The organism is uncultured Granulicatella sp. (genome assembly GCF_938030755.1).
Lineage (GTDB): Bacteria > Bacillota > Bacilli > Lactobacillales > Aerococcaceae > Granulicatella.
The window spans coordinates 1-41,479 of record NZ_CALHIF010000026.1 but is presented as its reverse complement, the minus strand read 5'-3'; the positions used below and the strand labels follow the sequence as shown (position 1 = coordinate 41,479).

41 protein-coding genes, 1 pseudogene and 1 other annotated feature are annotated in these 41,479 nt (G+C 39.5%); of the genes and pseudogenes, 3 read left to right on the top strand and 39 right to left on the bottom strand.

Annotation, left to right across the window (positions count from 1 at the left end):
* Positions 1-186: 186 nt before the first annotated feature.
* The 11 genes from Q0594_RS03090 to tetA(60) all read right to left on the bottom strand — a co-directional run bounded on the left by Q0594_RS03090 (position 187) and on the right by tetA(60) (position 12,321).
* On the bottom strand, positions 187-369 hold the full coding sequence (locus Q0594_RS03090; protein ID WP_298729548.1) for a hypothetical protein: 183 nt from the start codon (positions 367-369) through the stop codon (positions 187-189).
* Positions 366-2,606, bottom strand: coding sequence for a 1,3-beta-galactosyl-N-acetylhexosamine phosphorylase (gene gnpA / locus Q0594_RS03085; protein WP_298729547.1), 2,241 nt, complete (start codon positions 2,604-2,606; stop codon positions 366-368). Before gnpA ends, Q0594_RS03090 begins: the two co-directional genes overlap by 4 nt.
* 23 nt (positions 2,607-2,629) lie before the next feature.
* Complete coding sequence (locus Q0594_RS03080; RefSeq protein WP_298729546.1) at positions 2,630-3,508, bottom strand: carbohydrate ABC transporter permease; 879 nt, start codon at positions 3,506-3,508, stop codon at positions 2,630-2,632.
* Positions 3,509-3,519: 11 nt separating this feature from the next.
* Positions 3,520-4,404, bottom strand: a complete 885-nt coding sequence (locus Q0594_RS03075) for a sugar ABC transporter permease (protein WP_298729545.1) — start codon at positions 4,402-4,404, stop codon at positions 3,520-3,522.
* Positions 4,405-4,514: 110 nt separating this feature from the next.
* Positions 4,515-5,864, bottom strand: coding sequence for a carbohydrate ABC transporter substrate-binding protein (locus tag Q0594_RS03070; protein WP_298729544.1), 1,350 nt, complete (start codon positions 5,862-5,864; stop codon positions 4,515-4,517).
* Positions 5,865-6,072: 208 nt separating this feature from the next.
* Positions 6,073-6,675, bottom strand: a complete 603-nt coding sequence (locus Q0594_RS03065; RefSeq protein WP_298729543.1) for a hypothetical protein — start codon at positions 6,673-6,675, stop codon at positions 6,073-6,075.
* 11 nt (positions 6,676-6,686) lie between these two features.
* Positions 6,687-6,866: a hypothetical protein gene (locus tag Q0594_RS03060; RefSeq protein ID WP_298729542.1), complete on the bottom strand. Its 180-nt coding sequence runs from the start codon at positions 6,864-6,866 to the stop codon at positions 6,687-6,689.
* Positions 6,853-7,539, bottom strand: a complete 687-nt coding sequence (locus Q0594_RS03055; protein WP_298729541.1) for an NAD(P)H-dependent oxidoreductase — start codon at positions 7,537-7,539, stop codon at positions 6,853-6,855. Before Q0594_RS03055 ends, Q0594_RS03060 begins: the two co-directional genes overlap by 14 nt.
* A gap of 1 nt (position 7,540) precedes the next feature.
* The gene (locus Q0594_RS03050) at positions 7,541-8,689 is read right to left on the bottom strand and encodes an amidohydrolase (protein ID WP_298729540.1); all 1,149 of its coding nucleotides are present in this window, start codon (positions 8,687-8,689) and stop codon (positions 7,541-7,543) included.
* Positions 8,690-8,845: 156 nt separating this feature from the next.
* Positions 8,846-10,585, bottom strand: coding sequence for a tetracycline efflux ABC transporter Tet(60) subunit B (tetB(60), locus tag Q0594_RS03045; RefSeq protein ID WP_298729539.1), 1,740 nt, complete (start codon positions 10,583-10,585; stop codon positions 8,846-8,848).
* On the bottom strand, positions 10,582-12,321 hold the full coding sequence (tetA(60), locus tag Q0594_RS03040; RefSeq protein WP_298729538.1) for a tetracycline efflux ABC transporter Tet(60) subunit A: 1,740 nt from the start codon (positions 12,319-12,321) through the stop codon (positions 10,582-10,584). The genes tetB(60) and tetA(60) overlap by 4 nt, the downstream gene beginning before the upstream one ends.
* A 326-nt stretch (positions 12,322-12,647) precedes the next feature.
* Between tetA(60) and Q0594_RS03035 the strand changes: the two genes are divergently transcribed.
* Complete coding sequence (locus tag Q0594_RS03035; protein ID WP_298729537.1) at positions 12,648-13,631, top strand: rhodanese-related sulfurtransferase; 984 nt, start codon at positions 12,648-12,650, stop codon at positions 13,629-13,631.
* Positions 13,632-13,912: 281 nt separating this feature from the next.
* Here the strand turns inward: Q0594_RS03035 and glf are convergent, their stop codons facing one another.
* The 14 genes from glf to Q0594_RS02965 form a co-directional block, all read right to left on the bottom strand.
* On the bottom strand, positions 13,913-15,022 hold the full coding sequence (glf, locus tag Q0594_RS03030) for a UDP-galactopyranose mutase (RefSeq protein ID WP_298729536.1): 1,110 nt from the start codon (positions 15,020-15,022) through the stop codon (positions 13,913-13,915).
* A gap of 149 nt (positions 15,023-15,171) precedes the next feature.
* Complete coding sequence (locus tag Q0594_RS03025; protein ID WP_298729535.1) at positions 15,172-16,188, bottom strand: glycosyltransferase family 2 protein; 1,017 nt, start codon at positions 16,186-16,188, stop codon at positions 15,172-15,174.
* A gap of 138 nt (positions 16,189-16,326) precedes the next feature.
* The gene (locus Q0594_RS03020) at positions 16,327-17,775 is read right to left on the bottom strand and encodes an amino acid permease (protein ID WP_298729534.1); all 1,449 of its coding nucleotides are present in this window, start codon (positions 17,773-17,775) and stop codon (positions 16,327-16,329) included.
* 30 nt (positions 17,776-17,805) lie between these two features.
* Entirely contained in the window at positions 17,806-19,224 is a 1,419-nt protein-coding gene (locus tag Q0594_RS03015; protein WP_298729533.1) for a C69 family dipeptidase, read from the bottom strand.
* 160 nt (positions 19,225-19,384) lie between these two features.
* Positions 19,385-19,636 (bottom strand): hypothetical protein, encoded by a 252-nt coding sequence (locus Q0594_RS03010; RefSeq protein WP_298729532.1) that lies wholly within the window; start codon positions 19,634-19,636, stop codon positions 19,385-19,387.
* 11 nt (positions 19,637-19,647) lie between these two features.
* Complete coding sequence (locus Q0594_RS03005; RefSeq protein WP_298729531.1) at positions 19,648-20,007, bottom strand: YbaN family protein; 360 nt, start codon at positions 20,005-20,007, stop codon at positions 19,648-19,650.
* Between the two features lie 9 nt (positions 20,008-20,016).
* A complete protein-coding gene (locus Q0594_RS03000) occupies positions 20,017-20,295 on the bottom strand; it encodes a hypothetical protein (RefSeq protein ID WP_298729530.1) in 279 nt (92 codons plus the stop codon).
* A gap of 145 nt (positions 20,296-20,440) precedes the next feature.
* Positions 20,441-20,770, bottom strand: coding sequence for a hypothetical protein (locus Q0594_RS02995; RefSeq protein ID WP_298729529.1), 330 nt, complete (start codon positions 20,768-20,770; stop codon positions 20,441-20,443).
* A gap of 127 nt (positions 20,771-20,897) precedes the next feature.
* Positions 20,898-22,076, bottom strand: coding sequence for an aminotransferase class I/II-fold pyridoxal phosphate-dependent enzyme (locus tag Q0594_RS02990; RefSeq protein WP_298729528.1), 1,179 nt, complete (start codon positions 22,074-22,076; stop codon positions 20,898-20,900).
* Positions 22,073-22,567 carry an Lrp/AsnC family transcriptional regulator gene (locus tag Q0594_RS02985; RefSeq protein WP_049554498.1) on the bottom strand — a complete coding sequence of 165 codons (495 nt, stop codon included), beginning with the start codon at positions 22,565-22,567 and terminating at the stop codon, positions 22,073-22,075. Before Q0594_RS02985 ends, Q0594_RS02990 begins: the two co-directional genes overlap by 4 nt.
* 152 nt (positions 22,568-22,719) lie before the next feature.
* Entirely contained in the window at positions 22,720-23,727 is a 1,008-nt protein-coding gene (gene plsX, locus Q0594_RS02980; RefSeq protein ID WP_298729527.1) for a phosphate acyltransferase PlsX, read from the bottom strand.
* Between the two features lie 36 nt (positions 23,728-23,763).
* Positions 23,764-25,815, bottom strand: a complete 2,052-nt coding sequence (gene recG / locus Q0594_RS02975; protein ID WP_298729526.1) for an ATP-dependent DNA helicase RecG — start codon at positions 25,813-25,815, stop codon at positions 23,764-23,766.
* Between the two features lie 822 nt (positions 25,816-26,637).
* Positions 26,638-28,314, bottom strand: coding sequence for a DAK2 domain-containing protein (locus Q0594_RS02970; RefSeq protein ID WP_298729549.1), 1,677 nt, complete (start codon positions 28,312-28,314; stop codon positions 26,638-26,640).
* 46 nt (positions 28,315-28,360) lie between these two features.
* Positions 28,361-28,723: an Asp23/Gls24 family envelope stress response protein gene (locus Q0594_RS02965; protein ID WP_298729525.1), complete on the bottom strand. Its 363-nt coding sequence runs from the start codon at positions 28,721-28,723 to the stop codon at positions 28,361-28,363.
* A gap of 247 nt (positions 28,724-28,970) precedes the next feature.
* Between Q0594_RS02965 and rpmB the strand changes: the two genes are divergently transcribed.
* Positions 28,971-29,159, top strand: a complete 189-nt coding sequence (gene rpmB, locus Q0594_RS02960) for a 50S ribosomal protein L28 (RefSeq protein ID WP_298729524.1) — start codon at positions 28,971-28,973, stop codon at positions 29,157-29,159.
* A 921-nt stretch (positions 29,160-30,080) separates the two neighbouring features.
* On the opposite strand, the gene Q0594_RS02955 is transcribed toward rpmB, so the two are convergent.
* The 12 genes from Q0594_RS02955 to Q0594_RS02900 all read right to left on the bottom strand — a co-directional run bounded on the left by Q0594_RS02955 (position 30,081) and on the right by Q0594_RS02900 (position 40,337).
* Positions 30,081-30,470, bottom strand: a complete 390-nt coding sequence (locus tag Q0594_RS02955) for a VOC family protein (protein ID WP_298729523.1) — start codon at positions 30,468-30,470, stop codon at positions 30,081-30,083.
* Between the two features lie 106 nt (positions 30,471-30,576).
* Positions 30,577-31,248 (bottom strand): thiamine diphosphokinase, encoded by a 672-nt coding sequence (locus Q0594_RS02950; RefSeq protein WP_298729522.1) that lies wholly within the window; start codon positions 31,246-31,248, stop codon positions 30,577-30,579.
* 11 nt (positions 31,249-31,259) lie between these two features.
* Positions 31,260-31,904, bottom strand: a complete 645-nt coding sequence (gene rpe, locus Q0594_RS02945; RefSeq protein ID WP_298729521.1) for a ribulose-phosphate 3-epimerase — start codon at positions 31,902-31,904, stop codon at positions 31,260-31,262.
* A 15-nt stretch (positions 31,905-31,919) separates the two neighbouring features.
* A complete protein-coding gene (gene rsgA, locus Q0594_RS02940; protein ID WP_298729519.1) occupies positions 31,920-32,810 on the bottom strand; it encodes a ribosome small subunit-dependent GTPase A in 891 nt (296 codons plus the stop codon).
* Between the two features lie 296 nt (positions 32,811-33,106).
* The gene (locus Q0594_RS02935) at positions 33,107-33,739 is read right to left on the bottom strand and encodes a hypothetical protein (protein ID WP_298729518.1); all 633 of its coding nucleotides are present in this window, start codon (positions 33,737-33,739) and stop codon (positions 33,107-33,109) included.
* A 576-nt stretch (positions 33,740-34,315) separates the two neighbouring features.
* On the bottom strand, positions 34,316-35,503 hold the full coding sequence (locus Q0594_RS02930) for an acetate kinase (protein ID WP_298729517.1): 1,188 nt from the start codon (positions 35,501-35,503) through the stop codon (positions 34,316-34,318).
* A 53-nt stretch (positions 35,504-35,556) separates the two neighbouring features.
* Entirely contained in the window at positions 35,557-36,525 is a 969-nt protein-coding gene (locus Q0594_RS02925; RefSeq protein WP_298729516.1) for a class I SAM-dependent methyltransferase, read from the bottom strand.
* A gap of 360 nt (positions 36,526-36,885) precedes the next feature.
* Positions 36,886-37,176, bottom strand: a complete 291-nt coding sequence (gene rpmA / locus Q0594_RS02920) for a 50S ribosomal protein L27 (protein ID WP_298649642.1) — start codon at positions 37,174-37,176, stop codon at positions 36,886-36,888.
* 22 nt (positions 37,177-37,198) lie between these two features.
* Positions 37,199-37,531: a ribosomal-processing cysteine protease Prp gene (locus Q0594_RS02915; protein WP_298729515.1), complete on the bottom strand. Its 333-nt coding sequence runs from the start codon at positions 37,529-37,531 to the stop codon at positions 37,199-37,201.
* Positions 37,532-37,536: 5 nt separating this feature from the next.
* Positions 37,537-37,845: a 50S ribosomal protein L21 gene (gene rplU, locus Q0594_RS02910; RefSeq protein WP_005607264.1), complete on the bottom strand. Its 309-nt coding sequence runs from the start codon at positions 37,843-37,845 to the stop codon at positions 37,537-37,539.
* A gap of 15 nt (positions 37,846-37,860) precedes the next feature.
* Positions 37,861-37,936: a sequence feature (ribosomal protein L21 leader region), on the bottom strand.
* Positions 37,937-38,433: 497 nt separating this feature from the next.
* Positions 38,434-40,053, bottom strand: a complete 1,620-nt coding sequence (groL, locus tag Q0594_RS02905) for a chaperonin GroEL (protein ID WP_049554368.1) — start codon at positions 40,051-40,053, stop codon at positions 38,434-38,436.
* A 14-nt stretch (positions 40,054-40,067) separates the two neighbouring features.
* Positions 40,068-40,337 (bottom strand): co-chaperone GroES, encoded by a 270-nt coding sequence (locus tag Q0594_RS02900; RefSeq protein ID WP_005607270.1) that lies wholly within the window; start codon positions 40,335-40,337, stop codon positions 40,068-40,070.
* Positions 40,338-40,486: 149 nt separating this feature from the next.
* On the opposite strand from Q0594_RS02900, the gene Q0594_RS02895 reads away from it, so the two are divergent.
* Positions 40,487-40,750, top strand: coding sequence for a hypothetical protein (locus tag Q0594_RS02895; RefSeq protein WP_298729514.1), 264 nt, complete (start codon positions 40,487-40,489; stop codon positions 40,748-40,750).
* Positions 40,751-40,823: 73 nt separating this feature from the next.
* Here Q0594_RS02895 and Q0594_RS02890 read toward each other — a convergent pair whose 3' ends face one another.
* Positions 40,824-41,213, bottom strand: a complete 390-nt coding sequence (locus Q0594_RS02890; RefSeq protein WP_298729513.1) for a DUF1310 family protein — start codon at positions 41,211-41,213, stop codon at positions 40,824-40,826.
* Positions 41,214-41,339: 126 nt separating this feature from the next.
* Positions 41,340-41,479, bottom strand: a pseudogene (locus Q0594_RS02885) (redox-sensing transcriptional repressor Rex); the annotation flags it as partial.

Here is a 41,479-nt window from a genome sequence, read left to right as displayed (position 1 = left end):
AACTTTAAAGGTGAGAGACTACAGGCTCGAACCGGTTCCCTTTTACAGCTACTATAGAAGAATCTGCAAGGAATCGCAGTAATCACAAACCTATGGTTTGAATTATTTTATTTTTAAATATTGTGTTTATGCACAAAAGAACAGGGGCTTGTTTGTAAACAAGCCCCTGTTCCTAGTTAAGTTTTATTACCGTTTCATCGATTTTGAGTACGGACGATTGTAATCCCATAGCAAGAGAAGTAATCCAGCAAGACCAACTAACATTGTAGCCACGCCTTCTTTTCCAACCATCTGATGCCCCAAAATAACTACATATAAGAATACCAACATCAATACGACGCGGATCCAAATTTTCACTTTAGGATTCATGATATCTTCTCCCATCTAATTTCGCTTGGCTCAAGTTCCACTGTTCTAGATACTCCTTCACCATCATAAACAAGTGTCGATTGTGCTTCATTCGTATTATTCACAATCGCATACACTCCTTTTTCAGGATAAGCATGTACTTCGACTAATGGATTACTTGCATACCATTTTGTTAATTCACTTTCTTTATTAGCTGCGTAGAATAACGCACGCATTAATAATCTTGTATTTTCTGGTGTGTATGGAAGTCCTGCGATATAAACCCCACGACCTTTTCCGTATGGGTTCGCTGCAAGGTGGATTTCCCCGAATTCTTTTCCTTCCGCATTGGCTGGAAGAACGATTCCTTCTTCAACGCCTCCTGCGCTCACTTTCGGATTGCTAAACTCAAGTACTTCTGTTGCACTCGTTAAGCCATACACGTTTTTAATATTTTCCCCAAAGTCAATCTTATGAACATCTTCAATATCTTCGATAATAAAGTGCTCTTTCAATTCTTTAGTAAAATATTTATCTGTTGAAAGACTATATCCCATTTCTCTTTCAACGCCCAAAATATCTCCAAGTTGGAAGAATCTTCCTTGGTGATGAACGGCTGTTGGTTCCCCAACTCCGATAAATCCTCCACCATTATACACGAATTCACGAATCCGTGTAATGAGTGTCTCATTCTTCCAAACCTCTCCACCGCTAAATGAAGTTCCGGCATCTCCCGCGTTGATGATGACATCGACACCTTCTGGAACTCCATCATGAATGATATCGTCAAAGCTTATGAAGCTTACGTCCACACTAGCTCCACTTAATGCTTCCATAATTCCAAGGTAAGAATAGATTTGTTTATATGGAAGTTCATGGGCAACCATATGTGATTGCCATGTTCTTAAACGACCCCATGCGTTTAAGATAGCTACTTTCAAACCAGTATATGGTTTTGTGTGTTTAACGATATCGTAGATTTCTCTAAATTCATCTGTTACATGTTCAATGTAGTCGACAAATTTAGGGAATTTGTATGCAAGACTTAAATAACCACCGTATCCGATACGGTCTACAGGGTTACGCATGATTGCACGTCTTGCGGATAACCAGTTTTTATTGGCTTCAATCGTAGGATCATTGCCTTCACGGAATACATCTGGGAAGAAGTATGGTAAGAATCTTCCTTCTGTATATTTTACGTGTGGAATATCTGAAATCATACGAAGAGTTGCTCCGCCGCCGACAGAACCAACCACTGCATCTAATCCGATTTGTTCGAAGTATGGTCCATATGGTTCAGTTCCAATCCAGTTATCTCCTAAGAACATCATCGCTTCTTTACCAGCATCGTGTACTTCGTCGACTAGTTTTTTCGCTTCTCTGGCAACAAATGCTTGAATGAAGTCGATATAGTCTAAGTACGCTTTACTTGGTGTACGGAATGTTGAGTTGTAATACCCTTCATCCACAATATCTTCTGCTCTTAAGCGATAGCCTTTTTCCTTGGCAAAAGCTTCTAGCGCTGCGACTGAAACGCTAGCACCATATCCGAACCAGTCCACAAATTTTTCTTTTCCTAAGTTGTTGAAAATCAATGTGAAATGATAGAAGAACGTTGTGAAACGAACTACATCTGTATCCGGATTCTCTTTTAGCCATTGTTTTAAATAATCATGCATGAATTGATTTGAATGCGGTCCACGTACATCAAATGGAATATCATGAGGAACATCTCCCCAGTTATTCGTAATATGATTGTACATTTGAGTTGGATCCCAAATCGCATACACTAGAAATGACACGGTATATTCATGGAAAGGCTTTGTCCCTTGAATCGTAACCGTATTATTTTCTTGGTTAATCGACCAACGTTCTACCGGAACAACTTCTCCTGTTGTACGGTCAATGACTTCCCAATATTTTTTTGGATCATGCACATAATCCGGTTGAACTTGATCTTCAAAGTACCCTTCCATAAATGGAATCGTTAATGTTTCTCCTGTTACTAACCAAAACTTAGACATCACGAAGATTTGTTGGCACTCTTCCATATAATCTTTAATAAAATCATTGTGATTTCGTGCTACAAAATACGTCGTATAAATTTTTGCGTCTAATTGTTTAGTTGCTTCATCAAGTTTTGTTCCATCACTATCACGAATGGCATCGGCACCCCAACGCTCGAGTAATTCTTTTGTTTGCTCTAAAAAATTAGATTCACTTGGTAGGGTTAAACGCCCTTTTGTTTTACCCATATACTCTCCTCCTGCGATGACGACTACTCTTTCGAGCCTCCCAATGTCATCCCTTGTGTTAATTTATTTTGAACTAAAATATATAAAATCAATGTTGGTAACATTACGATTACCATCCCTGCGTACATTTGACCATATTCTGCCGCACCACGTTGTGCTTGAAGTAAGTTCTTAAGTCCAACAGGAAGTGTTTGATTTTTACCTGGCATCAATGTTAAAGCAATAATGTATTCATTCCAGAAAGAAAGGAAGTTAAACAAAATTACTGTGATAATACTTGGTCGTGCCATTGGTGTCATTACACGAAGCATTGTTGTGAAATATCCTGCACCGTCGATAGACGCTGCTTCTTCAAAGGTTGTCGGTAATGTTTTGAAGAAATTCGACAATAAATAAATCGTGAATGGTAGAGATGTCGCTGCATAGACAACGGCTAAGACAAAAATATTATTTAAGAAGAAGCCGTTAATTCCAAGTCCTTTTAATCCTTTATCCCAGTCGAGTAACATTAAGAAGATTGGTACCACAATGTAGTTTACATTGATGAATAATCCTCCTTTTAGTAATGAGTTAATGAATCGACTTCCTGGGAATTTATAACGAGCTAATACATAAGAAGATGGAATCGCTACAACTACTAAAATGAACAATGCTAATGCTGTTACAATGACAGAATTAAGCATATAGTCTCCCATTTTCGCTTTATTCCAAGCATCTAAAAAGTTTTGCCAGTAAAAACCTTCTGGCAAGGTCCATGGTGAGCCATAAAATTCTTTATTTTCTTTAATAGAAGCTAAGAAGACCCATCCGACAGGTACAATAATACTAATCGCTAATGTAATCAGCGCAACATAGATGAAAGCTTTATAGAGCTTTTCAAATGAACGAGTTTGTCCTTTCATGATCTCCCCTCCTAGTATTCAAGAATATCGCGTTTCGTAATATGACTTACGATACCGGATAATCCGAATGAGAATATAAAGACAACTACCCCGATTGCCATACCATAACCGTATGAAGAGTTCGTATAGGCTTGTTTAAACATATAGCTTAGGAACACTTCAGTAGATCCATCTGGGCCACCGTCTGTTAAAATTTGTACTAATAAGAAACTTAAGTTAATCGTACTAATAATGAAGAATGTTAATGTTGTACGAATACTGTTCCAGATTAATGGTAAAGTCACGTTGAAGAATTTTCCGATTTTTCCTGCCCCATCAAGGTCAGCTGCTTCATATAAGCTAGATGGAATATTCGCCATCCCTGCCATGTACATTACCATGTAATACCCAATCGCTTGCCATACTAAGGCAAATGCTAATGAATAAATAACAATACTTTGATCTCCAAGCCATAATCGATTCCATGCCTCAGGTAAAATTGCATTTAATAAACCTGCTTTTGGATCGTATACTGCTGATAAAATCCCTGCAATAACAACGATTGATAAAATATTAGGAATATAGAAAACAATTCTAAATAAATTATTTCCACGAATCTTTTCTGTTGAAAGAATTGCAGCAAATACAACTGCTAATACAACCGTAAAGATCGTCACAACTACAATGAGTAAGATTGTATTTTGCATTGTTCTAAAGAAGTTTTCATCCATCCATAAGATTTTAAAGTTATCCAACCCAACAAATTCTTGGTTGTTTGAAAATCCGCCCCATCTAAAAAGTGACATACGGAATACTTCAATTGTTGGATAAATCATGAACGTAAAAAATAAAATTAGTGCAGGTAATAAACACACGAGAATAAATAAATTTTTCTCTCTTTTTCTACGATTTTTCATCGTTCTGCCCTCTTTCCAACCATTTTTAGATAAAATGAGAGTGGGTGGAAGGAATTTTCATCCTTGAAAATTGCTTCGCATCCCACTCCTATTTAATTCTTTCTATCGAATTATTGAACTGCTGCTTTTAATTTTTGGCTAACTTCTTCTACAGATTTTTGCCATTCAGCAATTGTTTTTTGACCAGATGCTACAGAGTCAATTTGTCCATATAAAGTATCTTTCATGCTCACACCTTCGATAGGTTTTGTTGCAACAAAGTTACCATTAATAACTCCGTCAACTTCATCTACAACTTTATATAAAGCTTTCAATTCTTCAGGTAGTTTAGCAGTTACACCTTGGATTGGTTGTGCTGCATTGTATTTAGCAAAGATTTCAGCTGCTTTATCTGAATATAAGAATGATAAGAAGTCTTTAGCTGCTTCTTGGTTCTTAGATTCTTTTGGAACCCAGATGTGTTCGAAGAATGAGTAAACATAACGTTTGCCACCTTTTTCAATTGCAGGTGCAGCTGTCATAGCCCATTTGAAGCCTTCAGCTCTAGGAGCTTTAGCCATTTCACCAACTACCCAAGTACCGTTTGGCATGAATAAAGCTTTGTTATCTAAGATTAATTGTTGGTTCTTAGTGAAGCTTTGTGGGTTTGCGTTTGCTACTGTTGATGGTTCTACATTAGATAAGAATGTTCCCATTGCTTCGAAAGCTTTAGTAGCTTCTGGAGAAGTGAATGCGCCTGTTTCATATTTCATTGCTTTGTTGAATAAATCAACTCCACCAGCATTTGCTAATAATGATGGGAAGAAGCTATCTAAGTATCCAGATACTGGATAAGTGAATAATGAAATGCTGTCTTTCTTAGCTTTTTCAGCTAATTCTTTCATACCAGCGATATCTTTAGGAACTTCCCAACCTTTAGATTTGAATAATCCTTCGTTGTAGAATAATCCTGTTGGAGCGTAGAACATTGGTGCTAAGTAGTGTTTTCCATCTCCATAAGGGTCTGTTACTGTAGATCCTAATACATTGTTTAATAATTTTTCAGAAACTTTTTTGTCTTCGCCGTAAACTTTTTTATCGAATAAATCTGTTAAATCAGCTAAAGCTTTTTCTTTAATTAATGTTTCTGGTAAAGCTTTTTTACGTCCTAATGCAAGCATTACGATATCTGGATAATCTCCTGCTTTCATTTGAGGCGTAATTTTCTCTTCAATTTCCTTATCTTGAGTCAATTCCACTTTTACGTTTGGATTTGCTTCTTCATAAGCTTTGATGATTGCTGGCCACATTTCTGAACCATAACCACTTTCTAAAGCTGCTAATTTAAGAGTTGTTTTCTCTTTACTTTCTGCTTTAGTTGTTGAATCCGCCTTACTAGTGTTATTGCTGTTATTTCCGCAAGCTGCTAAAGTTACACTTGCTAATAACGCTGCACTTGATAGTAATACTTTCTTTTTCATTTTGTCTCCCCCTAGTTTCTATTACTTTTTAAGACATCTTCAGTTTACTATGGAAAAACCGCTTTCACAATAACTATTTTGCTTTCGACTTGTACTATTTTGCTATCTTAGAAAACGATACCATCAAAATTTTCCATTTTTCTTTTTGTTTAAAAAAAATTAAATCCTATTTACAAGAGCTCTCCTCCTGTAAATAGGATATTTGTTCTTATTTAATGGGAAGTAATTTTTTCAAAATCACCATTGTCTGATCCATAATCACTCCACTAATCACTAACGAAACAACTGGTCCAACAGTCGGCCATTGCCCCATAATAGCTGCAATAACCACACAACTAGCGTCAATTAAAAATTTGTTTCGTGGCAGAGATGTTTTAAATTTCTCGTGTAAGGCAAGCGTTGCAGCAATATAAGGCCCCACTCCTAATTCAGCTAGTGCATAGACTGCACATCCTATCGCGATTAACGCAATCCCTACAACCATCGCAATTATTTTTATGGTGATATCCATTTCGGCAAGAGCGCTAAAATCGAACAGGTCAATAAAGAAACTTTGCAAGAACATCCCCACAACCGTACCAAATCCAATATATCTCCAGTTAATACTGAGCGTAATCCCCAGAAACACGAGAGAGACAATGATGTTACTCATTGCCATACTAACCCCAAAGGTACGATTTAATCCTTCCCATACAAGAACGACAACGTCAGCTCCTAATGTACTCGAACCAGCCATCTTTGCACCTAGCCCGATTAAAAAACAGGAAATGACCAATAAAACTAATCGAAGTCCTAATTTATCTTTTTTCAATCTCATTCTCCTTATTTGGCCCAGTTTTCTGGACTCCACATTCGCCCGTCTAACTCACCATGTGCTTGTTCAATTCGTTTTGCTTGTTCTAAAAGAAGAGTTTTTACAGCCACAAGCAATGCACGTTCTTTATACTCTTTTTCTTCTGCTATCCACGTATCGATTAACCCGATTTTCTCAAAAATCTCCATACTGGCTTTCCTCCCAATGACTCAGATGCATCTCGAGTTCCAATCTTTCGTCCTGGTTCTCTTTAATCCACTCTGCGATTTGTTCCCAGTGTGCTCCTTTCATTGATTGAGCGCGTTCGATAAACCAATCTTCTGTATCTTGTAATGTTCCGTGATGATCTTTCGTCACGTATTGTAAATATTCCACGAGTAACGCTTGTTTGGCAACTTCAGTCTGATAATCAAATTGATGGACTTCAAAAATCGGTAAATACTTCCAGTTCATTGCATTTGCTAACGCTTGGAATGGACGCATGAGTTCAGAAAGCGTAAATTGCTCTTTTCCTCCTGCACGGAAGGCTTCTTCTTTCACACCAAGTGTCACAACGATTCCGAGTTCCTTAATTTGCTTTGCAAAAGTCGCATTCTTACTCATTACCGTATCAATCCATTCCTTCATGACAGCAGGTGCTTGGTACCAATACATGGGGAACTGAAGAATCAGTCTCCTGGCTCCACTTTCAACCAAGGCTTTTTCTTCAGTCGCTCTTGTAAAATGAGGCTTTCTCTCACTCCACACTTCGTCTATTTGACGAACCGTTACCGCTTCTTCCCCTTTTAACGTTGCGAGAAAAAACTGTTGGCTTGATGAGGTTTGAATCGTTGGATGGCTAATGACCACCATTGTTTTCATATTACGCGTTTCCTTTCTGTGAAAGAACTTCTAAAAGTGTATTCGTATTGTCCACAAAATATTGAATCGCAAACGGTAGTGCTGCATCATCCACCAAGAACGCTGGGTGATGCCATTCGCGAGGACATCCTGTTCCAATAAAGACAAAACATCCTGGAACGTGTTCCATATAATTGGCGAAATCTTCTGCTCCTAAAGTCACTTCTGGTGTCACTACTGTCGCAAATTTCTCAGTAGTAGCTCTCACTATTTCTGTGACTGTAGCGTCATTATGCACAACTGGCGGTGTTAAAATCCACTCAATACTTCCTTTTTGTCCGTAAACATCCGCTGTTTGAACCACCATCTTCTCGAATTGCTCGGTCATCTTGCGTTCCACTTCTTTATTAAACGTACGAATCGTCCCTTCAAAAAATACTTTCTCTGGAATCACATTCCACGTATTCCCCGCTTCGATATGCGATACACTTAACACCACTGGTTCAAGTGGAGATGTATGACGAGCAACAATCGCTTGAGCATTAGCGATCACTTGGCAAGCCGTCAAGATTGGATCACTCCCATTATGAGGCGCCGCTGCGTGTGTACCTACACCACTAATTTCGGCTTTGAATTGACCGACTGCAGCCATGAGTGGACCTTCCTTCACGCCAATCGTTCCTACTGGAAGTTCGGGCTTGTTATGGAACCCAATAATCGCATCTACTCCGTCAAGAACACCTTCAGAAATCAATGCGCGTGCCCCGCGGTTACTCTCTTCAGCAGGCTGGAAAATAAAACGAACTTTCCCTTGTAAAGTGTCTTCTTGAGCCTTTAAGACTTGAACGGCTCCCAGCAAGCTTGCGGTATGGAAATCATGTCCACATGCATGCATCGCTCCTTCATTTTTCGAAGCGTAGTCTAATCCTGTTTGTTCCACAATCGGTAAAGCGTCGATGTCGGCACGTAAGGCTAATGTTGGTCCCTCACCATTTCCAATTTCTGCGACGACTCCTGTTTTGGACTGTAAATCCCAACAGACAAGCCCCATCGCTTCTAAGGTTTCGCGGATAAAGCGAGTTGTTTCAACTTCTTCTCCGGATACTTCTGGATACATATGTAAATGACGGCGGTGCGTTGTTGCACGCTCAATAACTTCTTTCGTAATCATACGTTCTCTCCTCAATCAGTTTCCTACACATTGTAACAAACTAAGAGGCGTAATGCACCATGAATTCCCTTGAAAAAACACTAAAAAAATAAAGTTGTTTGCGACGAAAGAAAAGACACTGTTTCAAAGGAAACAGCGTCTTGTATTTTTTATACATTAACCTTTTTGTAGTGCGACCATTTCGGCATATTGACCTTGCAGTTGAAGTAATTCATCATGCGTTCCGCATTCCACAATTTCACCTTTATCCAACACAAAAATTTGGTCAGCATGAGCAATCGTAGAAAGTCGGTGAGCAATCATAAAGGTTGTACGCCCTTCTTTTACGACATTAATTGCATTCTGAATAATTTCTTCCGTCTCGGTATCGATATGCGAAGTTGCTTCATCTAAAATTAAAATTTTTGGATCGAAGACAATAGCTCTGGCAAATGAAATCAATTGACGTTCTCCGGAAGAAAAATCCATTCCTTTTTCCTTCACCTCGTAGTCGAGTCCCTTGTCACTCTTCGTGAGTAGATGTCCTCCGCCCACTTTAACGAGGGCATCTTTAATCGTCTCAGGTTGAATCGATTCATTATTGAGTCCAACATTAGAAGCAATCGTTCCTGTAAAGAGATACGGATCTTGAAGCACGATTCCCATCTCGCTTCGAACACTACGTCTGTTAAAGTCACGCGTGTTTTTACCATCAATCAAGATAGCTCCATTCGTTGGGTCATAAAATCGAAACAATAAGTTCATAATGGATGATTTCCCTGAACCAGTATGTCCGACAAAAGCAACTGTCTGTCCAGGTTCTACCGTGAAATTCAAGTGTTTCAACACTGGAACTCCCGCTGTGTACTCAAAACTCACATCTTTAAATTCGATACGTCCTTCATCAAACGTGAAGAGCTCTTCCCCCGATTCCTCGCTCGGTGTATCCATTAATTCAAACACGCGGTCACCGGCAGCCATTGATTGTTGGAAACCTGATACGACATTCATAAAGGTTTGAATCGGTTCATATATACGGTTAATGTAGTCAATAAACGCATATAAAAGACCTGCTGAAATCCCGAGTGTTCCACCGATAAACTGCATACTGAAATAATAGATAACTCCAAAATGAGTAATGTTTCGAAGCATACCGACAAGACTCCACGTGAAGTACGAATCCAGAATTAATTCCTTACGACCAACTTCTACCCAAGAAGTTGCCGTGGCATCATATTCTGCAACAATTTTTTCTTCTTGCTGGAAGGCTTGAACGATGCCTGCTCCTTGAATGCTTTCGTTTAATTGTCCACTCAACTGACCGTAGAGTTCACGATTTTCGGAATAGTATTTTTTCTGCTTCGTAGCAACAGTTCTCTGCCATAAAATCATTACAGGAACTAGGAATAATAACACTAGTCCTAGCGTAGCGTTTAATAAGAAAATGGTTAAATAAACACCTACCAACATCACAATCGTACTGAACAGGGTCGAAATCCCACTCACGTAGAAATTTGCACGCACTGATTCCGTATCACTTGTAATTCTAGAAACCACTTTTCCAGCCGGTAAATGGTCGAAGTACGATACCGGCAAGGTTTGTACATGCTCGAATACTTCGTCGCGAATACGTTTTGCAATACGGTTTGAGAGAGTTCTCATATATACACGGTTTAAGTAGGCCCCAGCAACTCCCACTAAGTTCACTGTCACGTAAATACCAACCCATAAAAGCAGGCCTCCTGCATTAAAAACATGCGCCTGCCCCATCGGAGTAATTACATTATCGATAATGTGTTTCGCAACGAGTGGGCCTGTTAAGGTTGCTCCTGTTGAGAGTAACAGGCAGACGAGTCCAACCAGAACTCCTTTTTTCTCATAGCGGAGGTAGCTTAATAATCGCTTCATCGTTCTCATTCGATTTCCTCCTCCATCTCTTGTATGAGGTACTGTTCATAGTACCATCCTCGCTGTTCGAGTAGCTCCTCATGGGTACCCCTCTCACTAATACGTCCTTCATTCATCACGATAATTTCATCCGCATGACGAATTGCGGAAAGTCGGTGTGCAGAAATCACATTCATATAACCACCGCGTTCTTGTTGCAAGTGCGTGATAATTTCCCGTTCGGTTTTCGCATCAACTGCGGATAACGCATCATCTAAAATTAAACATTCACGGTTGCGTAAGAAAGCACGCGCAATCGATAGCCGTTGTTTTTGCCCACCACTAAGCGATACCCCCTTTTCTCCGACCATCGTATCGAGCTTGTCCGGCATGCGTTTCACGTCTCCATCAAAGGACGCCAACGTCAACGCTTCCCAGATTTCCTCATCGGTTGCATCTTCTTTCCCGAATAACATATTTTCGCGAATCGTGCGTGAAAAGAGTGTGTGTTCTTGTGGTACATAAGCTAAATGCCCCGCTACCGTTTGAGGATCGTAATCAATCAAAGGTTCTTCGTTAATAAAAAGCTTTTCTCCTTTGTATGGGAATTGATGTAATAATTGCATCAAGAGTGTTGTTTTTCCAGAACCTGTTTTTCCAACGATTCCAAGTGTCTCACCTTTATTTAGCGCAAGGTTAATTTCTTTTAATAATGGAGTCGTTTCCCCTGGATACGTAAAATGGAAGTCCTTAAACTCAATCGATTCAATCGTCTCGAGTACTTTTGTTCCACCACGTTCGATGTCATCGTCATGTCTTAATATTTCATTAATTCGCTCTGTTGCCACTTTTCCGCGTTTGTAGTTCGTGATAATATCGCCAATCATAAACATCGGCCACATAACAGAACCCATATAGACTTGGAAGGCAATGACATCCCCGACGAGAATGCTCCCAGCCGAAACCAAATACCCACCGTAAAAAAGTGCAATTGTAAAGCTAATCATCATAAATAATTGTGCCAATGGAATAAAGCGAGATTCAATTTCTGATACGATGATATTTTGTTTCATTGCCTTCTTTGTTTTCGCTCTGAACTCATCCATCATAGCCTCTTCTTGCCCATAAGCACGAATCACATACGTACCATCTATCATTTCTAACACTTCATTATTCAGTTGAGAAACCGCGTTTTGCGCCTTGTTGTACTCTTCTTCTAGATCAAATCCCCATTTATACACAAGATACGAAAGAATTGGCAGTGGTAAAATCGCCGCAATGGTCAGTGGTAACGAAATCGTTGTAACCATCATATAGATCGAAACGGTCACCATCAATGTTGAGTTCATGAGTGCAAACATTCCGAACCCCATCATATCGCCAATGGTCATCACATCTTCACTGCTACGGGTAATAATATCCCCCGTTCTAAAATGCGCATAAAATGGAATCTTCTTTCTTAAGTTATTCCGCAGTAACTTCACGCGTAATTCTTTTTGGATTTCATAATAGCCCATAAAAATCAAGTTTGTCCAAATACTTTCTGTAATATAGGCCACGAGAATAATCCCTACTAAAATCATGAGTTGCGTCCAGAGCCACTCGGCATTCAGTTCACTCGCAATGATTTTATCGACTACTTCTCCCACAATCCTAGCGGGATAAACCGCAGCAATACTACTTGCAACCATCAATACAAAACTAACAAGATAGCGCATCGGATGTTTTTTTATAAAGCCTATCACTAATTTTATTAAATCGTTCATCGTTTTCCTCCATCAAAAAAAGCCGTCACCTTCCCCATGTATTGAAAAAGTAACAGCTTCATTCCTAATCTCATCTAAAAAATGCGCTATAACTGAATCACTTGAATTGGAAGGTTCATCATTCTATTCACTCGTTTTACTACTAAGTTGTTCATTGATTTCTCCTCCAATCTCTCAAAATTTTATGTTACATCTGAAATTATACCTTAAATCGCTGTCATGTCAATACCTTTCGAAGATTTTCACAATCGAATTCATTGATAATGGTTCTCAATAAAGTTACAATAGAACCATTACAAACTAGAAAAGGATGAAAGAACTACAATATGGCAAAAGATATTCGTGTTTTACTTTATTATAAATACGTTCCCATCGAGAATGCGGAACAATTCGCTGCAGATCATTTAGCATTCTGCAAATCAATCGGATTAAAAGGACGTATCCTTGTCGCTGACGAAGGAATCAACGGAACTGTATCTGGTGATTATGAAACCACTCAAAAATATATGGACTATGTACACTCTCTTCCTGGCATGGAAGACTTATGGTTTAAAATCGACGAAGAAAACGAGCAAGCCTTCAAGAAGATGTTCGTTCGTTACAAAAAAGAAATCGTACACCTTGGTTTAGAAGATAACGACTTCGACAACGACATCAACCCACTGGAAACAACAGGTGCTTACCTTTCTCCACAAGAGTTTAAAGAAGCATTATTAGACGAAAACACTGTTGTACTAGACACTCGTAACGACTACGAGTACGACTTAGGTCACTTCCGCGGTGCCATCCGTCCTGACATTCGCAACTTCCGTGAATTACCACAATGGGTTCGCGATAACAAAGAGAAATTCATGGACAAACGTGTCGTTGTTTACTGTACAGGTGGCGTTCGCTGTGAGAAATTCTCTGGCTGGATGGTTCGTGAAGGCTACAAAGATGTCGGTCAATTACACGGCGGTATCGCAACTTACGGAAAAGACCCAGAAGTTCAAGGCGAACTATGGGATGGAAAAATGTACGTATTTGACGAACGTATCGCTGTTGACATCAACCACGTAGACCCAGTGGTGATTGGGAAAGACTGGTTCGATGGGACACCTTGCGAACGTTACGTAAACTGTGGTAACCCAGAATGTAACCGTCGCATCTTAACTTCTGAGGAAAACGAAGACAAATACTTACGTGGTTGCTGCCATGAATGCCGTGTTCACCCACGCAATCGCTATGTTCAAGAGCACAACTTATCTCTTGAAGAAGTAGTGGCTCGTCTTGAAGCAATCGGCGAAGAATTAGAAACAGTGAAAGCTTAATTTGATGAACAATCTAAAACATTTTTGGTTTGACTGATTGTGTATGGATTCTGAAGAATCTTGCGGATTTCATAGCCACAATAATGGGAAATCGTATTAAAGATGAATTAAAGGGCGTAGGGATTTATTCCTTACGCCCTTTTTGAAGCTTTAAAGGTGAGAGACTACAGGCTCGAACCGGTACCCTATTATTGTAGTTATGATAAAATCCGCTAGGATTCGAAGGAATCCATCATAAATAACACCCTATTTGAATCTAATCAAATAGGGTGTTTTTGTGTTTACTCAAATTCATGTTTAACGGTTTCTAGTGCAGCAGCGATGACTTGATGCATATCGTAATAACGATACTGTCCAAGACGTCCCCCGAAGATGACTTGCGGAACCGTCTGAGCTAATTTCTTATACTGCGCATATAAGTCGTTATTAACTTGATTATTCACTGGATAATAAGGCTCATCGCCTACTTTCCAATCGGCAGGATACTCACGCGTAATCACCGTTTTTGGCTGAGTGCCAAACTCGAAATGTTTATGCTCAATAATACGAGTGTATGGCGTTTTTCGGTCTGTATAGTTCACCACCGCATTTCCTTGGTAGTTCTCATCGTCCAAGCCTTCTGTTTCAAAACGAAGCGAACGGTATTCCAGCGTTCCGAGTTCATAATCGAAGAACTCGTCAATCATTCCAGTGAACACGATTTTGGCACCACTATTCAAGTACTCGTCTTTTTTCGCGAAGAAATCGACATTCAATTCAACCTCGATATTCTCATGATCCAGCATGGCTTCAATCATCTTCGTATAACCACCAATTGGAATCCCTTGATACGTATCGTTAAAGTAGTTGTTATCGTAAGTGTAGCGAACCGGCAGGCGGCGGATGATAAACGCTGGTAGTTCTGTAGCCGAACGTCTCCATTGCTTCTCCGTGTATCCCTTAATGAGCTTGTAGTAAATATCTTCCCCGACTAGAGAAATCGCCTGCTCTTCTAAGTTTTCAGGCTCTTTGTTCCCCAAAACCGCACGCTGCTGAGCGATTTTCGCTTCGGCTTCTTGCGGCGTCACCACACCCCATAATTTATTAAAGGTATTCATATTAAACGGCAAGTTGTAAATCTCACCATTGAAGTTGGCTACAGGTGCGTTCGTATAACGATTGAACGTCGCAAACTGATGCACATAATCCCAAATCTTTTGATCGCTCGTGTGGAAAATATGCGCTCCGTATTCATGCACCTGGATGCCTTCCACTTCTTTTGTATAAATATTCCCTGCAATATGGTTTCTCTTCTCAATCACTTTTACTTTATAGCCTCGTGTTGCTGCTTCATGCGCAAAGGTCGCACCAAATAATCCAGCACCCACAACGATGTAATCAAATGGTTTCATGTGGTTTCTCCATTTCTTATTTTGTCTTGCTTATTATACCATGGCCCCCTCAGACGAACCAAAGCGATTAGGCGCACTTCACGAAATTATCATATATGATAATTCCATAAAAAACTACCAGACTAGTGCCTGGTAGTTCTCAACTCTATTTAGTTAAAACCAAAGAAACGTTGTGTCACTGTATAAATTCCGTTTGAAAGAACTTGTACAGGTTTATTGCTCGCCATTGTAATTCTGCTTAGCACGGCTTGGCTAATCAAATGGAAGACTTCTGGATTGGCTTCTTTTAAATCGGCAAGCAATGCTTTTTTCTTTTCTTTGTGCTCTGGTAGTCCGCCCTTATTGAGTAGCGCACAAGAAATCACTGTTGTAATCTCTAAGTGGTTTAATAAGTAGTTCTTCAAGACGGTTGGATACTGCCTTTCGCTATGGTAATTCACCATCAATAATTCATTCACTCGGATTTGTTGATCGATACGGCTAATCATCACTTTCTCATTGACCGATTGATCTTCACGACCGATAAAGTAACGGTAGAAATCTACATTCATATAGTATAATTTTTTGCTATATTGAAGCGGTACGAAAACAAATAAATTATCCACATAGAAGGTATGCTCTGGCAACTGAAGGCCTGATTTACGAAGCAAGTTCATATTGTAAATGAGTGAATGCATCATCATGTATTTCCCACGGCGAAGTGGCTTCGCATCTTCCCAAGTAAACACTTGATTTTCAGGAAAGGCTGAAGTGTAACTCATGATTTTCTTCGTTTTCGCGCCTTCTTTTTCATAGACGAAGTTCGTAATGAACACATCTACTTCTTCGCCTGTTTCTTCAAAGCGTTGTAATTGTTCTAGAATTTTTAAGTATGCACGTACATCCACCCAGTCATCACTATCGACGACTTTGAAGTACTTCCCTGTTGCGTTCGCCATCCCCGTATTCACGGCTCCACCATGACCTTTATTTTCTTGATGGATGGCACGGATAATCGTTGGATAAGCTGCTGCATATTGGTCAGCGATGCGAGCAGTATTGTCTTTAGAACCATCATTAATAATTAAAATCTCAACCTCTTCGCCACCAGCAAGGAGCGTTTGGAGGCAATAATGCATATATTCTTGAGAGTTGTAGCAAGGGACTGCAATGGTTAATAATTTCATGTGTTGTTCCTCTCGGTTTGAGTAAATTTATCTTATTTACTATATCATTTTTCACTTAAATTGTCAGTTTGATACCCTATTACATTTAAAAAAATAAAGCCCTCCTTTTGTAGAAGGAGGACTTTTTAAGACTCTTTTTTATACTTGTTGTTTTTGTTCTCTACGTGCAATCCATGGAAGGAGGAGTCCAAGCCCAAGAAGCGCAAATGGCATAATGATATTTGAAATTAAGACAAACCACCATTCAGATGGATTTTGCGCATAATCCACTTGTGGCACCATTCCGAGAATACATGCGAATGCCGTGAAAGCAAAGCCCCAGAGGCCCATCAAGAAGCCAAGTGTCTTATTGCTAATGTATTTATATTCTGCATTTTTATATCTGTCCCAATGACGATACAAGAACATAAAGGCGACAAATACCCACAAGAAGCACATTGGAGATACGATAGCGTTCAAGTTTGTCATCCATACTACGACTGTATCAATTTCCTTAAGCCCTAGAGCCGGCATGACAATTAATGCCCCTGTTAAAATTCCTGTAAGTAAGTATCCATTCTTTAATGTTCCGTTCTTTGTGCGTGTTCGAAGCCAGCGAGGAACATATTCTTTGTCAGCACTTCCAAGGAAGATTTGAAGTGGCGCATCAATAGATAATGCCAATGTCGCTGTTTGCCCGATAAATTGCGTCAATGCGTAAATTGTGACAAGTACATTCCCAATATTCCAGTGTTTACCAAGTACCGCAAACGCTTGATAGGCCCCATTTCGCATCAAGTCTTGTGGAATATTGTTGCTATCAAAAATCATTCCCATTGCAAGAGAACCAAAGACCGCACAAATCCCAACCATCACCGCCATTGCAATCATTCCTTTTGGAAACTCTTTGGCAGGATTCTTGATTTTATGCACATAAGGAGACATACATTCCGCCCCTCCAACCGAGAAAACAAGAAGAGCTATGGTTGTAAAATACGAAAAGTCGAATTTCGGAATATACGTTTCAAGCTTATCCATATTCGCAGTCGCTAGTTGTAAATCCGGTTTAATGAGTGGAACACCCACGGCTAATAGGATAAACAAAATAGACATGACAAACATCGCACTCCCCGCAATTGTTCCTAAGAATTTCAATACCCGAATTCCCTTTGTTGAAACATAAAGGATGAGAAGAAAGAATGCTAGGCAGACCGTAACGAGTAGCGGAATTGAAAGTTCGCCCACAATTCCTGAGTGTCCTTGGAATACCCAACCAAGCGCAATCAAAATCGTCTGTGGTTTTTGCGCTAAATAAGGAATCTGAACCACCCAAAATGTCCATGCGGCAAAATAAGCCAGTTTCTTTGTGGACGTATGTTTAATCCAGTCACTGACGCCCCCTTCACTATCTTGAAATGTCGCCCCTAATTGTCCGACCATTAAGGAATACGGAATAAAGTAAATCACCAAAATAATAATCCATGATGTAATCACCACAATCCCTTGTTGGGCGAAGTTATTGACAACATTTCCCAATCCCCATACAAAATTAAATGCAATCAGGGATATCATTAGCCAACTTAGCTGTTTTTGATCTTTATTTTCCATGTTTCTAACCTCCTAAACCCAAATCTCTCATTAGTCACTAACTGAATAATGATTCACCATCAGGTTGCTTGCACGAAGCAATACTTTATCGAGTAAAGCGGCCGTTTTTTCTTCGATATAATCACTCATTTGTTGATTCTCCGCTTCAAAATCAACCGTTTCCCCTTTTTCAAGACGAGCATCGACTTGGGCAATCATGGCTTCTCCACGAGACAATGTATGTTTTTGATAACTTTCAATGTCTGCTTGATGTTCCAAATAGTGCGCATCCGCAAGCCCTGCAATTAAGCGGTTTGACCAGTAGAAGGAATCCGTTGAAACCTTCGCTGTTGTACTCGCAAAATACTCTGGTGTGGTATCCACTTGTGTAAAGAACGGAACAGCTGTTGCATAGGGCATTGACCCGTATGACACCCATTGAATTCCTGTCGTCTCGTGTGGACGATTTGGTCTAAGCTGCAGGATAGCGGTCTGACTCGTGCGGTTAATCCCTACTGTACGGAAGCGACGATTACTCTTGCCGTCCCCTAAGTTTCCATAAGGATCATACGGAGTCATTTGGAAATGCGTACTCATCGATTCCTTCACATCTTCCACTGTAATCTTACGATAAGGAACACGTGCCCAAGGAATTGCAAAACTTGTTGGCCCTTGTTCGATCTCAGGGTTAAACATGCGTTGAATATCCCAAGCACGCGGGGTGTTATACAAGCGGTCTTTGTCGCGTTGGGAACCGAATGCATAACGCGGATTGAACGACTCTCCATCATAATTCAAATTGAGATGATGTCGAATCATAAAGTCTTTCAAATCAGGGTCGCACATGAAATTTTCTTTATCTTCAAAATCAAAGAAGTCACTTCCAAGTTGGTTTGGATTTACGACATACGCATCATCGGGCACCCGACGAGCCATCCAGTGGTGTCCTCCAATCGATTCCAACCACCAAATTTCATTGACATCGGAAATGGCAATCCCGTTTGATTCATAGGTTCCTGCTGTTTCCAGGAAATATCCAAGACGTTCGACCCCTTCGCGCGCCGTTTGAATATAAGGTAGTACGAGAGTGAAGATATCTTCTTCACCAATCCCTGTTTCCACCAGCGGATCAGCTCCTAATACACGTGGATTCGTCGAAATCGTTTCGGTGGCACTGACAGCAACATTATAGGCGTTAATCCCAGCAGCTCCCCAAATCCCTTCATTATTGATGGCGTTTGGCATGGCTGTATAGCGAACCGGATGTTCTGGTAAGTCTGTTTCAAAGCCTGAAATCACTGCTTTATAGTGACGTGGTTGGTCTTCTGGACGTACGACAATGAATTTCTTTGGAGTAAACTCTCCATTACATGAATCTTCCGTACGGGCTACAAGCGTGGAACCGTCATAGCTAGCTTTCTTTCCAACAAGAATGGTTGTGCATGAATCATGTTCTTGGTCAAATCTCATAACAATTACCTCCATTTACTTTATTTCTACACTTAAATTATAGCCCTATTCGCGCTTTTTCTCAAAGGGCTCCTCTCTATTTTTTCCGTATTTTCTTCCTAATAATAGGTAAAAAAAAAGAACCTAGCGTAAACTAGATTAGATTCTTTTGGTTCTCATATTATTGTTTTCGTTTTCGATAAACCCATTCTGCGATGGTAATCGTGGCCGCAATGATCCATAAAACGAGCACTGTTGTGAGCGCGTACTGAATATTAAAATAAATAGCCGCAATGCATAAAATTAGCACTACTGCAATCACGTAGCGTAAATTAAAGGGCGCTACTCGTTGCACATACCACCAGACAAAATCTTCATTTTCATTTCTTGTTACTTTATAATCTTCTATTAACGCCTTAAACTTTTCAACCATCTGAATCCCTCCTACTTTTTATCCGGAATCACCCAAAATAGATAGTAAGTAATAAACACTGTCAACGCGCCAAGTCCAATTTTCACCCAAATAATTGGAGCGAAGTAAATAGAAATAGCCATTAAAATATAGATATAAATAATAATTTTCTTTTTACGACTACGCGCAATTGACTTCGTCTCACGGTAATCTGCGACATAAAGCTGGTATAACTTAGTTTTTTGAAACCATTCTTCAAAGCGCCTTGAACTCTTTGAGAAACAAAATACGGTCAACAAAAGAAAGGGAGTTGTTGGAAGTACCGGAAGGACAATTCCTAGTAACCCTATCGCTAAAGAAACCCAGGCTATAATAAAATAAATAATTCTCATTGGATTGTTCTATTCCTCCTTAGCTAATTGTGTCATTCTTCGTTGGATACAAAACTCGAGTACTTTGGTAAGCACATAGAGAATTCCAGCAAAATAGAAGAAATAAACAAAATAACTCACGGAGACATTAACGGCTAGAAGAAAGGTCGCTACTAGCACAATCACCCAAAACAGCTTTAGGGCGAAGATCCATCTTTGCTTCTTCATCCATTGCTTATCGGTTAATGTATGGTCACCCTTATCAAGTGCGATAATCGTATCAATAAACTTGGTAAATCGTTCTTTCAAGCACAGTCTCCTCTCTTTTAGTAAGCATAGTGTAGCACAACCTTTTACACTAGTAAATTTATTTTAATCGATTTTTAATAAACAAAAAACTACTGTAACAGTAAGGCCAGACTACAGTAGTCCCATTTACTTTAAATAGGAAAAACTAACTATCTTTCAATAATTCTGTTTGATGAATTTCTTCCAATAAATCACTCAATTGAGTATTATATTCTCTCATGCGATGTGAATCTGAATCCATCACATAAAAATGAGAAAGACCCTCTCTAGGAAAAAACAGACTGTTATATTTTCTGCGTAATAAATCAATATATTCATCTGAATCTGGATTTTGACACATATATTCTAGTATATCCATCATATCCAAAATCGTATCCGTAAAAAAATTAATATTTCGTTGTCCTCTATGCTTTTGCAAAAATTCTAATAAATCCTTTAACAATTCATGTAATTTTTTGATTTCACTTGTATTCATAAGCGTTAAATCCTCTTAATGGTCATTTACTTTACTCCCAATATAGCATAGAACCGTTCCAAATACAGTACTCTTTTCAAAATAAAAAGAATGAAGTACATAACCGTAGCTTCATTCTTTCATGTTGTTATTTTTCATTTCTCAACTTCGTAATGAAATGCTCAATACGATCTAACGCTGTCTTCAAATCTTCAATCGAATAAGCATAAGAAATACGTAGGAAGCCTTCCCCAGATTCCCCAAAAGCGGTTCCTGGAACAACGGCTAAGCGTTCTTCTTCTACTAAACGCATGGCAAATTCTTCAGATGTTAATCCGAATTGCGAAATGTTCGGGAAGATGTAGAAAGCTCCAAATGGTTCAAAGCAAGGAATGCCTAAGTCTTTGAACCGTTTTACCAAGTAACGGCGACGTTGGTTGTAGCTGTCGCGCATTTCTGCAATATCTTCTTCAGAATTACGAAGTGCATCAATCCCTGCATATTGGCTAAGGGTTGGAGCTGACATAATCGCAAATTGGTGAATTTTATACATTTGTTCCATAATCGGTGCAGGCGCTAGGGCATACCCCAGTCTCCATCCCGTCATCGCAAATGCTTTTGAGAATCCTCCGATTAAAATCGTACGGTCGCGCATGCCATCGATTTCGATGACCGATACGTGAGGTTTTCCAGTGTAAGTTAATTCTCCATATAATTCGTCTGAAACAACGATAATATCATGACGTTTTAATACATCACAAACCGCTTCTAAGTCTTCACGCTCCATAATTGCCCCGGTTGGGTTATTTGGGAAGTTCATTAGAATCGCTTTTGTCTTCGGTGTAATCACTGCTTCTAAGTCTTCAGGTGTTAAACGGAATTGATTTTCCTCTTTTAACGGAAGAATCACTGGAGTTCCATCGGCCATTGTAACCGCTGGGACATAAGAAACATACCCTGGGTCACAAATAATCACTTCATCCCCTGGATTCAAGAGAACACGCATTGAAATATCAACGGCTTCACTTCCACCAACAGTGATGACACATTCATGCATTGGATCGTATTTTACCCCATGACGACCTTCTGTAAAGATACATACTTCTTCACGAAGCTCTTTTAACCCTGCATTGGCTGTATAGAATGTACGGCCTTCTTGCAACGCTTTAATCGCTTCTTGACGAATATGCCAAGGCGTATCAAAATCAGGCTCTCCAACCCCTAGTGAAACAATATCCTTGTATTCACTCGCCATATCAAAGAAACGACGAATCCCTGAAGGTTTCAAGTCCTTAATTTTATTATTTAACATATTTTCTAAATTCATGGAGTAACCACCTGACGTTTATCATCTGCTTTACCGACAAACATAGTGCCGTGATCTTTGTATTGTTTTAATACAACATGTGTTTTTGTAGATTGTACTTCTTCAATCACTGAAAGACGTGAAGATACGAAGTTTGCGATTTCACGCATTGGTGCTTTTTTCAATTGCACCATAAAATCATATCCTCCTGACATTAAGTACACAGCTTCTACTTCTGGAAAATGATAGATTTTTTCCGCAATACGGTCGAATCCTTTCCCTTTTTGAGGATTTACTTTTAATTCGATAATCGCTGATACATTGACATTATCAGTTTTTTCCCAGTTGATTAATGTATGGTAGCCACAAATAATTTTAGCCTCTTCCATCTCTTTAATACGGCGTGTGACTTCTTCCACATCCATTTCTAATAGAGATGCAATTTCTTCTGGAGTTAAACGACTATTTTTCTCAATTAATTTTAAAATTTGCTCGTTCACTTCTTTGAACATAGACTTTCCTCCTTCAGTTGCATTTGCAACATTTTGTACTTTCCCATTGTACCCTTTTTTTGTGAGAATTCCTAAGAATTTATTGCGACTTTATGAAATTTATAAATATTATCAAAAAACTCTCTTCCATGATAGAAGAGAGTCCTATTTCTTTATTCCGCTGTTTGTTCAAAGTGTGCCACTAAGTCGTTGATGACTCCACTGGATACGATTGTATCTATTTGTTTCATCGCATGGTACACGCTGTCTGATTTTGAAGAACCGTGTGATTTCACGACTGCTCCCTTAAGCCCAAAGAGCACCGCACCCCCGAATTGTGAGTAGTCCAATGTATTCTTTAATCCGTAGAAGGTATTCTTCAATAATAGCGCTCCAAGTTTTCCTTGGATTCCCTGCCCTTTGATGCCTTCTTTTAGAAGACTCATCATCGCAAGCGCTGTTCCTTCGATGGTCTTTAGGACCGCGTTTCCTGTGAATCCGTCTGTCACCACGACATCCGCAGCACCTGTTAAGATGTCACGAGCTTCCACGTTTCCGACAAAGTTTAAGCTCTCGTCTTCTTTCAAGAGTCCGTAAACTTCTTTTGCGAGTTCGTTCCCTTTTCCTTCTTCAGCTCCGTTATTTAATAAGCCGACTGTTGGGTTCTCGTAACCAAGAACGTATTTTGAATAATAGCTTCCAAGAATACCGAATTGGTGAACGTTTTTCGGTTTACATTCCGCGTTCGCACCAACATCCATCATAATAAATTGACGGTTGTCTTTTCCAAGAACAGGCAACACTGGCATCAATCCTGGACGGTCGATTCCTTTAATACGGCCAACCACTAGTAATCCAGCCGTTAGAAGGGCCCCTGTGTTTCCGCAAGAGAAGAGGGCATCAGCTTCCCCTTCTTTAACAGCTTTAGCCGCAACGACCATTGAAGCGTCTTTCTTCGAACGAATCGCTTTAACCGGTTCATCATCAGAGTTGATTTTTTCTGAACAGTGAATCACGCGAATATTTGGAAGTGATTCCTCCAAGCATGCGTTCACTTTTGCTTCGTCTCCGTATAATTGAAACTCGACAGTTGGCATTTCCTTTGCTGCAAGGACGACCCCTTGGACGATTTCTTTTGGAGCATTATCTCCACCCATCGCGTCAATTGCAATTCTTACCATTGTTGTTCCTCCTCTTCTAGCCACGTGGCCGTGAAGTTATCCATTGATTTCTTTCGTTGTTTGTTTAATAAAGGCCTTCATGCGTTTTGTCTCGACTTTTTCTCCTGCTGGATCTTCCGAGGCATAAAGGATTGCATCTTTACGTGCTTGTTCTAGTATATCATAATCTCGTATCAAGTCGGCAATCTTAAAGTCTGGAATACCAGACTGTTTGACCCCAAATACATCCCCAGAACCACGGAGCTCCAAGTCTTTTTGACTGAGATAAAATCCATCCGTCGACTCGCACATAATACGCATACGCTCTTTCCCGTTTTCGGTCTTGGGACTCGCCACTAAAATACAGCTTGAGGCATGTTGGCCACGGCCGACACGTCCACGCAATTGGTGGAGTTGGGCTAATCCGAATCGGTCCGCATCTAAAATCACCATCACTGTGGCATTCGGCACGTCCACCCCAACTTCAATCACCGTTGTAGAGACGAGTACTTGTAGCTTGTTGGCTTTAAAGTCCGCCATCACCGCTTCTTTTTCTTCAGCCGGCATCTTACCGTGCAGGAGTCCCACTTTCACGCGGTCTGAGAAATGCGCTGAAATCATGCGGTAAATCTCTTCGGCATTTTGCACATCGAGATGTTCCGACTCTTCGATTAAAGGCGAAATCATATACGCTTGGCGCCCTTTTTGAATTTGTCGCTCCACGAAGTCAAAAATTTGTTCCATTTCCTGCTCACGAACCCAAGTCGTTTTTATCGGCTGACGACCACGAGGAATCTCACCGAGGATGGACGTATCCATTTCCCCGAAAGCCGTAATGGCAAGTGTTCTGGGAATTGGTGTCGCCGTCATTTGAAGAACATTCACTCCCGCTCCTTTTCCAGCCAGCGCCTGACGTTGCTGCACCCCGAAGCGATGTTGTTCGTCAATCACGACAAAAGCTAAGTCTTTAAAATTCACATCTTGTTGGAACAAGGCATGAGTCCCGATTACAAGATTTGCCTCACCACTCTCAATCGTTGCGAGTAACTCTTTTCGCTTCTTCTGCGAACGATTCATACTTCCGGTTAACAACACGGCTTTCAAATCTGTCCCCTGAATTAATTTTTCAATCGTCAGCATATGTTGTTCCGCTAGAATTTCTGTTGGAACCATAAGCGCTGCTTGCTTGCCTGTTAGAGCCGTTGCGACCATGGCAATCGTTGCTACAATCGTCTTCCCGCTCCCTACATCCCCCTGTAAGAGACGATTCATCTCGTAAGGAGCGCGCAAGTCAAAGCAAATCTCATTCACGACTTTCTTTTGCCCTTCTGTCAGTTCAAACGGCAAGGTCTGAATAAACGACTTTAACTGAGCATTATCATACAGAACCGCTTGCCCTTTAGTTTGCTGGTGGCGTTTCTGACGCATCCATTGCAAGCGCAGTTGATATAAGAAGAGCTCCTGGTAGACGAGTTGGTATTGCGCACTCTGTCTTTCCAATTCATCTTTTGGAAAATGCATTGCCCGTACAGCATCCCTATGTCTCATCAAGTGGTGCGACTCCGTCAATTCTCCTGGTAATACTTCTGGAATTTTATCTTCAAAATGATCCATCGCCGTTTGAACGAGTTTGAGAATCGTTGCCTGTTTCAACGATTTATTCGTGCGATAAACCGCCTCAACTTGGTCTCCTTCTTCATCCTCAACCGAACGATTCGATAAGATTTTCATCCCCATCAAGGTTGTTCTTTTGGCATCCCATTTTCCGTAAATAGCAATCTCTTCTCCTTGAACCACTTTATCTTTTAAATACGGCTGATTAAAGAACGCGATTTGGATGACTTGAGTATCAATCGCCATGCGAAACGCCAAACGATTCTTCTTGAAGCCATAGTAGCTCACAACCGGTTGCGTCGCCACAAGCCCTTTTAGCGTGACTTTTTCTTGATCCATAATCGTTTGCACATCACGAATTTGAATATCTTCATAACGAAACGGAAAATGCGTTAACAGGTCATAAACTGTCTCAATGCCAAGCTCAGCTAATGGCTCCAATCGTTTTGGTCCAACGCCTGGCAAGACTTGCACACTTTGAAAGACTTCACTCATCCAATCACATCCTTTCTACTTTAATAAGTGTAATTCAAGTTCCGTTTAATCGTCAAGGGGAAGGAAAATGAGGGAGGAGTTAAGAAATTGTGCTAAATATTCCTTTCATCCTTTCGGATATCTTCATATTCGCGTGAATAGCTGTACCGGAAGGAGCCTACTGTCTCCTTTCCTCTCAAGCCTCAAACTGATACTAGGAAATTCTTTCCAAGTATCAGTAATTCGCATCGAGTACGATCGCTATTCATGCGAATATAGAATCCGAAAGGCTTTCCAGGAATATTTCAAGGTACTTCCCTCCCTCATTTTTCTTCCTCTCTCCTTGAACCCTACAGTGCAGGGTGTTTTAATGTGCCTTCCACTAAGTGCAGCCCTTTCCTTTCTCTCTCCTCAACTTTTACAATGCAGGGATTTTATATGTGCGTCCTACCAAGTACAGAGCTTGCCCTCACAGCACTACGATTTTTGAGGAGCACCCACTCCGTTCCCATTTTCCCATTTGGAGGCGAGTGAAGACTCAGAAGCACGCGAAAACAAGAAAGCACCCTCTGTAGAAGCGCAATCCCTGATGTGAGCACCAAAACCAACCAGTTACACTTACTTATTAATAGAAAAAAAGCGAAAGACGGAGAAACTTACGGATCCTATAATAACAGTAATGGGGAATGGTATTAAATGCGAAAAAGCTGGAGTTAGGAATTTATTCCTTACTCCAGCTTTGAGGCTTTAAAGGTGAGAGACTTCGGCTCGAACCGATACCCCATTACAGTTATTATAGAGGAATCCATAAGGATTCGAAGTCTTTCGATTATTTTAAATTTATTATTCTACAGATAATAAGTAAGTGTATACTGGTTGGTTTCCTTCGTGGACTTCAACCTCTACATCAGGGTATTTCGCTTCTACAGCTTCAGTGATTTCTTCCACTTCGCTTGCTTCAGCGTCTTCACCATAGATGATTGTTAGGATCTCTGAATCGTCGTCGATCATCTTCTCGATTGTCGCAAGAGTTGCTTCCTTACGATCTGCAATACTTACTAAGATTTTACCATCTACAATACCCATGAAGTCGTCTTTCTTAATTTCAACGCCATCAATGTTTGTATCGCGAACAGCGTTAGTGATTTGACCACTTGATACAAGCGCCATTTGTTCGCTCATTGCAGCTTGGTTTTCTTCTAAGCTTGCTTCTGGGTTGAACGCTAATAATGAAGCTAACCCTTCTGAAATGGTACGAGTTGCAATAACGGCAACTGCAGCATCTTCTGATACTTCAGCCGCTTGGTTTGCAGCCATTTGAATGTTTTTGTTGTTTGGTAATACGATGACTTTTTCAGCATGCGCTTCTTTTACGGCTTGAAGAATATCTTCCGTACTTGGGTTCATTGTTTGACCACCGTTGATGATTGTCGTTACACCCATGCTCTTGAATAATTCTTGAACACCTTCACCTGCAGCAACTGCTACGATTCCGTATTCCGCTTTTTGTTTTTGAGCTGCTTCTTTTACCTTTGCAGTGTAGTCTGTTTTTAGCACTTCTTCGTGTTGCAAGCGCATGTTGTCTACTTTCACTTTCATTAATGAACCGAAGCGTTGTCCGTAGTTCATGACTTCACCTGGACGCTCTGTATGCACGTGTACTTTGATGATTTCATCGTCTGCTACTACTAATAGAGAATCTCCAAGTTCGTTTAAGTAGTTTCGGAAAGTATCGTAGTCGAATGTATCTACGACTGTTTCACCTTCACCGATTTTCACCATGATTTCAGTACAGTAACCGAATTTGATGTCGCCAGTTGATACATGTTCGTAGTCAACGCCTGCTTCGTGGTGAGCCACTGAAGTTAAATCGATTTTATTGCTTTGTAATGATTGAACTGGAACGGCTTCCCCTGTTAATGCTTCGAAGAATCCGTTGTAAATGAATACTAAACCTTGACCACCTGAATCCACTACGCCTACTTCTTTTAATACTGGTAGTAAATCTGGAGTTTTTGCTAAAGATTTTTCAGCTCCACGTAATACTGATCCCATTACTTCGATGATGTCGTTTGAAGTTTCTAGTTTGCGAACACCACGTTTTGCAGATTCACGAGCAACAGTAAGGATGGTTCCTTCAACAGGTTTCATAACGGCTTTATATGCTGTTTCCACACCGTTTGTAAATGCTTGGGCTAATTCTTCACCAGTGATGACATCTTTCCCCTCAACCGCTTTAGAGAATCCACGGAATAATTGAGATAAGATAACTCCTGAGTTCCCACGAGCACCCATTAATAATCCTTTTGCTAAATCTTGCGCTAAATCCCCTACAGTTGTTGCTGTAGAGTTTGCCACACGTTCCGCACCAGATTTGAATGAGAGCATCATGTTTGTCCCTGTGTCTCCATCTGGAACCGGGAATACGTTTAATGAGTTTACGAATTCTGCATTTTCAGATAAACGCATTTCACCGATTTCTACCATTGCGCGGAAATCTTGAGCCGTAATAGTTTTCATAGTTGCCATATTTTTCTTACTTCCTCCTGACTAGAATCAACAAGCATTACGCTTCGATGATTTTAACTCCTTGAACATATACATTCACTGTGTTCGCAGAGAATCCTAACATTGTTTCTAAGTTGTATTTCACTTGTTCTTGTACATTTCTACAAATTGCAGAAATTTTAGTACCGTATCCAACAATAATGTAAACATCAACCGCAACGCCCTCATCTTCTTGACGGATTACTACGCCACGAGAAAAGTTTTCTCTCTTCAAAATATCATTTAAGTTGTCACGAATTTGATTGCGGCTGGCCATCCCAACTACCCCATAGTTGTCTGTTGCAGCTCCACCTACAACCGTTGCAATGACTTCATTGCTCAGTTCAATTTGTCCATTTTCTGTTTGAATTTTTACTGTCATACGAATACCTCCCTTTGAATGTATAAAGGTTTCTGCCTATTTTTAGACAGATTGACACATTATTTCTATACTATAATATCACATTACTACTCGATTACCTAGTTTTTTATCAATTTTTAAAAGGGGGGCAATCTGTATAACCGACTCACTTGCAATCTTACTTCAACTATGCTAAATTATTTAGGTATATGATTTAGTTCAAAATTATATCAGCTGATAATGAATTAAATAAAGGAGGAGAATGAAAATGGCTAAAGTATGTTATTTCACTGGACGTCGTTCTGAAACAGGTAACACTCGTTCTCACGCTTTGAACGCTAACCGCCGTACTTGGAAACCAAACTTACAAAAAGTTCGTGTTTTAATCGACGGCAAACCTAAAAAAGTATGGGTTTCAACTCGTGCATTAAAATCAGGTAAAGTAGAACGTGTTTAATACAGAGCACTATTAAAAAGAGCTTAGGCGATATCCCTAAGCTCTTTTTGTTTATCTAAAATTAAGCCGAAGGCTTAAAACAATAGATCATGTATGCTAATTGCATTTCAAGCTGCTTGACGTTTTGGATAGCGGACATCTTTGTAATGGTACCGGCAGGAGCCTAAGGTCTCCTTGCCTACCAAGCTTCAAACCAAGGCTAAGCGACCAGTCGCTAATCCTTGGTAATTCACATTGGTTACTTTTCCATTACAATGACCGCTATCCGCCTCAAGCAGCTTTTCATGCTTTATCATTGAACCTCAATTATTTTAAGCCCCACTTTTATAAAAAGAGCTTGGGTATCGCCTAAGTTTTTTATCTGCTTAAACAGGTGCTCCTTTACCTGAGTTTAATGCCAGGAAACCAAGGGACCATGGGTGGTGCTTCTCATACTTTTAAATCGATGCGCATTTTTTAATTTTTATTTCAAAAAATGGAGTTTTTGAAAAGCCTATGAGATAGAGGTTTGAAGCAATCTCAAAGAAATGAAATCTATTTTCATCATTTGTAAGTTTATCCGTCTGTTGAGGTTTTATCCGCTACAAAAAGCTTAGAGATAAGGATGATAGAGGTTCTATTATTGAAAACAACGGGGAACGAAAAAATTCCAAAATTCACTTATAAGTGAATTTTGGAATTTCAACTAACTTTGTGAAAAACATCTCACGAAAAGAATCATATCATTCATTTTTGGGTAAAGCATTTTGACAAACTAAGCGAAGAATATGGCCTTAATGGCTTTCAAATTTAAAATTAAGTCTCAAACTTAATGTGAATGGATTGCAATATAAATTGAAAATAGGCATGAAAAAAGACGATAGATTTTTGATTTTTCTATCGTCTTTGTGTTTTTTATTTAATTAGACAAATTGGTATTTGTTAATTTGTAAATCTCAACAAATACCCATTTGGATCTTGTATTAAAAACTCTATTTGCATTTCTTCTATTCCATTAACTTGATATATGTTTCTAGTTAGTTCTCTGTATAATTCTATATTCAAATTATTCACTAATTTATAAAGCTCTTCAATATCATCAACAGCTATTGAAAAATTTATTCCTCTTCCTAATGGATATACTAGTTCACCTATATTCCAACCATCATCGTGAATTTGTTCAAACATAAACTGACTATCTTGAAATGACATGAAAACAAATTTATCTTCAGTACGTTCATATTCAATTTTAAATCCTAATTCTCTATAAAATTTTTTAGTCTGTTCAATATCAAAAACTGACAATTCGGGAATCATCCTATTAAAATTCATGTTTCTTCCTCGACAAATTATAAATTCCCAGCTCTACAAGCGAAGGATTTAATGATTTTTTCTTTTTTGGTGTAGGTAATTCATCCTAATTGTGCGATGTTTTGTGTTATCTCCAATGATCTCGGGTTTGGGCGACTAGGATAAGTCCTTTTGTAAAGGAGATGGTCATCTTGTCACTTGTAAATTCATTGCTGACAAGGGCCACTGGGTACGCGTAGCTTTTTGAATCGAGGGTGTATTTAACATTTTGTAGAGTTAAATTTTCCACAGGAGTCATACTAATAAAGGAAAGATACTTTGTAAAGTCCATCTTTTCAATCGTGTATGTACCTGGCTGGATGAAATTCACGACATTCGTTGCATCCTCAAACACCACATACGGAATAAGCGGTGCTAAGTCTGGTCGCATCATCGTCCATAAGGTACTAATTGCGTGGTCCACTCGTCCGCCAAAGGAACCGAGCACATGAATCGGTACTCCTTCGTAATGCTCCTTCACCCATAACAGTGCAGCCTCAAAATCCGTATCGTCTTTTTCAGAAGGAAGCTCGACAATCGTGTTCGCCGCCTCATGAATCAAGTCGCGCTGTTCTTTTGTGACAGAATCAAAGTCACCAATGGCTACTTCCATGGGAATATGCTGATCTAATAACCGAAGAGCCCCACCGTCGACGCCGATAAACCGGAAGTCTTCATAGGCCTTTGCGTATCGATTTTCTAAGAGCTTCTTGATATCCTCTTTGGTATTGGGTCCTCCCAAGACAATCACAACTTCCATCTTCGTCCCTCTTAAGTTTCTTTGATTGAATCAATCGCAGCTTTGATATCGTCTGCGTAGTATACATATGAACCGGCAACGGCAACGTCTACCCCTGCTGCTGCGCAAAGTTTCGCTGTTTCGCCGTTCACTCCGCCGTCTACTTCAATTAAGTAGTGGTAGCCTTTTCTCTGGCGTAACGCTACTAATTCGCGAACTTTGTCTAATGTTTCTGGAATGAATGATTGTCCGCCGAATCCTGGGTTCACTGTCATCACTAATACTAAGTCCACTTCGCTTAAAACTGCAGAAATGGCACTTACTGGTGTTCCTGGGTTAATCACGACACCGGCTTTCACGCCTTCTGCTTTAATCGCTTGAAGTGCGCGGTGGATATGTGGTGTTGCTTCCACGTGAACAGAGATGTAGTCTGCTCCTGCTTTTGCGAATTGTGGAATGAAGCGTTCTGGGTTTTGGACCATTAAATGGCAATCTAATACTAAATCCGTTACAGGACGTAATCCTTCAACGATATTTGGTCCTAATGTTAGGTTTGGAACGAATTGTCCGTCCATGGCATCGATATGAATCCAGTCTGCTCCTAATTTTTCGACTTTCTTAACGTCTTCTCCTAATGTTGCAAAATTTGCGCTTAAAATTGATGGTGCTACTTTCATGTTTTTCTCCTCTGACTATTTTTTTCGTTTATAGACTGGTTTTCTTTGGTCCAGCTCTTCATAGAAATTCAAATAATGGTCGTATCGCTCTTGCCAAATGTCTCCTGACTCTACGCCTTGAATCACGGCGCAGTTTGGCTCGTGTTGATGCGAACATTCTCTGAATTTACATTCATGTTCTACTTCGACAAACTCAGGGAATAAATGCGGTAAGTCTTCCTTCTCAATCCCCATAAAATCAACCGTACTAAATCCCGGTGTATCCGCAATCCACACGCCTTCGATTTCATGAAGTGAAACGTGACGAGTCGTATGTCGCCCACGCCCTAACGCATTCGAAATCTCTCCCGTTTCTTGGTTTAATTCCGGAATCATTTCATTAAGAAGCGTTGATTTTCCTACTCCAGATTGTCCAAGAAAAATCACTTTCTGACCTTTCAAAGCTTCCAAAAATGGCGTTTTATCTTTCATCACTTCTTGTCCAAAAAAGACAGGATAACCGATTTTTTGATAATTTTTTCGGATGTCCTCAAGCTTTTCTAATCCTTGCGCTGTTAACAAATCGGTCTTAGTAACCATGATAATTGGATGCACTTGTAATCCTTCAAGGTATACAAGGAAGCGATCCACGAGATGTGTTGAAAATTCTGGTTCCACCGCAGACATCACAATAATGCCAACATCGACATTGGCTACAGGCGGTCGGATTATTGTGTTTTTCCGTGGCAGGATTTTCGTGAGGGTTCCCTCTTGAAGATTACTACTTTCAAATTCAACCACATCTCCTACTAGAGGCGATTGTCCTCTTTTGCGGAAAACTCCACGCGCACGAGTCTGATAAATCATTCCATCGGATTCAATGTAATAAAATCCACTCAGCGCTTTAATAATAATTCCTTGAGTCATAAGTACTCCTTCAAAGTATAGATATCTTTATTATATAGCCTACGACAACACATGACAAATACTTGAAAAATTAGCATTCGTTCGAATTACTCTGAATACAACGGATGAACCCTATACTAGGAGTATGACATTGGTCACGTACTCTACCAACAAAAATCCCCCCCACATCCCAAAATACCTGAAAACGAGAACCTAAAAAGCTAGTTTTTCTTTTTATACCAAAGCTTTAGAGCTATTTTTAAAATTGTAGTTGTTTGTATATAGTATCAAGATAAGAAGTAAAAATAAGAGACAGCTTAACGCTGTCTCTTATTTTTACTTAAAAACTTAACTAAACAAATCGTTGATATGATAAACGACATAAATAAAACAAAAATTAAAACTCTTTCCCAAAAACCTACTCCAGGCGTTAAAGGAACTGCTGCAACTAGTGCTTGGATCACTGCAGAACCGACCCCAGTAACACCTAACGCCAAGGCTGCTCCGGTATATAGCAAAGAATGAAAATTACACACTCCAAAGACAGTCCAAGAGCATGCATTCCTAAAACCTGTATACGAACGATTATCTATATTGTGAATAACTAAAGTTTTATTCTTTAAAGCTTTAAAATAATCAGAAAGAGGTTCCACCCCATTTTCTTTATCAAGCACATCATTAATTTCCGCAACAGCTTCGTTAATCTTCTCTACAGTCAATTCTTTATCAAAGCTTTTTAAAACTTTTTTTAATTCTTTTTTATTGTAAAAATGTAAAGTATAATGACCTTCTTTTTCCTCCAATTTTAAATAATGAGAAAGAACTTGTCCCTCTAAATTTTGTTGTTCCGTAACGGTATTATCTACAACTTCATTTGCATACCCTTTACTCGAAATAAAGAAGAATACCACTGACAACATAGCTATAAAACTTATAAACACCTTTTTCATTGTATTTTTCTCCTTTACTTTTTATTTTGTTTTTATGTATATACTAATTTTACTCCTCTTTTTTTCTGCTTAAAAGTCTTTTTTTTATTTTTAGTAGCGGTATAATCAAATTCATGGTCGTCTTTTATAGAGGTTTGCTCCGCCCCTGTAACCCCGAGCAAGCGTGCGACGCTTGACCCGACCTCTAGCAATTAAAATTCCAAAAATTCAAAGAAATCCCATAACAACAACGACAAATTCAAAGGCTCTCTCAGCGATTTATCGCCAAGAGAGCCTTTGAATTTGGCAGGCGAGAGCCTGTCTCCACTCCCACACTCCGTCTCGCGTAGCCTACTGAGAAGGATTTACGCAATAATCTGCACCTTTGAAGAGAAACGGATAAACCTTGAATTTTATAGTAGTGATAGTAGAGAATAAGAATCGAAATGAAGTAGAGCCCCACAGCGGATGATCCGCCATGGGGCTCTTTGAATTCGATAGGTGAGAGACTTCGGCTCGAGCCGGTCTCCTACAATGACTACTATAAAGTTAATCCAAAGGATTTTTTATAGTTTCTCGTTTGAACCTTCGGTTCTCTTATTTGCGTAAACGTTCGATGTCACGCGCAATCTCAACCTCTTCATTAGTTGGGATATTTAATACTGTAACTTTCGCACCTTCAGAAGAAATGATTGCTTCTGAACGAGTATCATTACGCTCAGGATCGATATCGCAACCGAACCAAGTTAAACCGTTGATGATACGAGAACGAATTGATTTAGAGTTTTCACCGATACCAGCAGTGAAGACGATAGCGTCCACACCGTTCATAACAGCAACATATTGTCCAATGTATTTTTGAACGCGGTCAACGAAAATTTCCACTGCAACTTTAGCATCTTCGTTTGTTTCACTCGCAGCTTCAACGTCACGCATGTCGCTTGATACACCTGAAAGGCCTAATAGCCCTGATTTTTTGTTTAAGATGTCAACCATTTCGTTAACGTCTGTAATATTTAATTTGTTCATTAAGAATGCTACTAATGAAGCATCGATATCCCCTGAACGAGTTCCCATTGTAACCCCTGCAAGTGGAGTGAATCCCATAGATGTATCTACAGATTTACCACCATCAACCGCAGTAATTGAAGCACCGTTTCCTAAATGGCAAGTGATGATTTTTAATTCTTCAATTGGTTTGCCTAATAATTCAGCAGCACGACGTGAAACATAGCGGTGGCTTGTTCCGTGAGCTCCGTATTTACGCGCTTTGAATTTTTTGTAGTATTCCATTGGAATGCTGTATAAATAAGCTTTTTTAGGCATTGTTGTATGGAATGAAGTATCGAATACAGCAACACTTGTAATGTCTGGTAAGATGTGTTTGAATGCGCGCATTCCTACAGCTTCTGCTTTGTTGTGTAATGGAGCAAATTCTGCTAAGTCTTCTACTTGTTGGATAACAGTATCATCTACTAAAGCTGAATCTTTGAATAATTCTCCACCTGCAACGACACGGTGACCAACACCAGTGATTTCATCGAATGAAGAAATAATGTTTAACGCTACTAATTGTTCTAATAATTTTTCTACCGCAACTTCGTGGTTTGGAATATCTTCTACCACTTCAAATTTTTGGTCGTCTCCATAGCTGATTGAGAAGATTGAATCTCCTAATCCGATACGTTCTACTAACCCTTTAGCCACCACTTCTTCTTGTGGCATATTAAATAATTGGAATTTCAAGCTTGAACTTCCTGCATTAATCGCGATTGATTTTGACATGCACATTCTCCTTTAATTTAAAATTAAGCCCGCATCTGGGTCTAACAGATTCATTATAACATTTCTTGTGCCCATTTTTCGAATGTTAGAGTGAATTTTCTGAATTTTTCTCTGTTTTTAAATTCTGGGATATCCCCGAGAAGGACTTGACTCACTTGTTTAGCCGAACCCCCTCTTTTTTGTACAATGAGTAAAGACTTACTAAATTGCACATCTTTAAATAAATTGCGAGGGAAAGCGAGCATTGCTTGTACATATGTTTCTTTTTGCAAGTAAGCCAGTAACGTTTTCCCTTCGACAGTCTCAAATAGATTTGTCGGAACGATGAACAATCCGATTCCCGCTTCCTTCAAATAGCGAATATGCTGTTCAATCAGTAAATGATGGGCAAAAGAATGACCTTCTTCATTTTTTGTCTCAAAACGAGCGGCGTTGGCATCGACAGGATAATATCCAATCGGTAAATCACTTACTACGAAATCTTGTGGTTCCACAAGTGAATCTTGCAAGCCATCTTGCAAGGAAGTCTTCACATCTAATTGTTCTAATGCAAAAGCTTGTAAAGCTAAATGAACGAGTACTTCATCATTATCAATAGCCGTCGCTTGGGCTGGTTTTCCTGCTGATTGTAAAAATAAGAGAATCGTACTCAGTAAATTTCCACTTCCCGCAGCAAAATCCGCAATTGTAATAGCTTGGTCTTTCTTCGTCATTTGGTCAATCATATACGCCACGAGTAAGCCGATTGCATCTGGAGTCATTTGATGGATGGTTTGCAAACCATCTTCTTTAGCGGCTTTCAAGAACGTGAATTGAATCATACGGCGAATCTCTTCACTCGAATAGCTGGTTAAATCTAATTCTTTATACACTTTGTTTAATTCTTGGACCACCTCATTACTTGGCAGGCCTTCAACTTGTTGCGCGGTGTTGTTATTGAGAATGTTTTGTAAGGTTTCCCCTAGGGCTTCTACATTCGAATAGCCGATTTCTTTTTGAAGCATCTCTACTACTTTTGCCAATTCCTCGAACGCTTGGATTTCTTTTCCCGTTTCTATAAAAATCCCTCCTTCTATTTTTAAGAGTCTTTGAGCTTTGAAAACTATGGAATAGGTTCATTCACATTTTTACTAACAAAACTACGTAGAACTTTCAAATCCTATAATAGAAATACTAGCGATTGTACTCAATGTGAATTATTGACTCTGGAAATTCATTTCCTAGAGTCCCTTTGAAGCTTGAGAGGAAGGAAGACGCAAGGCTTCCTCCACTGCAGCTAGTATAGCTATTATAGAGTGATTTGAAACATTCGAAGCGGTTTTGTGAAACTCTCATTTTTCTTAAAAAAAAGGATGTGACTGAATGTCACATCCTACTCATTATTATTCAGCAGCAACTACTGGATAAACTGATACTTGTTTTTTGTCACGGCCTTTACGTTCGAAACGTACGATTCCGTCAACTTTAGCAAATAAAGTATCGTCTCCACCTCTACCTACGTTTTCACCTGGATGGATTTTTGTTCCACGTTGGCGGAATAAGATTGAACCACCTGAAACGAATTGTCCATCAGCACGTTTAGCACCTAAACGTTTTGATTGTGAGTCACGTCCGTTTGATGTAGAACCGCCCCCTTTTTTATGGGCGAATAATTGTAAATTCACTTTTAACATAGTTGTGCACCTCCTTGATTGATTATGCAACAGTTACAGCTAGAAAGTCTTGATATTCTGATTGAATATCTTCTAACCCTAGTAATAGACTATTTAATAAAATTTGAGTTGTATGTTCTTGATCTTTCGTCAAGTCCTCTACAACTTCCATATATAAGTAACCACCTTCACCCTCGTCGACTTCGACAATCGGTTGATATCCTGCTAACTTCTCTATGCTGTTCACAGTTGTAATAGCCAGAGCCGATACCCCTGCGCAAACGATATCCGAACCATGTTCTCTATAGTTTGCATGTCCAGTCATTTCAAAGGAAACAATCCGTTGGTTCTTCTTGTGTACAGTCACTTGAATCATCGTGATTAAGCGTTGATTGCGTCAATAACAACTTTTGTATAAGGTTGACGGTGACCTTGTTTACGGTGTGAGTCTTTACGACGTTTGTATTTGAAAGTTACAACTTTCTTTTGACGGCCTTGTTTTTCAACAGTTCCTTCAACAGTTGCACCTGCTACGAATGGAGCACCAACTTTAACGTCATCTCCACCTACAAATACTACTTCTTCGAAAGTTACTTTGTCGCCAGCTTCTGCGTTTAATTTTTCAACGTAGATTGCTTGACCAACTTCAACTTTAACTTGTTTTCCACCAGTTTTTACGATTGCGTACATATTGCACCTCCTATATTTTAGACTAAGACTCGCCAGTTTAAAGTGCCGATTCCGGTCTTTTGTACTCTAATCCGAGCGGTTGTAGCTGTGGTGCTTCACAATTACAACACGACTATTTTAGCAAAAAAGAACGCCCCCGTCAACCATTGTGACTAGCCTCTACATACGACCATTTTGAGGCTTATGAGGTGAGAGACTACAGGCTCGAACCGTTGTCCCATTATAGCTATTATCAATAAATCCTTCCGTGATTGAAGTTTTATCTTCCTCTCTATTCCTTCCTTTTTTAAGAATCACAAAAAAAGTGTTCAAAACGAAGAACCCCGAGGATTCCATAGTATTCGCAACGGGAGTAAGCATTCAAAGCGAATTATGGACTCTTAAAAATTTATTTTTTAGAGTCCATTTGAATCTTGAAAGAGCTTGAGACTTCGGCTCAAGCCGGTACCTCGTTGCATATACTATAGAGAAATCCTCGGGGGTTCGTAGTTTTGAACAAAGTTCAATTTTTTAGTAAGCACCTTTCGGTGTTTTATTGTAACTAAAAAGAAAAAGAGGGGTGAAAAACTTTCACCCCTCTTCCTTTGATTACATCATGCCCATACCCGGATCCATTCCTGGCATTGGTGGTGCTACTGGAGCTGGTTTGTCAGCTACCACAGCTTCTGTTGTTAATAATAATGCTGAAACAGATGCAGCATTTTGTAATGCAGAACGTGTTACTTTCGTTGGGTCAACGATACCTGCTTCAATCATGTTTACCCATTCATCTGTAGCAGCATTGTATCCAATGCCTTTTTCTTCAGATTTCAAACGAGCAACAATGACCGAACCTTCAAGACCCGCATTTTCTGCGATTTGACGTAATGGTTCTTCTAATGAACGAGATACGATTTTCGCACCTGTAGCTAGGTCACCTTCTAATTCAAGAGCGTCAACTACTTTTTGAACGTTCACAAGAGCTGTTCCTCCACCTGAAACGATACCTTCTTCAACCGCTGCGCGAGTGGCATTTAGGGCATCTTCAATGCGAAGTTTTTTCTCTTTTAATTCTGTTTCAGTAGCGGCACCGACTTTAATTACGGCAACCCCACCTGATAATTTAGCAAGACGTTCATGTAATTTTTCACGGTCGAAATCACTTGTTGTATCTTGTGCTTGTGCGCGAATTAAAGCAACACGGTTCGCGATTAAGTCTTTAGAACCTGCACCTTCAACGATTGTTGTGCTGTCTTTAGAAACCACCACTTTACCAGCTGTCCCTAATTGCGCTAATGTTGCGTCTTTTAATTCTAAGCCAAGGTCTTCTGTAATGACTTGAGCCCCTGTTAACACAGCGATATCTTCTAACATCGCTTTACGACGGTCACCAAATCCTGGAGCTTTGACAGCTACCACGTTAAATGTTCCGCGTAATTTGTTTAATACTAATGTTGGTAAAGCTTCGCCATCCACGTCATCCGCGATGATTAATAACGCACGTCCTTGTTGAACGATTTGTTCTAATAATGGAATGATTTCTTGGATGTTTGACACTTTTTTATCTGTGATTAAGATAAATGGATTGTCTAAAGTCGCAATCATCTTGTCGTTATCAGTTACCATGTATTGTGATAAGTAACCACGGTCAAATTGCATTCCTTCTACAACATCTAATTCTGTTTCAATCCCTTTAGATTCTTCGATTGTGATAACGCCGTCGTTCCCCACCTTTTCCATAGCTTCTGCGATTAATTCACCGACTTCAGCTGAACCTGAAGAAATGGCCGCAACTTGTGCGATCGCTTCTTTTGATTCTACTGGACGAGAAATGCGGTGTAATTCTTCAACCGCTGCTTTTGTCGCAAGTTCAATTCCGCGACGGATGCCTACTGGATTTGCTCCAGCTGTTACATTTTTCAATCCTTCACGAACGATGGCTTGTGTTAAAACAGTTGCTGTAGTTGTACCGTCACCGGCAATATCATTTGTTTTTGAAGCGACTTCAGCCACGAGTTTTGCACCCATGTTTTCGAAATGATCTTCTAATTCGATTTCTTTGGCGATTGTGACCCCATCATTTGTAATCAGTGGAGAACCGAATGCTTTTTCTAATACAACATTACGTCCTTTTGGTCCTAATGTTACTTTTACTGTGTTTGCTAAAACGTCCACACCGCGAAGCATGGCACTTCTTGCGTCTTCTGCAAATTTAATATCTTTCACCATAATTGTATCCCCCTTTATTCAACAATTGCGATAATGTCTTTTTCTTTCACGATAATATATTCTTGACCATCTAATTTTACTTCTGTTCCTGAATATTTTTCGAATACGACTTTATCGCCAACCGCCACTTGACGGTCTTCTGCAGCAGTGAATTCGCTTGTCGCGATTACTTTTGCAAATTGTAATTTTTCTTGAGCAGTGGTTGGTAGGAATAATCCCCCAGCAGTTTTTTCTTCTTGCTCTACCATTTGAATAACAACTCTATCTTTTAAAGGCTTTAACATATAAAATCCTCCTTTATTTTTTAGCACTCGAAAACCACGAGTGCTAACTCATAGTTTTATAATACTCATTTGGTCAGAAAAAATCAAGAATAAATACTTGCTTATTTTTCAAGAATTATGTAAGATTTTGACAAGAAAGGATGATTGCAATGCCTAGAAAAATTTTCTTTAGAAAACTTTATTTTGAAATTGCATTAGCTATCTTCTTTATCTTTCTAGCAACCTCTCATTATCCTGGAAATGGATTTGACTTTATCACATTATTCTGCTGTCTATTCGCAACAACAAACATCGTAACAAGTATCAATATGCTTCGAACTTACAATGAATTAAAGAAACTTGCTACTATCATGGAAGATTTCCAAACGGATGATGATTCTCTAGACGATAAAGATCCAGAAGAAAAGCACTAATCACTGCATAAACGCAATCGATTAGTGCTTTTTATGTTTTTAATTCTTAGTTTAGAGAAAAAGCTCTTATTCCTTATGGCCTATTTTTTATCAAGTCTGAGACTTCCTTTGAATATCCCGTTGAAGAATGTTCGAATTGTCCAGTATTCAGATTTTTAGTCAAACTAAAACTCACGCTTAATTTCTTATTGGAGTTTAAGTATATTTTAAAGTGAATTCCTCCCATAGGGTTATGCTGAATAGACTCAACATCAATTTCATAGGACTCAATCGCTCCGCCTTCTTCTAACGCTTTGTGATCTAAGTCTTTTAATTGATTCTCAATCGATTCTCTCACTTGTGCACTTTGAACTAAAGTGACCATTTCATGCTTCTTTACCAGATTCAACGTTACAAATCCACCGATGATTAACGCGATTACTGCAACGATTCCAAGCATTCCACTACTGAATTTCTTTATCATTTTCTTCAGTCCCCCTTATGCATTTAAAGGTTCTACTTGTTTTGTATAGTATATCATGAATTTTCGCATTTCTGAATACTCTTATTTTCATACAAAAAGGCACCCTTTTCGGATGCCTTTCAAAAATTATTTTTGATTGTCGAGGAAATAAATTAGAGTTTGAAGTTCGTTTGTTAAGTCTACGTTTTGAACTCGAACGTTTTCTGGAGCGTTTAATCGAATTGGTGTGAAGTTTAAAATGCCTCGAACATTTGCTTCTACAATAC

Excerpts from the sequence above, each read along its gene's own strand:
- Q0594_RS03090 (WP_298729548.1), bottom strand. The coding sequence starts at position 369 with ATGAATCCTAAAGTGAAAATTTGGATCCGCGTCGTATTGATGTTGGTA.
- gnpA (WP_298729547.1), bottom strand. The coding sequence starts at position 2,606 with ATGGGTAAAACAAAAGGGCGTTTAACCCTACCAAGTGAATCTAATTTT.
- Q0594_RS03080 (WP_298729546.1), bottom strand. The coding sequence starts at position 3,508 with ATGAAAGGACAAACTCGTTCATTTGAAAAGCTCTATAAAGCTTTCATC.
- Q0594_RS03075 (WP_298729545.1), bottom strand. The coding sequence starts at position 4,404 with ATGAAAAATCGTAGAAAAAGAGAGAAAAATTTATTTATTCTCGTGTGT.
- Q0594_RS03070 (WP_298729544.1), bottom strand. The coding sequence starts at position 5,864 with ATGAAAAAGAAAGTATTACTATCAAGTGCAGCGTTATTAGCAAGTGTA.
- Q0594_RS03060 (WP_298729542.1), bottom strand. The coding sequence starts at position 6,866 with ATGGAGATTTTTGAGAAAATCGGGTTAATCGATACGTGGATAGCAGAA.
- Q0594_RS03055 (WP_298729541.1), bottom strand. The coding sequence starts at position 7,539 with ATGAAAACAATGGTGGTCATTAGCCATCCAACGATTCAAACCTCATCA.
- Q0594_RS03050 (WP_298729540.1), bottom strand. The coding sequence starts at position 8,689 with ATGATTACGAAAGAAGTTATTGAGCGTGCAACAACGCACCGCCGTCAT.
- Q0594_RS03035 (WP_298729537.1), top strand. The coding sequence starts at position 12,648 with ATGGCAAAAGATATTCGTGTTTTACTTTATTATAAATACGTTCCCATC.
- glf (WP_298729536.1), bottom strand. The coding sequence starts at position 15,022 with ATGAAACCATTTGATTACATCGTTGTGGGTGCTGGATTATTTGGTGCG.
- Q0594_RS03025 (WP_298729535.1), bottom strand. The coding sequence starts at position 16,188 with ATGAAATTATTAACCATTGCAGTCCCTTGCTACAACTCTCAAGAATAT.
- Q0594_RS03020 (WP_298729534.1), bottom strand. The coding sequence starts at position 17,775 with ATGGAAAATAAAGATCAAAAACAGCTAAGTTGGCTAATGATATCCCTG.
- Q0594_RS03015 (WP_298729533.1), bottom strand. The coding sequence starts at position 19,224 with ATGAGATTTGACCAAGAACATGATTCATGCACAACCATTCTTGTTGGA.
- Q0594_RS03010 (WP_298729532.1), bottom strand. The coding sequence starts at position 19,636 with ATGGTTGAAAAGTTTAAGGCGTTAATAGAAGATTATAAAGTAACAAGA.
- Q0594_RS03005 (WP_298729531.1), bottom strand. The coding sequence starts at position 20,007 with ATGAGAATTATTTATTTTATTATAGCCTGGGTTTCTTTAGCGATAGGG.
- Q0594_RS02995 (WP_298729529.1), bottom strand. The coding sequence starts at position 20,770 with ATGAATACAAGTGAAATCAAAAAATTACATGAATTGTTAAAGGATTTA.
- Q0594_RS02990 (WP_298729528.1), bottom strand. The coding sequence starts at position 22,076 with ATGAATTTAGAAAATATGTTAAATAATAAAATTAAGGACTTGAAACCT.
- Q0594_RS02985 (WP_049554498.1), bottom strand. The coding sequence starts at position 22,567 with ATGTTCAAAGAAGTGAACGAGCAAATTTTAAAATTAATTGAGAAAAAT.
- plsX (WP_298729527.1), bottom strand. The coding sequence starts at position 23,727 with ATGGTAAGAATTGCAATTGACGCGATGGGTGGAGATAATGCTCCAAAA.
- recG (WP_298729526.1), bottom strand. The coding sequence starts at position 25,815 with ATGAGTGAAGTCTTTCAAAGTGTGCAAGTCTTGCCAGGCGTTGGACCA.
- Q0594_RS02970 (WP_298729549.1), bottom strand. The coding sequence starts at position 28,314 with ATGAAAACTATTACGGCTCAAGATTTCCGCGCAATGGTAGAAATCGGT.
- Q0594_RS02965 (WP_298729525.1), bottom strand. The coding sequence starts at position 28,723 with ATGACAGTAAAAATTCAAACAGAAAATGGACAAATTGAACTGAGCAAT.
- rpmB (WP_298729524.1), top strand. The coding sequence starts at position 28,971 with ATGGCTAAAGTATGTTATTTCACTGGACGTCGTTCTGAAACAGGTAAC.
- Q0594_RS02955 (WP_298729523.1), bottom strand. The coding sequence starts at position 30,470 with ATGAATTTTAATAGGATGATTCCCGAATTGTCAGTTTTTGATATTGAA.
- Q0594_RS02950 (WP_298729522.1), bottom strand. The coding sequence starts at position 31,248 with ATGGAAGTTGTGATTGTCTTGGGAGGACCCAATACCAAAGAGGATATC.
- rpe (WP_298729521.1), bottom strand. The coding sequence starts at position 31,904 with ATGAAAGTAGCACCATCAATTTTAAGCGCAAATTTTGCAACATTAGGA.
- rsgA (WP_298729519.1), bottom strand. The coding sequence starts at position 32,810 with ATGACTCAAGGAATTATTATTAAAGCGCTGAGTGGATTTTATTACATT.
- Q0594_RS02935 (WP_298729518.1), bottom strand. The coding sequence starts at position 33,739 with ATGAAAAAGGTGTTTATAAGTTTTATAGCTATGTTGTCAGTGGTATTC.
- Q0594_RS02930 (WP_298729517.1), bottom strand. The coding sequence starts at position 35,503 with ATGTCAAAATCAATCGCGATTAATGCAGGAAGTTCAAGCTTGAAATTC.
- rpmA (WP_298649642.1), bottom strand. The coding sequence starts at position 37,176 with ATGTTAAAAGTGAATTTACAATTATTCGCCCATAAAAAAGGGGGCGGT.
- Q0594_RS02915 (WP_298729515.1), bottom strand. The coding sequence starts at position 37,531 with ATGATTCAAGTGACTGTACACAAGAAGAACCAACGGATTGTTTCCTTT.
- rplU (WP_005607264.1), bottom strand. The coding sequence starts at position 37,845 with ATGTACGCAATCGTAAAAACTGGTGGAAAACAAGTTAAAGTTGAAGTT.
- groL (WP_049554368.1), bottom strand. The coding sequence starts at position 40,053 with ATGGTGAAAGATATTAAATTTGCAGAAGACGCAAGAAGTGCCATGCTT.
- Q0594_RS02900 (WP_005607270.1), bottom strand. The coding sequence starts at position 40,337 with ATGTTAAAGCCTTTAAAAGATAGAGTTGTTATTCAAATGGTAGAGCAA.
- Q0594_RS02895 (WP_298729514.1), top strand. The coding sequence starts at position 40,487 with ATGCCTAGAAAAATTTTCTTTAGAAAACTTTATTTTGAAATTGCATTA.
- Q0594_RS02890 (WP_298729513.1), bottom strand. The coding sequence starts at position 41,213 with ATGATAAAGAAATTCAGTAGTGGAATGCTTGGAATCGTTGCAGTAATC.